This window comes from Nonomuraea dietziae, assembly GCF_014195505.1.
Classification (GTDB): Bacteria; Actinomycetota; Actinomycetes; order Streptosporangiales; family Streptosporangiaceae; genus Nonomuraea; species Nonomuraea roseola.
In genome coordinates, this window is the sequence record NZ_JACIBV010000001.1 from 2,235,018 (window position 1) to 2,292,688 (window position 57,671).

The 57,671-nt window shown below is 71.6% G+C and carries 45 protein-coding genes and 2 pseudogenes (2 of these 47 cut by a window edge); 22 read left to right on the plus strand and 25 right to left on the minus strand.

Going from position 1 to position 57,671, the window contains the following annotated elements; genetic code table 11:
• The 3 genes from FHR33_RS10810 to FHR33_RS10820 all read left to right on the plus strand — a co-directional run.
• On the plus strand, window positions 1-46 hold the 3' end of the coding sequence (locus tag FHR33_RS10810) for an SACE_7040 family transcriptional regulator (protein ID WP_183645822.1). The gene continues 524 nt to the left of window position 1, outside the view; only the last 46 of its 570 coding nucleotides appear in the window; its start codon lies off the left edge, out of view; its stop codon occupies window positions 44-46.
• A gap of 270 nt (window positions 47-316) precedes the next feature.
• A complete protein-coding gene (locus FHR33_RS10815; protein WP_358151559.1) occupies window positions 317-1,282 on the plus strand; it encodes an efflux ABC transporter ATPase subunit, DrrA-related in 966 nt (321 codons plus the stop codon).
• A gap of 11 nt (window positions 1,283-1,293) precedes the next feature.
• The gene (locus FHR33_RS10820) at window positions 1,294-2,136 is read left to right on the plus strand and encodes an ABC transporter permease (RefSeq protein ID WP_312895460.1); all 843 of its coding nucleotides are present in this window, start codon (window positions 1,294-1,296) and stop codon (window positions 2,134-2,136) included.
• 128 nt (window positions 2,137-2,264) lie between these two features.
• On the opposite strand, the pseudogene FHR33_RS10825 reads toward FHR33_RS10820, so the two are convergent.
• Window positions 2,265-2,927 (minus strand): annotated as a pseudogene (locus FHR33_RS10825) (RNA-guided endonuclease InsQ/TnpB family protein); the annotation flags it as partial.
• A gap of 63 nt (window positions 2,928-2,990) precedes the next feature.
• Here FHR33_RS10825 and FHR33_RS10830 point away from each other — a divergent pair.
• The 5 genes from FHR33_RS10830 to FHR33_RS10850 all read left to right on the plus strand — a co-directional run bounded on the left by FHR33_RS10830 (window position 2,991) and on the right by FHR33_RS10850 (window position 6,422).
• A complete protein-coding gene (locus FHR33_RS10830) occupies window positions 2,991-3,134 on the plus strand; it encodes a transposase (protein WP_221241049.1) in 144 nt (47 codons plus the stop codon).
• A 163-nt stretch (window positions 3,135-3,297) separates the two neighbouring features.
• Window positions 3,298-4,002: an ABC transporter ATP-binding protein gene (locus FHR33_RS10835; protein WP_183645824.1), complete on the plus strand. Its 705-nt coding sequence runs from the start codon at window positions 3,298-3,300 to the stop codon at window positions 4,000-4,002.
• Window positions 3,999-4,697 carry an ABC transporter permease gene (locus FHR33_RS10840; protein ID WP_183645825.1) on the plus strand — a complete coding sequence of 233 codons (699 nt, stop codon included), beginning with the start codon at window positions 3,999-4,001 and terminating at the stop codon, window positions 4,695-4,697. The genes FHR33_RS10835 and FHR33_RS10840 overlap by 4 nt, the downstream gene beginning before the upstream one ends.
• 1 nt (window position 4,698) lies before the next feature.
• On the plus strand, window positions 4,699-5,826 hold the full coding sequence (locus FHR33_RS10845; protein WP_183645826.1) for a sensor histidine kinase: 1,128 nt from the start codon (window positions 4,699-4,701) through the stop codon (window positions 5,824-5,826).
• Window positions 5,802-6,422 (plus strand): response regulator, encoded by a 621-nt coding sequence (locus tag FHR33_RS10850; protein WP_312895461.1) that lies wholly within the window; start codon window positions 5,802-5,804, stop codon window positions 6,420-6,422. Before FHR33_RS10845 ends, FHR33_RS10850 begins: the two co-directional genes overlap by 25 nt.
• Before the next feature lie 27 nt (window positions 6,423-6,449).
• Here the strand turns inward: FHR33_RS10850 and FHR33_RS10855 are convergent, their stop codons facing one another.
• Window positions 6,450-7,814 carry a hypothetical protein gene (locus tag FHR33_RS10855; RefSeq protein ID WP_183645827.1) on the minus strand — a complete coding sequence of 455 codons (1,365 nt, stop codon included), beginning with the start codon at window positions 7,812-7,814 and terminating at the stop codon, window positions 6,450-6,452.
• Window positions 7,815-8,004: 190 nt separating this feature from the next.
• Here FHR33_RS10855 and FHR33_RS10860 point away from each other — a divergent pair, with 190 nt between their 5' ends.
• Window positions 8,005-10,227 carry a thiamine pyrophosphate-dependent enzyme gene (locus tag FHR33_RS10860; protein WP_183645828.1) on the plus strand — a complete coding sequence of 741 codons (2,223 nt, stop codon included), beginning with the start codon at window positions 8,005-8,007 and terminating at the stop codon, window positions 10,225-10,227.
• A 39-nt stretch (window positions 10,228-10,266) separates the two neighbouring features.
• Here FHR33_RS10860 and FHR33_RS10865 read toward each other — a convergent pair whose 3' ends face one another.
• The 3 genes from FHR33_RS10865 to FHR33_RS10875 are packed head-to-tail and all read right to left on the minus strand — an operon-like array spanning window position 10,267 to window position 12,739.
• Window positions 10,267-11,361, minus strand: coding sequence for a magnesium and cobalt transport protein CorA (locus FHR33_RS10865; RefSeq protein WP_183645829.1), 1,095 nt, complete (start codon window positions 11,359-11,361; stop codon window positions 10,267-10,269).
• A gap of 10 nt (window positions 11,362-11,371) precedes the next feature.
• A complete protein-coding gene (locus FHR33_RS10870; protein ID WP_183645830.1) occupies window positions 11,372-11,845 on the minus strand; it encodes a nuclear transport factor 2 family protein in 474 nt (157 codons plus the stop codon).
• Between the two features lie 15 nt (window positions 11,846-11,860).
• Window positions 11,861-12,739 carry an amidohydrolase family protein gene (locus FHR33_RS10875; RefSeq protein ID WP_312895462.1) on the minus strand — a complete coding sequence of 293 codons (879 nt, stop codon included), beginning with the start codon at window positions 12,737-12,739 and terminating at the stop codon, window positions 11,861-11,863.
• Window positions 12,740-12,772: 33 nt separating this feature from the next.
• Between FHR33_RS10875 and FHR33_RS10880 the strand changes: the two genes are divergently transcribed.
• Both FHR33_RS10880 and FHR33_RS10885 read left to right on the plus strand, forming a co-directional pair.
• Complete coding sequence (locus FHR33_RS10880) at window positions 12,773-13,489, plus strand: M50 family metallopeptidase (RefSeq protein WP_183645831.1); 717 nt, start codon at window positions 12,773-12,775, stop codon at window positions 13,487-13,489.
• Window positions 13,490-13,555: 66 nt separating this feature from the next.
• Window positions 13,556-15,496, plus strand: coding sequence for a serine/threonine-protein kinase (locus tag FHR33_RS10885; protein WP_183645832.1), 1,941 nt, complete (start codon window positions 13,556-13,558; stop codon window positions 15,494-15,496).
• On the opposite strand, the gene FHR33_RS10890 is transcribed toward FHR33_RS10885, so the two are convergent.
• The 5 genes from FHR33_RS10890 to FHR33_RS10910 all read right to left on the minus strand — a co-directional run bounded on the left by FHR33_RS10890 (window position 15,474) and on the right by FHR33_RS10910 (window position 23,790).
• A complete protein-coding gene (locus FHR33_RS10890; protein ID WP_183645833.1) occupies window positions 15,474-16,841 on the minus strand; it encodes a winged helix DNA-binding domain-containing protein in 1,368 nt (455 codons plus the stop codon). The genes FHR33_RS10885 and FHR33_RS10890 overlap by 23 nt on opposite strands.
• Window positions 16,842-17,231: 390 nt before the next feature.
• Complete coding sequence (locus FHR33_RS10895) at window positions 17,232-19,376, minus strand: transglutaminase TgpA family protein (protein WP_183645834.1); 2,145 nt, start codon at window positions 19,374-19,376, stop codon at window positions 17,232-17,234.
• Between the two features lie 254 nt (window positions 19,377-19,630).
• Window positions 19,631-20,704, minus strand: coding sequence for a DUF58 domain-containing protein (locus tag FHR33_RS10900; RefSeq protein WP_183645835.1), 1,074 nt, complete (start codon window positions 20,702-20,704; stop codon window positions 19,631-19,633).
• A 1-nt stretch (window position 20,705) separates the two neighbouring features.
• Window positions 20,706-21,665, minus strand: coding sequence for an AAA family ATPase (locus FHR33_RS10905; RefSeq protein ID WP_246451743.1), 960 nt, complete (start codon window positions 21,663-21,665; stop codon window positions 20,706-20,708).
• Window position 21,666: 1 nt separating this feature from the next.
• Window positions 21,667-23,790 (minus strand): fibronectin type III domain-containing protein, encoded by a 2,124-nt coding sequence (locus FHR33_RS10910; protein ID WP_183645836.1) that lies wholly within the window; start codon window positions 23,788-23,790, stop codon window positions 21,667-21,669.
• A 130-nt stretch (window positions 23,791-23,920) separates the two neighbouring features.
• On the opposite strand from FHR33_RS10910, the gene FHR33_RS10915 reads away from it, so the two are divergent.
• From FHR33_RS10915 to FHR33_RS10930, 5 genes are read left to right on the plus strand one after another with little or no spacing between them, the layout of a single operon-like run.
• Window positions 23,921-25,003, plus strand: coding sequence for a hypothetical protein (locus FHR33_RS10915; protein WP_246451745.1), 1,083 nt, complete (start codon window positions 23,921-23,923; stop codon window positions 25,001-25,003).
• A complete protein-coding gene (locus FHR33_RS50050; protein ID WP_246451747.1) occupies window positions 24,940-25,122 on the plus strand; it encodes a hypothetical protein in 183 nt (60 codons plus the stop codon). The genes FHR33_RS10915 and FHR33_RS50050 overlap by 64 nt, the downstream gene beginning before the upstream one ends.
• Entirely contained in the window at window positions 25,119-26,321 is a 1,203-nt protein-coding gene (locus FHR33_RS50055; protein WP_246451749.1) for a hypothetical protein, read from the plus strand. Before FHR33_RS50050 ends, FHR33_RS50055 begins: the two co-directional genes overlap by 4 nt.
• Window positions 26,322-29,360, plus strand: coding sequence for a coiled-coil domain-containing protein (locus tag FHR33_RS10925; RefSeq protein ID WP_183645837.1), 3,039 nt, complete (start codon window positions 26,322-26,324; stop codon window positions 29,358-29,360). It abuts the gene before it with no gap.
• Window positions 29,361-29,369: 9 nt separating this feature from the next.
• Window positions 29,370-30,665: a threonine/serine exporter family protein gene (locus tag FHR33_RS10930; RefSeq protein ID WP_183645838.1), complete on the plus strand. Its 1,296-nt coding sequence runs from the start codon at window positions 29,370-29,372 to the stop codon at window positions 30,663-30,665.
• Between the two features lie 193 nt (window positions 30,666-30,858).
• On the opposite strand, the gene FHR33_RS50060 is transcribed toward FHR33_RS10930, so the two are convergent.
• Together FHR33_RS50060 and FHR33_RS50065 are read right to left on the minus strand one after the other, a co-directional pair.
• Window positions 30,859-31,398 (minus strand): citrate/2-methylcitrate synthase, encoded by a 540-nt coding sequence (locus tag FHR33_RS50060; protein ID WP_312896002.1) that lies wholly within the window; start codon window positions 31,396-31,398, stop codon window positions 30,859-30,861.
• Window positions 31,352-32,236: pseudogene (locus FHR33_RS50065) on the minus strand (helix-turn-helix transcriptional regulator); the annotation flags it as partial. The pseudogene FHR33_RS50065 and the gene FHR33_RS50060, both read right to left, overlap by 47 nt.
• A 55-nt stretch (window positions 32,237-32,291) precedes the next feature.
• Between FHR33_RS50065 and FHR33_RS10940 the strand changes: the two are divergent.
• A complete protein-coding gene (locus tag FHR33_RS10940; RefSeq protein ID WP_183645840.1) occupies window positions 32,292-33,515 on the plus strand; it encodes a LeuA family protein in 1,224 nt (407 codons plus the stop codon).
• 2 nt (window positions 33,516-33,517) lie between these two features.
• Here FHR33_RS10940 and FHR33_RS10945 read toward each other — a convergent pair whose 3' ends face one another.
• Window positions 33,518-34,804 carry an MFS transporter gene (locus FHR33_RS10945; RefSeq protein WP_183645841.1) on the minus strand — a complete coding sequence of 429 codons (1,287 nt, stop codon included), beginning with the start codon at window positions 34,802-34,804 and terminating at the stop codon, window positions 33,518-33,520.
• Window positions 34,805-34,917: 113 nt separating this feature from the next.
• Window positions 34,918-35,289: a VOC family protein gene (locus FHR33_RS10950; protein ID WP_183645842.1), complete on the minus strand. Its 372-nt coding sequence runs from the start codon at window positions 35,287-35,289 to the stop codon at window positions 34,918-34,920.
• Window positions 35,290-35,845: 556 nt separating this feature from the next.
• Between FHR33_RS10950 and FHR33_RS10955 the strand changes: the two genes are divergently transcribed.
• Window positions 35,846-36,610, plus strand: coding sequence for an SDR family NAD(P)-dependent oxidoreductase (locus tag FHR33_RS10955; protein ID WP_183645843.1), 765 nt, complete (start codon window positions 35,846-35,848; stop codon window positions 36,608-36,610).
• A gap of 434 nt (window positions 36,611-37,044) precedes the next feature.
• Here the strand turns inward: FHR33_RS10955 and FHR33_RS10960 are convergent, their stop codons facing one another.
• Together FHR33_RS10960 and FHR33_RS10965 are read right to left on the minus strand one after the other, a co-directional pair.
• Entirely contained in the window at window positions 37,045-41,952 is a 4,908-nt protein-coding gene (locus FHR33_RS10960; protein WP_183645844.1) for an AAA family ATPase, read from the minus strand.
• Entirely contained in the window at window positions 41,953-43,065 is a 1,113-nt protein-coding gene (locus FHR33_RS10965; RefSeq protein ID WP_183645845.1) for an exonuclease SbcCD subunit D, read from the minus strand.
• A gap of 134 nt (window positions 43,066-43,199) precedes the next feature.
• Here FHR33_RS10965 and FHR33_RS10970 point away from each other — a divergent pair, with 134 nt between their 5' ends.
• On the plus strand, window positions 43,200-44,666 hold the full coding sequence (locus tag FHR33_RS10970; protein ID WP_312895463.1) for an alpha/beta hydrolase family protein: 1,467 nt from the start codon (window positions 43,200-43,202) through the stop codon (window positions 44,664-44,666).
• Here the strand turns inward: FHR33_RS10970 and FHR33_RS10975 are convergent, their stop codons facing one another.
• Entirely contained in the window at window positions 44,667-45,572 is a 906-nt protein-coding gene (locus FHR33_RS10975) for an alpha/beta hydrolase (protein WP_312895464.1), read from the minus strand. It lies immediately after the preceding gene.
• A 1-nt stretch (window position 45,573) separates the two neighbouring features.
• Window positions 45,574-46,431: an enoyl-CoA hydratase-related protein gene (locus FHR33_RS10980; RefSeq protein WP_183645847.1), complete on the minus strand. Its 858-nt coding sequence runs from the start codon at window positions 46,429-46,431 to the stop codon at window positions 45,574-45,576.
• Between the two features lie 124 nt (window positions 46,432-46,555).
• Here FHR33_RS10980 and FHR33_RS10985 point away from each other — a divergent pair, with 124 nt between their 5' ends.
• Window positions 46,556-48,001: an LCP family protein gene (locus FHR33_RS10985; protein WP_183645848.1), complete on the plus strand. Its 1,446-nt coding sequence runs from the start codon at window positions 46,556-46,558 to the stop codon at window positions 47,999-48,001.
• Here the strand turns inward: FHR33_RS10985 and FHR33_RS10990 are convergent.
• Genes FHR33_RS10990 through FHR33_RS11015 form a run of 6 tightly spaced genes read right to left on the minus strand, consistent with a single transcriptional unit; the run spans window position 47,976 to window position 54,356 of the window.
• Entirely contained in the window at window positions 47,976-48,941 is a 966-nt protein-coding gene (locus FHR33_RS10990; protein WP_183645849.1) for a carbohydrate kinase family protein, read from the minus strand. The genes FHR33_RS10985 and FHR33_RS10990 overlap by 26 nt on opposite strands.
• The gene (locus tag FHR33_RS10995) at window positions 48,938-50,065 is read right to left on the minus strand and encodes an ABC transporter ATP-binding protein (RefSeq protein WP_183645850.1); all 1,128 of its coding nucleotides are present in this window, start codon (window positions 50,063-50,065) and stop codon (window positions 48,938-48,940) included. Before FHR33_RS10995 ends, FHR33_RS10990 begins: the two co-directional genes overlap by 4 nt.
• Before the next feature lie 11 nt (window positions 50,066-50,076).
• Window positions 50,077-51,090, minus strand: coding sequence for an NAD(P)-dependent alcohol dehydrogenase (locus FHR33_RS11000; protein ID WP_183645851.1), 1,014 nt, complete (start codon window positions 51,088-51,090; stop codon window positions 50,077-50,079).
• Between the two features lie 6 nt (window positions 51,091-51,096).
• Window positions 51,097-51,972, minus strand: coding sequence for a carbohydrate ABC transporter permease (locus FHR33_RS11005; RefSeq protein ID WP_183645852.1), 876 nt, complete (start codon window positions 51,970-51,972; stop codon window positions 51,097-51,099).
• Window positions 51,969-52,904 (minus strand): carbohydrate ABC transporter permease, encoded by a 936-nt coding sequence (locus FHR33_RS11010; protein WP_183645853.1) that lies wholly within the window; start codon window positions 52,902-52,904, stop codon window positions 51,969-51,971. Before FHR33_RS11010 ends, FHR33_RS11005 begins: the two co-directional genes overlap by 4 nt.
• Entirely contained in the window at window positions 52,905-54,356 is a 1,452-nt protein-coding gene (locus FHR33_RS11015; RefSeq protein WP_183645854.1) for an extracellular solute-binding protein, read from the minus strand.
• A gap of 172 nt (window positions 54,357-54,528) precedes the next feature.
• On the opposite strand from FHR33_RS11015, the gene FHR33_RS11020 reads away from it, so the two are divergent.
• Complete coding sequence (locus FHR33_RS11020) at window positions 54,529-55,962, plus strand: xylulokinase (protein WP_183659996.1); 1,434 nt, start codon at window positions 54,529-54,531, stop codon at window positions 55,960-55,962.
• Here FHR33_RS11020 and FHR33_RS11025 read toward each other — a convergent pair.
• A complete protein-coding gene (locus FHR33_RS11025; RefSeq protein ID WP_183645855.1) occupies window positions 55,937-57,409 on the minus strand; it encodes a mannitol dehydrogenase family protein in 1,473 nt (490 codons plus the stop codon). The genes FHR33_RS11020 and FHR33_RS11025 overlap by 26 nt on opposite strands.
• A 183-nt stretch (window positions 57,410-57,592) precedes the next feature.
• Between FHR33_RS11025 and FHR33_RS11030 the strand changes: the two genes are divergently transcribed.
• Window positions 57,593-57,671, plus strand: partial view of an endonuclease/exonuclease/phosphatase family protein gene (locus FHR33_RS11030; RefSeq protein WP_183645856.1) — the start only. Its footprint extends 965 nt past the window's final position; only the first 79 of its 1,044 coding nucleotides appear in the window; it begins with the start codon at window positions 57,593-57,595; its stop codon lies beyond the right edge, outside the window.

The window sequence follows — 57,671 nt, forward strand, 5'->3', positions numbered from 1 at the left end:
GGTGCTGCGCGCGATGGCGCGCGCGGGCCTCTCCACTCTTAGTTAACGGCTCTTAACATGCTTGTCGTCCTGAAGATCTAGATATATCTTTGCGCTATCTTGACAGTAGGGGCAGACAGGCATGCGAGACTTCGCGCCCGGCTCGGTCCACCCCGCGCTGCAGCGGCTCGAGGACGAAGGGCTGCCGGTCGGCGAGGAGCGCGGCGGCGGCCGCGCCTACCGGCTCACCGAACGAGGGCGCGCCCACCTGAGCGAGCGCGCGCAGCCCTGTTCAGGAGACCCGCAGATCCATCTTCACGATTCCGGCGGAGGGCGAATGAGCGCGGTCACGGTGAAGGGTCTGAAGAAGACCTACGGCAAGGTCGAAGCCGTCAAGGGCGTCGACTTCGAGGTGCGGCCGGGCGAGGTCTTCGGCTTCCTCGGACCGAACGGCGCCGGCAAGACCACGACGATCAGCATGCTGTGCACGCTGGTCAACCCCACGGGTGGTAGCGCCAGCGTCGCGGGTCACGACGTGGTCAGGGAGCGCGACGAGGTGCGGCGCAACATCGGCCTGGTCTTCCAGGACCCGACGCTCGACGGCTACCTGACCGCCGAGCAGAACCTCCGCTTCCACGCCGAGCTGTACGGCGTGCCCAAGCAGCTGGTGGCCGACCGCATCAGGCAGGTCATGGAGATGGTCGCGCTGTGGGACCGCAAGGACGCCAAGGTGATGACGTTCTCCGGCGGCATGAAGCGGCGCCTGGAGATCGCGCGGGGTCTGCTGCACTCCCCTCGCGTGCTCTTCCTGGACGAGCCGACCGTCGGCCTCGACCCGCAGACCAGGTCCGCCATCTGGGGCTACATCAACAAGCTGCGTCACAAGGAGGACATCACCATCTTCATGACGACGCACTACATGGACGAGGCCGAGTACTGCGACAGGATCGCCATCATCGACCACGGTGAGATCGTCGTCATCGACTCCCCCGAGGCGCTGAAGGCCAGCGTCGGCAAGGACAGGGTGCAGATCCACACCGGCGACGACGCCCTGGCGATCGTGGCGCTGCGCGACAGGTTCGGCATCGAGGCCGCCGTCCACGAGGGCGCCGTGACGTTCGCGGTCGCCTCGGGCGAGGAGTTCGTGCCGCGCCTGTTCGCCGAGCTCGGGCTGTCCATCAAGTCGGTGAGCGTGTCGAGGCCTTCTCTCGACGACGTGTTCATGTCCTACACGGGCTCGACGATCAGGGACGCCGAGTCGGGCTCGGGCAACGAGTGGATGAAGGCGATGGCGAGGCGATGATGGCGGCAGACGTGGCGAACGTCCGGATCCCCGCACGCGGAACCGGCCACGACCTGCGGGCGATCAAGGTGGTGCTGCACAGGGAGATGCTGCGCTTCCTCAGCGACCGCACGCGCATGCTGTCGATGCTGATCCAGCCGGTGCTCTGGCTGTTCGTGATGGGCACGGGCCTCGGCACGCTGGTGAGCGGCTCGATCCCCGGCGTCGACTTCCGCACCTTCATGTACCCGGGCATGATCTCGATGACGGTCATCATGACCGCGATGTTCTCCGCGGGCTCGATCGTGTGGGACAGGGAGTTCGGCTTCCTGCGGGAGATGCTCGTGGCGCCGGTCTCGCGGGGCGCGATCGTGGTCGGCAAGTGCCTCGGCGGGGCGGTGGTGGCCTGCGGGCAGGGCCTCATCATCCTGGCGATGGCCGGCCTCGTGGGCGTGCCGTACTCACCGGGGTTGATGCTGACGCTGCTCGGGGAGATGTTCCTCGCGGCGTTCACGATCACCGCCTTCGGCGTCACGCTGGCCGCCCGCATGCGCAACATGCAGACCTTCTTCGGCCTGATGCAGATGGCGATCATGCCGATGATGTTCCTGTCGGGCGCGATGTTCCCGCTGGCCAACCTGCCCTCGTGGCTCCACGTGCTGACCACGGTCAATCCGCTCACCTACGCCGTCGACCCCATGCGGCAGGCGGTCTTCGCCCATCTCGACATCCCGCCGCAGGTGAACGCGGTGCTCAACCCCGGCGTGGAGTGGTTCGGCTGGCAGGTGCCCGTGGGCGTCGAGCTCGGCCTGGTGGCGCTGGTCGGCGCTGCCCTGCTGGGCATCGCGGTCGCGCAGTTCAAGAGGGCCGATTGACTTCCACTCCGCCCTGAAGGACGGAGATTCCGGTCTGCCGCGCGTGCGACTCCCGGCGGGTTACTGCTTCTTCGCGCGGCGCCGGAACAAGTCCCCTTCTCCTTGCGACTCAGCGCCTTCTGCGCCCGACGTAGTTTCTTGGCCGCGCGCCGCAGGATGCGCGGGTTGTCCACCTTCTCGCCGTCCGACACCACCGCGAAGTGCGTCAGCCCAAGGTCGATCCCGACCTCGCAATCCGTCTCGGGCAACGGCTCGTCCGAAGTCTCGACCGCGAACGACGCGAAGTATCGGCCGGCGCTGTCCTTGATCACTGTCACCGATGACGGCTCGGACGGCAGCGACCGCGACCAGCGGACCGGCACGTCTCCGATCTTCGGCAACCGCAGGTGGCCCGACTCGGTGACCGCGAATCGGGCGTTCTTGGTGAACCGGATCGCCTGCCGCGTGTCATGGCGTGACCGAAACCGGGGCGGGGCGACCTTTCGGCCTTTCCGCTTCCCGGACAGGGAGGAGAAGAAGTTGCGGTAGGCCGCGTTCAGGTCCGCGAGCGTCTGCTGGAGCAGCACCGCTGAGACCTCGCCCAGCCATGCCCGCTCCGGCGTCGCCTTTGCTTGTGTGATGACCCGCTTGGACAGGTCCCCATCACAGATGTACGGCAAGCCCTGCTCGCGGGCGTCCTGCCGCGCTCGCAGTGCGTCGTTGAACACCACGCGGGCGCACCCGAACGCATTGGCCAGCGCGGCACGCTGGTCGGCGTCGGGATACATCCGGTAGTTGTAACGAAGCCGCACCCGCTGATCATCTCATTGGTCTATGGCCGAACATGAAGACATAGGGCGTCTCCTCCCGCAGGAATGCGCACCGAGTTCCCTGAACTGGCCCGCCACCACTACCGGGCGAACAAGCTGTGGTCGGGCTCCTCCTTCGCCGGGTCGGTGGGCGGCGCACCGATCAGCGTCCTGTGCCAGTACATCGAGCAGCACAACCGTCCCGGTTAGGACACGCTCAGGCCCCAGGGGGCCTTCCCGCGCGGGCCTTCACCTCAGGCCTGAAGGCCGGAGCACTGGCCCGCATTCTGGTAGCTCCATCGTCCGAAAGGACGATGCGGGGGCGCCGTCCAGGTCGATGCCGCGGCTCCCGCCCCGCGGCGAGGCTTGCGGCATGACAGCCATACGAGTCAGCGCACTGCGCAAGACGTACGGAGCGAACGTCGCCGTAGACGACGTGTCGTTCACCGTGAGCGCCGGGGAGACCTTCGGCGTCGTCGGACACAACGGGGCGGGCAAGACGAGCACGGTCGAGTGCCTGTCGGGCCTGCGCCGCCCCGACGGGGGATCGATCGAGGTGCTCGGGCTCGACCCCGCGCGCCGCCGCCGCGCGCTCGCCGAGCGCATCGGCGTCCAGCTCCAGGAGGCGGGCCTGCCCGACCGGCTCAAGGTCGCCGAGGCGCTCAGGCTCTTCGCCGCCTTCTACCGCCGCCCCGACGACTGGCGGCAGGTGATGGAGCGCTGGGGGCTCGCCCCGCTGGCCCGCAAGGCCTACGGCGACCTGTCGGGCGGTCAGCGCCAGCGCCTGCAGATCGCGCTGGCCCTGGTGGGCAGCCCTGAACTGGTGATACTCGACGAGCTCACCACCGGGCTCGACCCCGTCGCCAGGCGGGAGACCTGGGCGCTGGTGGGCGAGCTCAAGGCCGCGGGCGTCACGGTGGTGCTGGTCAGCCACTTCATGGACGAGGCCGAGGCGTTGTGCGACAGGATCGCCGTCTTCGCCAGGGGAAGGATCATCTCGCTCGGAACGGCCGCCGAGCTCATGACCGCCACGGGGACGAACTCCCTGGACGAGGCCTACCTGGAGCTGGTCCGATGAGAGCCTTCGCCCGGATGTCGGCGACCGAGCTGACCCTGCTGTCCCGCGACCCCGGCACGCTGTTCTTCATGGTGGCCTTCCCCCTGATGCTGCTGGTGCTGCACACCGGCAGCGAGAGGATCGCGGTCCTCGTGCCGAGCTACCTGGCCATGATCCTGGCCATCGGCGGCATCTCCGCGCTTCCCGGGTTCGTCGTGACCTACCGCGAGCGCAAGGTGCTGCGCCGCCTGGCCACCACGCCGATCGCGCCGCTGGCCGTCCTGGCCGCGCAGGTGGTGGCGCAGCTGGTCATGGGGCTGGCGGGCGCGGCCATCATCGTGGTCGCGGCGCTGGCCGCCTTCGGGGTGGACGCTCCCGCCCATCCGGCCCCGCTGGCCCTGGCCTTCGTGCTGACCGTGCTGATGACCTGCTCGCTCGGGTTCCTGATCGCCGCCGTCGCCCGCACGGTCAGGGTGGCCGACCTGCTCGGCCTGATGATCATGTTTCCGATGATCTTCCTCAGCGGGGCGGCGATCCCCAGGGAGGGACTGCCCCCGTCGCTGCGCGCGATCGGCGAGTACCTGCCGCTCGGCCCGGCGGTCACCGCGCTGCGCGAGGGCTGGGCGGGAACGCCGACGGCGCTTCCCCTGCTCGCGCTCACGGGGATAATCGTGGCGTCCACCGTCATTTCGGCCGCGCTGTTCCGCTGGGAGTGAGATGGGCGAGGAGGCCAGGTGGTTTCGAGCCTTCCACCTGCTGTTCTACGCGTGTCTGGCGATCCCGGCGCTGACCGGCCGCGAGGGCGGGGCCCCCGCGTGGGCGGTGGCCGCGGTGATGGCGCTCTACTACTGGCTCTTCGTCGTGCGCGGCAGGGACAGGTTCGAACGGCTGCACCCGATGGGCTGGCACCTGACGGTGCTCATCGCGCTCATGGCCGTGCTGATCGTCCTCGATCCCGCCTTCGACACGCTGATCTTCGGGATGCTCTCGCTGCCGTACGTCATGCTGCCGGGCAGATGGGCGTACGGCGGCGCGGCGGTGCTCGTGACAACGGCCTTCAGCGCCGCGGGCGGCCTGGCCGAGATCAGCCGGGCTCCCTCCAGGGCCGTCTCGCTCCTGGCCGGCATCGCGCTGGCCGTCCTGATGGGGCTGTTCGTCAACTTCCTGGTCAAGGCCGGTGAACGCAACAAGGAGCTGGGCGTGCTCGAGGAGCGGACCAGGCTGGCAGGGGAGATCCACGACACCCTCGCGCAGGGCTTCAGCGGGGTGATCACCCAGCTGGAGGCGGCCGAGCAGGCGGGCGACGACCTGGCGGCCGTACGGGAGCGGATCGCCAGCGCGAAGCGGCTGGCCAGGGAGAGCCTGGCGGAGGCGCGCAGGTCGGTGCACCAGCTGCGGCCGGAGCCGCTGCAGAGGGAGCGGCTCGACCTCGCCCTGGCGGGTGTGGCCAGGCGCTGGTCGGCGCGGACCGGGGTGCGCGCGCGGATGGCGGTCAGCGGGCCGCCCCGCCCGCTCGACCCCGACGTGGAGGTCGTGCTGCTGCGCGCGGCGCAGGAGGGCCTGGCCAACGTGGCCAGGCACGCGCGGGCCACCTCGGTGGCGCTCACGCTGACGTACATGGACGGGGAGGTGACGCTCGACGTGCTCGACGACGGCGCGGGATTCGACGGCGCGGGACTCGACGGCCTGGGCATCGACGGCGCGGGACCGGGCGGCGCGGGCAGGGAGGGCGGCTACGGGCTGACCGCGATGCGGGAGCGGGCGGCCCGCGTCGGCGGCGCGGTCACGGTGGAGTCGGCGCGAGGAGAGGGGACGGCGCTGTGCGTGAGCATCCCCTGCGCCTGATGATCGTCGACGACCATCCCGTGGTGCGCGACGGGCTGCGCGGCATGTTCGAGGGGCTGTCCGACATCGAGGTGGTGGCCGAGGCCGGTGACGGGCACGAGGCCTTGGCGATGGCCGACAGCGCGCGGCCCGACGTGGTGCTCATGGATCTGCGGATGCCCGGACTCGACGGCGTGGGCGCCATCAGGAGGCTGCGCGCCGACCGTCCGGAGATCAGGGTGATCGTGCTGACCACCTACGACTCCGACGAGGACGTCTCCAGGGCGCTGGCCCACGGCGTGGTCGGCTACCTGCTGAAGGACGCGCCGCGCGAGGATCTGCACAGGGCGGTCCGCACGGCGGCGCAGGACCGTCCGATGATCGCCCCCTCGATCACCTCCAAGCTGCTCGGCCTGCGCGAGCAGGTCGAGCCGAGCCCGCGCGAGCTGGAGGTGTTGCGTCTGGTCGCGGCGGGCGCGGGCAACAAGGAGATCGCCAGGCGGCTGCTGATCAGCGAGACCACGGTCAAGACCCACCTGCGGCACGTCTTCGGCAAGCTCGGCGTCGACAACAGGGCGGCCGCCGTGGTCACGGCGATGAAAAGGGGCCTGATCTGACGACCAGGCCCCTCGTTCACCGATCATTTACCTCTTGACGCGGACGTAGTCCCTGCCGCTCTGCGAGCCGTAGGCGTCGTCGTCACCCTTGAAGACGAACTTCCAGTAGCCCGACTTGTAGGCCTTGACCTTGGTGTAGAGCTTGCCGCTGCCGGTGGAGTTCGTCGTCTTGACGAACTGCCACTTGCTGGAGCCCTTGGGCTTGAAGTACAGCCCGACCTTGGCCTCGTAGCCACCGCCGTCGACCAGGAGCACGCCCCTGAATCGCAGGTAGTTGCCGTACTTGACCGGCTCGGGGTAGGCGTTGAACTTGACCAGCTTGCTCTTGTCCCTGCTCGGCGGGGGCGTCGGCTTGACGACCCTCACCCAGTCACTCGAGCTGCTGGAGCCCTCGACGCCCCTGCTCCCCGAGAACACCGCGCGCCACCAGCCGGAGGTCTGCGCGGTGGCCGAGGCCCAGAAGCGGCCGTCGCGGCCGGTCCTGTCACCGGTCACGGCCTCCCACCTGCTGGAGCCGTGCGCCTTGAACAGGATGGTGACCCGCTGGCCGGCCAGGCCGTCCCAGCCGTGCGAGCCGTCGACCTGCAGGGCGCCCCTGAAGGTGAGCCTGTCGCCCTTGTCGACGGGCTCGGGGTCGGCGCTGAAGCCGACGATCCTGCTGTCGGCCGACCGGTGCCTGACATCGACCCTGTCGGTGTCGCTGACGGAGCCCTTGGCGCCGGCGTGGCCGTTGAACTCGGCCCGCCACCAGCCGGTGGCCTCGACGCTCACCCTGGCGGAGAACCAGCCGCTACGGCTGGTGCCGACCGTGGTGATGTGCCGGTAGGCGTCGGTGCCCTTCTCGCGGAAGGTGATGGTGACGCGCTGGTCGCCGTATCCCTTCCAGCCGTCGCGCTCGGCGAGCAGGCGGCCTGAGACCGAGATGCGGTCGCCCTTGGCGACCACGTCAGGGTGCGCGCCGAAGTCCACGATCTTCGTGTCGACGGCGCTCTTCTTGACCTCGACGGTGAAGGAGCCGTTGGTCGACTTCTCCGAGCCGTCACCCGAGTGGGCGATGGCCAGGAGGTTCCACTTGCCGGCGTTCTTGGCGTCGAAGGACTTCTTGCCCGTCCACCTGGTCTCCTGCCCGTGAGGCGCGGGAGTCAGGTCGACCGGGGTGCCCACGCCCACGTCGCCGGGGGCCCTGAGCTTCAGCTCGGCCTTGCCGGCGTCTTTGGTCGTGAACGTGAACGTCGCGGTGACCTGCTGGTCGCCGGTGACGACGATCGGCGAGGGAGAGACATCCACCTGAGAGATGCTCGGCGCGGTCGCCGCGGTGGCGGTGGGCGCGAGGGCGAGTGCCCCTGCTCCTACCGCGAGCGCCACGGCTGCCGCTCGGAAGCGTTGCAACATTCGGGTACTCCGTTCCTTTCCCCGTTGGTTGAAACGCGGCATGAGGGTGCCACGTCGTACTTAAAGTAGACGTTTAGGACAGGCAAAGAGTTTGAAATCCTGACAAACTGTCATTCAGATCTGTCAGACAAGAACTCTGTCCTCCCGGACCGGCAGACGCACGCGGTATCTGGGGGACATAATCGGGCTTGTGGCGCGCGACACTGTTGAGACTCACTTCACCGATGCGGTTGCGACGCTCAAGGCGGGCGCTCCCCGAGATCCGGCCCTGCCCATCAGGGAGGGCAGCACGCTGACCGGCGAGCGATGCCGTGAGCTGTACGACCGCCAGCAGGGCAGCCGGCTGCTCGACATCGCCGCCAGATGGCTGCGCGAGCAGAACGAGGGCTTCTACACCATCGGCTCGGCCGGCCACGAGGGCAACGCCGCGGTGGCCGCCGCCGTCCGGACCACCGATCCCGCCCTCCTTCACTACCGCTCGGGGGCCTTCTACCTGACTCGCTCCGTCATGGCGGGCCGCCTGCCCGAGCAAGGGCTGCGCGACGTGCTGCTGGGGCTGACCGCCTCGTCCGACGAGCCGATCGCGGGCGGCAGGCACAAGGTGTTCGGCCATCCAGACCTGGCGATCATCCCGCAGACCTCCACGATCGCCAGCCACCTGCCGCGCTCGGTGGGCGTCGCGCTGGCCATCGAGCGGGCCAGGGCGCTCGGCGTCGCCTCCGCCTGGCCGGGCGACGCGATCGCGGTGTGCAGCTTCGGCGACGCCTCGATCAACCACGCCAGCGCCCTGTCGGCCTTCAACACCGCTTCCTACGCCACCTACCAGGGCCAGCCGCTGCCGATCCTGTTCGTGTGCGAGGACAACGGCCTCGGCATCTCGGTCCGCACGCCCAAGGGCTGGGTGGAGGCGGCCGCGCGCCGTCCGGGCATCGAGTACATCCAGGCCGACGGCTGCGACCTGGCCGAGGTCCACGACGCGGCCGTCCGCGCCGCCGAGCACGTGCGCACCACGCGCTCGCCTGCCTTCCTGCACCTGAGCACCGTGCGGCTGATGGGCCACGCGGGCTCCGACGTCGAGTCCTCCTACCGCACCCAGCGCGAGATCCGCGCCGACTACGAGCGCGACCCGCTGCTGCGCACGGCCGCCCTGCTGGTCGAGGCGGGGCTGGCCACGCCCGAGGAGCTGCTCAGGCGCTACGAGGCCGAGCGCGAGCACCTGCTGCGGATGGCGCTGGAGGCCACCCGCGCGCCCAAGCTCACCTCCGCCCGCGAGATCATCGAGCCGCTCGCCCCGCGCAGGGCCGACATGATCGCCAAGATCAGCCCGGTCGCCGCCGAGCCCTCGGCGAGGGAGAAGGCCTTCGCAGGGCAGCTGCCCGAGAAGGAGGACAAGCCGCTCACGCTCTCCCAGGCGATCAACCGCACGCTGGCCGACGCGCTGGCCGTCTACCCGGAGATGATGGTCTTCGGCGAGGACGTCGCCAAGAAGGGCGGCGTCTACGGCGTGACGCGAGGGCTGCAGAAGCGCTTCGGCGCAGGGCGCGTCTTCGACACCCTCCTCGACGAGCAAGCCGTGCTCGGCCTGGCGCTCGGCACGGGCGTGTCCAGGATGCTGCCGGTGCCGGAGATCCAGTACCTCGCCTACCTGCACAACGCGCTCGACCAGATCCGCGGCGAGGCGGCGACGATGTCGTTCTTCTCCCGCGGCGCCTACCGCAACCCGATGGTGGTGCGCGTGGCGGGCTACGCCTACCAGAAGGGGTTCGGCGGCCACTTCCACAACGACAACTCCATCGCCGCGCTGCGCGACATCCCAGGCATCGTCATCGCCTCGCCGTCCAGGCCCGACGACGCCTCGGCGATGCTGCGCACGTGCCTGGCCGCCGCGCGCACCGAGGGCTCGGTGTGCGTGTTCATCGAGCCGATCGCGCTCTACAACACCCGCGACCTGTTCGACGAGGGCGACAGCGGGTGGCTCGCGCCGTACGCGCCGCCGACCAGGTGGGCCGAGACGCACGTGCCGATCGGCAGGGCGCGCGGTTACGGCGACGGCCGAGACCTGACGATCGTGACGTACGGCAACGGCCTGCGGATGAGCCTGCGGGCGGCGGTCAAGCTCACCCAGGACGGGGTGAGCTGCAGGGTCCTCGACCTGCGGTGGCTGGCGCCGCTGCCGATGGAGGACCTCATGCGGGCGGCCGAGCTGACCGGCAAGGTCCTGATCGCCGACGAGAGCAGGCGCACGGGCGGCGTCTCGGAGGGCATCGTGGCCGAGATGCTCGACGCGGGCTTCACCGGGCAGCTGGCCAGGGTCGCCTCGGCCGACAGCTTCATCCCGCTGGGCGAGGCAGCCAACCACGTGCTGCTGTCGGAGGTCGAGATCGAGCAGGCGGCGCGCAAGCTGCTCAGCTGATCGCTCGCGAGGCGGGTACGGCGGCGCGCCGTACCCGCCTCACAGCCAGTCGCGCCGTTTGAAGACCACGTAGAGGATGAGGCACACCGCCGCCATCAGCACGATCGCGAACGGGTAGCCGAAGGCCCAGTGGGTCTCGGGCATGTGGTCGAAGTTCATCCCGTAGATGGTGCCGACCAGCGTGGGCGCGAACAGGATGGCCGCCCACGCGGAGATCTTCTTGACCTCCTCGCTCTGCGCGTAGCTGGCCCTGGTCTGCTCCTGCGCCACGAGCGTCGAGTTGATCATGAGGATGTTCTGCAGCAGCTGGCGGAAGCCCGCCACCCGCTCGGAGACGGTGATCGCGTGGTCGGCGACGTCGCGCAGGTAGCTCTGCAGCTCCTCGTTGACGCCGTACTTGTGGGCGCCCGCGATGAAGCCGTCGATCATCGGCAGCAGCGGGCTGGTCGCCCTCTGAAACTCGATGACCTCGCCGAACAGTTCGTAGACGCGGCGGGAGACCGTGGGATCGCCGCCGAAGACCTGCACCTCGATCTCCTCGATGTCCTTCTGCAGCCCCGCCACGACGGGGGCGTAGCCGTCGACCACGGCGTCGAGGATGGCGTAGAGGACGGCCTGCGGCCCCTGACGCAGCAGGTCGGGGTCCGACTCCATGCGCCTGCGCACCGCGGCCAGGTCGGGCGACTCGGCGTGCCGTACGGTCACCACGAAGTTGTTGCCGACGAAGGCGTGCACCTCGCCGAAGGCGACCTCCTCGACGTCGTCGAGGTAGGTGGCGGCGCGCAGCACCACGAAGAGCATCTCGCCGTATCGGTCGGCCTTGGGGCGCTGGTGACCGACGATGGCGTCTTCGAGCGCCAGCTCGTGCAGGCCGAACTCGCCCGCCAGCTTGGCCAGCTCCCAGTCCTTCGGTCGGTAGAGGCCGATCCAGGCCATGCTGCCGGGAGTGTTCTTGAGGCTGTCGAAGGCGTCGGCGAGGGAGGCGGGCGTGCCGATGCGGTGCCCGTCGAGGTAGAGGGCGTTGTCGATGACGGTGGGGCGGTAGGGAGGGGCCTCCTCGCCCTTGGGGTCCATCGAGTGCTCGGGCGCCGGTTCACGCCCGCCGCTGCGCAGGAAGCCCTTCATCCGTGCCATGGGGGCCCTCCTACGACAGCTGGAACTCGGTGAGCGCCTGCTGGGCCCGGTCTCTGATGGTCTTGCGGAACATCGGGGTCCACCCGAGCAGCAACCCCGCCGGTCTGCCCAGCGCCATTCTGGACCACTGGCGGAAGTCGAAGTCGTCATGGTGGCGCACGATCAGCCCGTCGTCGAAGCGGAAGAACGCCTCCACCTCGTTGACCACCTCGCGGCCCGTGCTGGTGAAGGTGTAGCGGGCCGTCCAGCTGGCGCTGCCGGTGAAGTCGTCGGCGGTGATAGCCCGGTAGGTCACGTCGGTGCCGTCGCCTCTGGACAGCATCAGCCGCCACATGGCCATCACCTTGTCGCGGCCCTCCAGCTCCTGGAAGACCGGGTCACCGAAGCTGACGTCAGGGTGGTAGCAACGCTCCATGGCGTCGGTGTCGCTCTTGCTGAACGCCTCGAAGAAGGTGGTGAGCAAGGCCACATGCCGGTCGTTCATGACATCCCCCTCTGATCAGATCATGCGTATCGCATTCTCCCAGCACACGGCGCGCAACCAGTCACCACCCAGGCCGAGTCCTTCCAGGCCGTCGAGCTGGTGGGCGTAGGCGTGCGGGATGGTGGGGAAGTCGCTGCCGAGCACCACCTTCCCAGCGAGACCGAGCTCACGCAGCCTCGGGCTGAGCCGTTGGGGGAAGGGCATGCCGCGCTCGGCGAAGGAGGTGAAGGCCATCGTGGTGTCCAGGGCGACGCGCTCGTGGCGTTCGGCCAGGTCGAAGAAGTCCTCGTACTCGGGCATCCCCAGGTGCGCGATCACCATGCACAGGCGGGGGTGGCGGCGCATGACCTCGCTGACCGGCTGGACGCCGACGCAGCCGCCCGGCACGGGCACCGAGCTGGCGTGCACCACGACGGGGGTGCCCGCCTCGGCGAGCAGGCCCCAGACCGGGTCGAGCTCGGGGAGCCTGGGGTCGAAGGCGCCGACCTGGAGGTGGATCTTGAAGATCCTGACGCCGTCGTCGAGCGCCTGCCGCACGTAGGTGAGCACGCCGGGCTCGGGGAAGAAGGTCGCCGACGGCAGGCACTCGGGCACCTTGCGGGCGAAGTCGAGGGTCCAGGCGTTGAGGTCGGCGGCCATGCCGGGCCTGTGGGCGTAGGCCAGGGCGGGGAAGGCGCGCAGGCCCATCCCGGTCAGCAGCGCGACGCGCTCCTCCACCGGCTGCCGGTAGCGGATCTGCCAGCCCTGCCCCATGAGCGGGCCGCCGTTGTCGAAGTGGTGCCACACCCTGCGCTCCATCCGCTCGGGCAGGAAGTGGACGTGCAGGTCGACAAGTCCCGGCAGCCCCAGCGCCTGCCACCAGCCGGGCACGGCAGAATCTTGTTCTATGGCCACAGTCGCGACCTTACCTGGATAGGGTCATGCGTGATGGACAAGCTATGGGCCCACCTGGTCGAGGCTCAGCCACCCCCCGAGCTGTGGCTCGTGGCGCTCTCGGCCCTGGCCGCCTTCGTGATCGTCGCCTACCGCACGTCGTGGCAGCTGACCAGAGGCCTGGTCACCATCGCCCACGAGGGTGGTCACGCGCTGGTGGCGCTGCTCAGCCGCCGCCGGCTGCAGGGCATCCGCCTGCACTCCGACACCTCGGGCGTGACGCTCACCAGAGGCAGGCCCACGGGCCCCGGCATGGTCTTCACCGCGCTCGCCGGCTACGTGGCCCCCTCACTGCTGGGCCTGGCCGGCGCGTGGCTGACCGCCCAGGGGCGGGTCACCCTGCTGGTGTGGAGCGTGCTGCTGTTCCTGGTCTGCATGCTGCTGCTGATCCGCAACCTGTACGGCGCGCTGATCCTGCTGGCGACGGGCGGGGCGGTGTTCGCCCTGTCGATGTACGCCCCCGACGACGTCCAGATGGTCGTGGCGCAGGTCGCGGTGTGGTTCCTGCTGTTCGGCGGGGTCAGGCCCATTCTCGAGCTGAGGCGCAAGCGGCGCAGGGGCCAGGCGCCCGACTCCGACGCCGACCAGCTCGCCAGGCTGACCTTCCTGCCCGGCGGCTTCTACGTCCTGTTCTTCCTGGTGGTCGCGGCGGCCTCGGTGGTCGGCGGCGCGTGGCTCATGCTGCCTGCGGCGGTCCTGCCCTCGCTCTGATGTCACTACGCCCCATCAAGCACCGCAAACCCCACTAAACTCGCCCGGGGAACAGGGGGAGGCGGCGTGCGTTCAGGGGAGGACGCCCCGGGCTACCGGGTGCTCGACACGGCGGGCCAGGGCGGGTTCGGCGTGGTCTACAAGGCCTACCAGGAGCGCCTCGACCGGGTCGTGGCGCTCAAGGTCCTGACCGTCGACAGGGTCGACCAGCGGACCATGCGCAGGTTCCAGCGCGAGTTGCAGCTCACGGGGCGGCTGACCGGGCATCCGAACGTGGTCACCGTCTTCGACACGGGCACGACGCGGGCGGGCAAGCCGTACATCGCCATGGAGTTCTTCGAGAACGGCTCGCTGCGCGACAGGGTGCGCGCGCAGGGGCCGCTGCCGCTGGCCGACGTGCTGCGCACCGGCGTGAAGCTGGCCGCCGCCCTGGCGGCGGTGCACGAGGCGGGGGTGCTGCACGGCGACATCAAGCCGCAGAACATCCTCGTCTCCCGGTACGGCGAGCCTGCGATCGCCGACTTCGGCGTCGCGAGGGTGGTCGACTCGTCCGAGATGTCGGTGACGTCGCAGGCCTTCACCCCCTTGCACGCGGCGCCCGAGGTGGTCAGCGGACAGCCGCACAGCGTCGCGTCGGACGTCTACTCGCTCGGGTCCACGCTCTACCATCTGCTGGCCGGGCAGCCGGCCTTCCACTCGCCGACCGACCCTTCGATCGCGCCGCTGATGTTCAGGGTGCTCAGCAGTGAGCCGCCGCCCATCAACAGGCCGGACGTGCCGTCGATCGCGACGGAGGCGATCCTGCGGGCGATGGCCAAGACGCCGGGCGAGCGGTACGAGTCGGCGTGGGCGTTCGCGAGGCGGCTGAGGGAGGTGCAGGAGGCGCTCGGGCTGCCGGTCACGGACCTGGTGTCCGCCGAGCCCGCGCCCGCCACCGTGGCGGAGGCGCCCCCTCCTGCCCGCACCTCCCCTTACGCGCCCCCTTCGGACGCCTCCCCCTACGCGCCTCCTTCGCATGGCGGCCCGCCCTACGCGCCGCCCTCCCAGGACGGCTCCCCTTACGCGCCTCCCCACCAGAACAGCTCCCCTTACGCACCGCCCACGCATGCGGGTTCGCCCTACGGGCCTGTCGCGGCTTCGCCCTTCGCTCCCTCTGACGGATCGCCGTTCGCCCCCGGTTCGGGTCCCGTCACCGCGTCACCAGGTCCCGCCTTCGGCGCAGGACAGCCGACGACCCCCTCCCCCGTCTCCCCATCCTCCGCGAACTCTCTCGCCTCCCCGGCTTTCCCTGCCTCCCCGAGCTCCGTCGGCTTCCCCCCGGACCTCGGCGCCATGGGCACCGCAGGCTCGATAGGCACCGCAGGCTCGATGGGCACCGCAGGCTCCGGCACCGCAGGCTCGATGGGCACCGTGAGCGATGCAGGTTCCGCAGCCTTTGGAGGCTCCCTGGGCGTGGGCGGCTCCCCGGGTGGCGTGGGTGCGACGCAGGCTGAGGGGAGGCATGCCTCGACGACGCCCGTCGAGACGCGTGGGTCGCGGGTGCGGGGCAACGTGGTGATCGGCGCGTCAGTCGTGGCCGTGGCCGTGGCCGTCGCGGGAACGGTCCTCGCCTTCGTCCTTCCCGGACAGAACCAGCAGCCTCAGCCCACAGCCCAGGCCTCCAAGCGGCCGCAGTCGGCCTCGACCAAGCCCGCCGAGATCAGCAAGGCGGCTCTGGCCGCGCTGGCGCCCCGAAGGCTACGGGTGGTCTCCGACAAGGGGGCCGCGGTCACGGTCCAGTGGACGCTGCCCGCGAAGACCCGCCGCTACCCGCTGGTCCTGCAGCGCGAGCCCGCCGACGGCCAGCAGCTCATGACGATGGAGGCGGGCGCCACCTCTGCCAGGGTGCTGGGCCTCGACCCGGACACCGGCTACTGCTTCCTGGTGGGCGCGGCGCTGGAGATCAGCCAGAAGAGCACGGTCGCCTGGTCGAAGCCGCACTGCATCAGAGGCGCGGTGAGCCGCTGAGGAAGGCCCGGACATCAGCCACCTCCTCCGCCCACCCCCGAGCGTCGCCGCCCGGAGAGTCGCCGCCCCGGGAGCCGCCGCCCCTAGAGCCGCCGCCCCTGGAGCCCGTCTCCCCGAGAGCCCGCGAACCGCCGTCAGACTGCTCCCGCCCCTGTGGGTCGATCTCCCCGAGCTTCCCACGTCGACTCGAGACGTCCTCCCCGCGCTCTTCCTGCCCATCTTCCTCTCCACGGAAGTCGCCCCCGCCGAGCTCCGCCTTCCCACGGCGATCGTCCGGGCCTTCCGACCGCCCACGACGGTCGATCTTCCCGAGCCCTTCCGCCACACGCAGGTCGTTCTCCGCGCGTTTCACCGGCCCATGCGGGCCGATCTCCCCGTGACGCTCACGCCCATGCGACTCGCCGTTCCCCAGGCTCTCCCGCTCAGGCGCCTCGCTCTCCTCGAAGGGGCTGAGGGTCACCGTCTCGCCCTTGCGTGACCAGGTGCCTCTGATCACGCCGTCGACCAGCATGACCGGGCGGAGGATGCCGCCTCCGGGAAACACCTCGCGCCTGTGCCGCTCGTCGAGGATCGGCGTACGGTCCGCCCACCCCATCAGGTACTCGTCGAAGGCGGGCGCCAGCCGTACCCCGCCCGGCTCGGAGGCATCGTCCACGGCAGAGGGGGCGGCCAGCCGGAAGGCGGTGCGGGCGGTGCCCACGGGCAGCCCCGACCAGGCGGACAGGTCCTCGGGGGTGGCGGGAGCGTGGGCGCGCAGGTAGCGGACGGCCAGCTCCGCCAGCGCCCTGTCACGGTCGGGCTCGAAGGAGATCGGCGCGCCCAGCCAGTCGGCCGCGTGGACGTAGGTCGGCTTCCCGCCCTTGAGCGGCCCCAGGACGGCGAGGCCGTGGAAGGCGGCGAGTGCCACGAGGTGGACGACGCCCTGGCCCTTTGCTCGACCCGCGAGCCGTTCCTCGAGTTGGGCCTTGGTGAGCGGGCCCTGTCCCGCGAGGGCGCGGTCGATCAGGTGCGGCAGGTCGTCGCCCGTGACACCTTCCTGGGCGAGCCTGCGCAGGGTGCCGGTGTCGTTGCGAGTGAGGGCGAGCAGCCACGGCAGATCGTCGCGGTGCACGAAGTGGAGGGTTCCGCGCGGGCCCCACGCCCTGACGATCTCGCGGGAGCGCCAGGCGTCCTCGATCTGCGCGACGGTGAGGGTGGCGGATCTGGCGCGGAAGGCGAGCAGCGCGGAGGGCACGTCCTGCGCCTGGACGGCCAGCAGGTGGCGCACCATCTCCCCTGGGCCGAGCCCCGGCGGCCGGTGGAGGAGCTGGGCGGTCATGCGGGCGCTGCGCGTCTGGTTCGGCACAGCCGGGAGCCTACTGCCCGTCCCTCCCCGGCCATCGCCCCGGTCACCAACCGCTCCGATCCGGACCTCTCGAAGAACCCGAACAGCGGACGCGCTCTCAAAGGACCCGAACATCGGAAGAGAAAAGGGACTGGAACAACCGGACGGGACGCGGATCGAGGGGCCCGGGTTCACGGGGTGCGGGGCCCACCGGGTGCGGGACCCACCGGGTGCGGGATCCACCGGGTGCGGGGTTCTTGTGTTGAGGCGGTGGCCAGGCGAGTGCGGGGGCCCGGGATCGAGGGGGCCAGGGATCGAGGGGGTGCGGTGTCGAGGGGGCCCGGGATCGAGGGGGCCAGGGATCGAGGGGGTGCGGTGTCGAGGGGGTGCGGTGTCGAGGGGGTGCGGGGTTCAGGGGCGGATGAGGGTCTTCGGGTTGAGGCGGTGGGTCAGGCGGGTGCGGAGGGGGGTGGTTCGGCGGGTGTGGGCGCGGATGGCGTCGCTGTAGCGCCAGGCCTCGGAGGCGGCGTGCGGCGGGAGGGTGTCCGGGGCGTAGCGGACGTGGTTGGCGAGGGCGGCGAGCGGCTGCAGCTCTTCGACGGCTGGGTGCCTTGCCACAATCTCGGAGGCGGTGAGTGAGTGCTTACCGACCACGCCGAGGTCCTGGCAGGCCTGGTGCCAGGCGCCCATGACCCGTCGCGCGTCAGGAGTGGCCCCGCGCCGCGAGCGGCGGCGCCACCACGGCAGCACCAGCGCGAGCAGGAGGTAGGCGGCCACGACAACGGGGGCGATCACCCACCAGTGCGACGTGCTCTCGGCCACCGGCACGGGCTTGCCCTTGGGTGCGGGCTCCTTGGCCTTGGAGGCGCCGCTCTGGCCGAACTCCCCCTCCAGCTTCTCGCTCTCCTCGATCGCCGAGGAGACGACGTCGTGGTCGTCCTTCGCGCCGCTCTTGCCCGGTGTGGGGTAGAACGGCCGCCATCCCAGCTTGTCGAACTTGATCTCCGCCCACGCCATGACGTCGCCCGAGCGCACGTGGTAGACGCCGTCCTTCGCCTGCCCTGGCCGGAAGCCCACGACGACCCTGGCGGGCAGTCCGAGCGTGCGGGCCATGAGCGCGAAGGACGAGGCGAACTGCTCGGAGGTGCCCCGGTAGGTGGTGTCGAGGAAGAACTCCAGCGCCTTGAGCGAGTGCCCGGGGGGCGCGGTGATGTCGTACTTGGCGGTGGTGCGCAGGAAGTTCTGCAGCCGGTAGGCCTGCCTGATCGGCACGTCGGCTCCGCGCGTGGCGTCCTGGGCCAGCTTCCTGAACAGCTTCTCCTGCGGGCCTGCGGGGAACGCCGTCAGGCCGGGGTCGGCCACCGGCACGGCGTGCAGCAGCTCGTCCTTCGTGGGGGCGGCCACCTCGGAGGTCACCTGATAGGTGAAGCCCTTCCCCGTCGCCGCCGAGGTCAGCAGCGCCCCGCTCTCGGGATCGGCGGCCAGCCCCCGCGCGCCCTTCACCTCCACGGGACGGTCGGCGGCGGGCAGCCAGGTGCCGGGCAGCCCCTGGAAGGTGACCGTCTGCCGCACGGTCGTGGTGGCGCCGGTCCAGGCGTCCGACGGCACCCTGCCGCCGGTCGGCTGGAAGCGGCCGCTGGAGGTCCAGCGCACGCCGTCGTAACGGTCGAGGACGGCCAGCCGCCAGTTGAGCGGTTTGTCGGCTTTCACGGTGAACAGCGGCCTGTCGGGGATCTGCAGCCAGGCCGAGACCCTGTCGAGCGGGCTGACGCTGTCGACTCTGACCGGCGGCGGCAGCTCGGCGTCCCTTCTCGGGTCGTACGGCTCCCGCGCCATCGGCAGCACCGGCCCGAGCAGCGCGGCGGCCAGCGTCACGACGCCGATCGCGGGCAGCACGGGCAGCAGCCACAGGGCGGGCCTGTCCTCGCGCAGCACCAGCAGAAGGCCGACCATGACGAGGAGCGCCGCGGACGTGGCCAGGTTGGAGCCCTCGCCGTCGACGCCGAGCACGAGCGCGACGCCGTACACGAGGAGGGCGGGCAGCGCGGGCGCGATCCTCAGCCGGGTACGGGTGAGGGTCTCGGCGCCGGTGACGGCGGCGAGCCAGACCAGCGTGTGCGTCAGGATCAGCAGCCGGGGCTCGGCGGGCGCGGGCAGCAGGGTGGTGAGCAGAGCCTGCCAGGAGTTGGTGAGATCACTCGCGAAGGCGAGGGTGAAGGCGCCGTAGAGCGGGACGGCCGCCGCGAGCCAGAGGACGACGTCCAGGACTAGCGCGAGCCACAGCGGCCTGTTCCTGGTCAGCGCGGCGACGACGGCGGGGACGAGGGCGGCGGGGACCACGACGGTCAGCAGTTCGGCGGCGGGGAAGACGCGGTGGAAGCCCCATCCGGCGGTCGCGGCGAGCGCCGCCACGACGGCAGGCCCGGCGATCCGCCGCCACAGCGCGACCTCGGCGACGCGCGCGCCGTCCCGCCGGCCGCGCCGCCTCGAGGCGGTTCCCCGAGCGCGCCTGGAGGAGGACCCAGGGGACGTGGGGGGCGGCGCCGCGGCGGGCACGACGGAAGGCCCTGAGGGCGGCGCTGCGGCAGGCGCACCCCCAGACCCCCAGGCCGCCCCCGAGGCAGACGCGAGTGAGGGACCCGAGGGCGATGCGAGTGAAGGACCCGAGAAAGACGCGGGCGAGTGACCCGGGGGAGACACGGGCGAAGGACCCGAGAAAGACGCAGGCGGAGGACCCGAGAAAGACACGGGCGGAGGACCCGAGGGAGACGCGGGCGGGGGGCCCTGAGGCGGCGGGGGCGGTGGGGCGGTCATCGGGTGGTCCAGACGTACGACAGGGCGTCGAGGTCGCCCAGGCGGAGCGTGACGACCCCCGGCACGCTGACCTCGGCCGAGCCGGTGAACACGCAGATCACCCTGTCGAACCTCTTCCTGACGGCCGCGGCCCTCGCGGCCTCGGCAGGGTCGGCGGTGACCAGGACGAGGGAGCCGCCGCCCCGCGCCAGCCGTACCGCCTCGCGCGCGTCGCCCGCCCGCACCAGGGCGAGGCGGTCGAGAACCAGCTCGGCGTCGGACTTGGTCTCGGCCAGCACGCCCTCGCCGGTGATGAGCCGCACGGGGAAGCCCGCGCGAGCGGCGGCCAGCGCGACGGAGGCGGCGGCGTCCACGGACAGCTCGGTCAGGTCGCGGGTGTCGAGGACGACGGTGGTGGTGGGCAGGCTGGCGTCGATGAGCTGGCGGACCATGAGGGTGCCCGTGCGGGCGCTGGAGCGCCAGTGGACGTGGCGCAGGTCGTCGCCGACGACGTACTCGCGCAGGGTGTGGAAGGTGACCGTACCGCTGGGCGCGTTGTCGCTGGTCGGGCCCTCCAGATGGTGGGCGCGTCCGGAAGGGGGGACGGGCAGCGCGACCGTGCGGGGCCGCACCAGGAGGGTGACGGCCTCGCCGTACTCGCGGACCCTGCGGGTGAGGCCGAGCGGGTCGGCGCGGATCAGCAGCAGCGGGCCGACGGGGATCTCGCCGCGCTCGTCCGTGGGCAGCGGGTAGGAGACGGTCCTGAGCGCGCGCCTGGGCAGGCGCGGCAGGTCCACGGTCTGCTCGCCCGCGCCGAACCTGTCGCGCGCCCGCAGCCCCGACAGCGCCCAGCCGCCCAGGTTGCGCACCTGAAGGACGGCCACCGCGGCGTCGCCGCGCGGCACCTTCAGCGGCGTCACCTCCCGCCGCACCTCCAGCTTGGGCCTGGGCGCGGTCCACGCCAGCGCGCAGGCCAGCGCCAGCAGCCCGCCGCTGGCCAGGACGGCGGGCTCGGGATAGCCGAGGACGTACGCCACGGCGTAGAGGACGAGCGACCCTGCGAGGGTGCCCCAGCCCAGCGGGGTCAGCATGTCAGGCCGCCTGGGGTACCGGCATTCCGGCCATGACCTCGCCCAGCACGTCGGCGGCGGTGCGCTGGCGCAGCTCGGCCTCGGGGGTGAGGATGAGCCGGTGCGCGATCACCGGGACCGCCAGGGCCTTGACGTCCTCGGGCACCACGTAGTGGCGGCCGGTGGAGGCTGCCCTGACCCTGCTGGCGCGCAGCAGCGCGAGGCTGGCGCGCGGGCTGGCGCCCAGGCGCAGGTTGGGGTTGGTCCTGGTGGAGGCGACCAGCGCGACGATGTAGTCGTAGACGGGGTCGGCGACGTGGATCTGACCGGCGAAGTCGATCATCGCGGCGACGTCGGAGGCGCGGGCCACCTGCGGCAGCCTGTCGACCTGGGGCCCGGCCTTGAGGATCTCGACCTCCGAGTAGTGGTCGGGGTAGCCGACGGAGATCTTCATGAGGAAGCGGTCGAGCTGCGCCTCCGGCAGCGGATAGGTGCCGTCCATGTCGACGGGGTTCTGGGTGGCGACCACCATGAACGGCCTGGGCACGGGGTGCGGCTCGGCGTCGACGGTGACGCGGCGCTCCTCCATGACCTCCAGGAGCGCCGACTGCGTCTTGGGCGAGGCGCGGTTGATCTCGTCGGCCAGGACGATGTTGGCGAAGACCGGTCCCTGGTGGAACTCGAACTTCTGGTGCGCCTGGTTGAAGATCGACACGCCGGTGATGTCGCTGGGCAGCAGGTCGGGGGTGAACTGGATGCGCCGCCATTCGGCGTCGACGCTGGCGGCGACGGAGCGGGCGAGCGTGGTCTTGCCGGTGCCCGGCACGTCCTCCATGAGCAGGTGCCCCTCGGAGAACAGGCAGACCAGGGCCAGCTCGACGGCTTCGCGCTTGCCTCGGATGGCGCGCTCGATGTTGCCCGCCATCAGCTGGAAGCGCTGCGCGAACTGCCCTGCCATGGCCGCGGTGTCCGGGTAGCTCAACTCAGTTCTCGCATTCGTAGAGACCGTCGGCGGCCAGCCCGCTTCCAGGGATGGCCATCAGCGTGTCGCTGATGTAGGCGGTGCCGCCGTTCCACTCGATCCGGTTCCAGACGTCGGTGGTCTCCCCCGTCTCGTCCTCGGTCACGGACTTGCCCCTGGTCTGGCAGATCACCGTGATCGAGATGTACTGGCCCTGTGGGATCTCGCCGACCTTGCACCCACCCTGGGGACCGCACTGGATCAGTGAATCCGTCTTGTTGTTGTTGGCGTTCTGGTAGGCCTTCTTGGGATAGGCGAGGTCGACGCTGGTGGTGGCGGTCGTCTGGCTCTCCCCTGCCGCGTTCTTCGCCTTCAGCGTGAACTCGTGCTTGGCCGCGTTCTTCAGACCCTCGGCGCTGAACGAGGTGCCCTGGATGGCGTCGTTGGTGGCCGCGCCGGACAGCGCGTAGGTGACGCCCTGTCCCGCGGCGTTCTCCGGCGCGCCCCACGACAGGTCGGCGCCCTTGTTCTTGGCCTTGGCCTGGAAGTTGGTCGGCGCCCCCGGCGCGACGCACGGCATGCCCGACGCGCTCGACTGCGACTCCACCTCGCCGCCCTCCCAGTGCGCGACGACGGTGAAGGAGACGTCGGCGCACTGGTCGGAGGTGTACTCGAACTGGAAGGGCCCCTCGGGACCCACCGACTCGGGGGTGACCTTGCCGGCGCCCGACGCCTTGAGCGTGTACTTCTCGACCTTGCCGCCCGTCGAAGGGCTGAACATCACGTCGACCTTGCCTGGACCCGACTTCGCCGACACCGAACCTGGCGCGCCGGGAGCCGTGGGAGACGGGGTCGGCGTCGGGGTTCGCGACGGGGTCGGCGTGGGGGTGGGGGTCTCCGAGGGCGTGGGCTTGTTCTGCGGGGACCTGGTGGGCTCCGCCTCCACCGTCCTCGTGGGCTCCTCCGCGTTCTCCGTGGGGTCGGGGTCGAGGTCGGGCGCGGTGCTGCTGGGCACCGTCTTCGGGGTGGGACGCGGCTTGGGCGTGCGGGTGGGGCCCGGCACGTCGGTGTCGTCCTTGTCGACGGCGTGCCTGCGGCCCTCGGGGTCGATCACGACGGCCTTGTCACCGTTCTCGTCGTTGGCCCACAGCAGGCCGTCCTTGACGAACACCTCGATCGGGCCCGGCCGCTCGGCCACCTGCATGCGCACGGGGTCGCCGCCCGCCGCGGTGTCCCAGACGATCATCGCGCCGGTGCGCTGGTCGGGGACGTAGACCTTGGTGCCGAGCACCTGCGGCACGCCCGCGTCCGTCACGGCGAGCTTGGTGGTGAGGACGGCGTTGGACATGGTGTCGATCACCACGAGCAGGCCGTGCCGTCCCGGCGTCAGGATCGGGACCAGCGAGCCCTCCGTCGAGGCCGGCGTCAGTACGCCGCCCTCCGCGGCCTGGGCGACCTCCTTGGGGAGCGTGATCTCGCCCGCTCCGCCGTCCGCGCCGATGACGACGGTGGAGGCGGCGCGGGTGTTGGTGATCACCGGCAGGCCGCCCGCGATGGTGACGGAGAGCTCCTCGCCCGCCTCGCCGGCCTTGACCGCCCGCTCCTTCACCCCCGCCCTGATGGGCACGGCCTCGCCCGTCGCGGTCACCGGCACCCACAGCCTGCCGCCGCCGTCGATGCGCGCCGAGCCGAGCGGGCCCGGCAGGTCGAGCGGCGCGCCGACGGAGTTGAGCGTGACGGGGTCGATCCGCTGGACCGAACCCTCGGGGTCGACGGCGTAGGCGGTGGAACCGCTGACGACCAGCTGGAGGCCGGCGGCGCCGAAGTTCCTGGTCTGGGAGACGGTCAGCTGGCTCGGCTCGATCCTGCTGACGAAGCCGGTGCTGTCGTCGACGAGCAGCACGTTGGAGCCGTCCTGGACGACCTTCATCGGCCGGCCCCGCTTGTCGTTCAGGTAGCCGTCGACCTCGCCCGACAACCCGTTGACGTGGACGACCTTGCCTCTGGCCTTGGTCCACAGCCATGCGCCCACGTCGGCCAGCTTCGGATTGGCGCTCGAGACGCCCACGCCGAACACGGCTGCCGCGACCGCCAGGACCGCGACCACCCCGCCCGCGACCAGCGCGGTGATCTTATCCCCACGCACAGCAACTCCACCCGTATGCGCTTATGTCCCCCTTTTAACGGGGCTCACCTTAGCGTGCTCGCGTAGCCGGTGGCAGGACTCCCGCGATGTAGGTCCAAGACTGTCGGGGCCAGGCCCTACCTTAGAGCGCGTGTCCGAACAGCCTCTGACCCTCGACGCCGCCCTCTCGGAGGAGGCGGTGCTGTCGACCTACCGCAGGATGTTCGCGGCCCTGGCCCGCGACAGCGGCGCGGTCGTCGACGATCCCGCCATGGTCGACATCGCCGAGACCCTCTTCGCCGCGTTCGCGGAGGCGGGTGAGGAGTGGCTGACGCACGAGCAGATGCGTTTCGCCTGCCGCGCCTACCCCTCCGACCAGTTCGACAACAGGCTGCGCGTGCTCAAGGGGCTCGGGGCCGTGCGCGAGGTGTTCCCCAAGCCGAACCAGCTGCGCTACCGCGCCTCCTTCACCAGCGTGGTCGGGCTGATGTTCATCAGGCGGATGATGGACGACGGCGGGCAGTCGGAGATGCACAGGCTGCTCGCGCTCGAAGACCTCAACGTCGCCGATCCGCGCACCACGATGGAGCAGGCCAGGCAGAGCGCGGTCAACCTGGCCAGGGCGTTCAGGCTGTGGGCGCTCGAGCTGATCACGCTCACCACCGGCACCATCGAGGAGCTGCGCGAGCAGGCGCCCAAGCTGTGGGGTACCGAGGAGATCGCCCGTCGCGCGCAGAACCTTCACGGCACGATCCTGACCCGCTGGCCCGAGCTCGACAGGGTCTGCACCGACCTGCGCGCGGCCATCTACGCCTACAGCGACGCCTCGCGCCGCGCCGCGGGGCGGCTGGCCGACTCCGCGGGCACGACGCGCAACCTGACGCTCCTGCCCTCCGAGACCTGGCGCACCTTCGCGCAGACGGCCTCGAAGGAGCGGCTGGCCGCCGTCCTCGACGGGTTCGTCTTCGACGCTCCCGCGCCGTGGCACGACCCGGCCGCGATCGTGCGCGCCGTCGACGAGAGCCCGAGGGCCCCGCGCCCGCCCAGCCCACCCCGCCGCGCTCCGACCTGCCCGATCCAGGCCCCGCCGACTCCCTCGACCGCTCGCCGGGCGCGGCCGTCGAGCGGCTGGCCGAGCTGGCCGAGTCCGCGCTGGGCGGGGCCGACAGGGTGGCGCTGTCCGACCTGCTCGCCTCCGACTGGCCCGCCGCCCGCCGCCTGCTGGCCGACCTGACGAGCGTCGACCTGCGTCCCGAGCTGCCCTACCGGCTGACCTGGTCCGACGAACTCTCCGTCGACCCCTCGCACGAGCCCGCCTGGCTGTCGCACGGTTTCCTGGAGCGCACCTCATGACCGCCGCCCACGCCCACGCCGCGGCCAGGGCCGCGGGCCCGCTGCCACTCGCCGAGGGGGCCGCGACCCCTGCGGGCATGGTACGGCTGGCGGGGCTGGCCGTCCCCGTGTGGCCTGACGGGGTGACGCCGTCCCTGCTCGAGGAGTACCAGGTCAGCCCGCCGCCGGTGGAACGGTCCGGCGAGACCAGACGCGTGCTGGCCGCCTGCCTGAAGTGCTGCTGGAGCGACCTGTCGGCCGACCCATGGCCGGGGGCGACCGCGCCGGTGGAGCGCGTGCTCGACACCTACAGGGCGCTGATCGGGCGCACCGACGACGTGATGCGCAACTGGGCGGTGGGGGCGCTGCGCCGCCTGCACGACTCGGCGTGGGTGGTGATGGCCGACGGGTTCGTCAGGCTGGGGCCCAGGTGCGCCACCTGGCCCGTGGAGTCCTACGGGCAGCTGAAGGAGCTGATGCGCCGCCTGCCCGAGCCCGAGCGAGGAGAGCTGACCGTCCTGCGCGACGCCGACCTCGTCGAGGCGGCGGGCCCCGACGACCAGAGCCTGGCGCAGCCACACGCCGGGCGGATCGACGGCGCGCGGGCCGAGTTCGACGACCTGCTCGACGCCTTCGACGAACGGCGCAGAGCCGAGGTGGTGGCGGCCTTCATGGCGCTGGAGTTCGCCGCCGAGCCCGTCCAGGAGTCGCGCTTCGCCGCGCTCAGGGATCCCGCGCCGCGCCGCGTGCTGGCCGAGATGCTGGCCAGGCGCGGGCGCACGCTGATCCAGCAGCGCGAGCGGTGGACCTCGGGCTATGACGACGCCGTGGCCGCGAAGACGGGCACGGCGCTCGGCGAGAGCGAGCGGGCGGTGCTGACGCTGGTGCTGATCCACTCGGTGGCGATCCCGCGCGCGGAGGGGCTGCTGCCCGAGGACAGCTGGCTCTCGCCGCACGCCACCCCTGTCGACGAGCTGCGCCGCCACACCCAGCTGCCGATCGGCGAGCTGGAGGCGGCGCTCAGGGTGCTGCGTCACGCGGGGCTGCTCGCGCAGGTGAAGGCGGGCGAGGAGGCGGGCGGCTACGTGCCGGGACCGCAGTTCCACCGCCTGACGCAGGCGGCGCGGCGGCGCCTGCAGGAAGAGCTGATCCTCGCCGCGGGGCCGCACACGCCTCTCGCGGCGGCCGTACGAGCACAGCGGAAGACGGGGGACGAGTAAGTGGCTCTGACGGAGAACGTCGTCGGCGATCGGGTGCTGATCGCCGTGCAGGCGGTCAACATCTCACGGTTGTCCACCCATCCGGTGCCGACCGTGCCCGGCACGCTGATCGTCGTGGCCGGGGCGGGGCCGAAAGACTCCAACGGCGCGGGCAAGTCGTCGTTCATCGCCTCGATCACCGCGTTGCTCGGCGACGAGCAGTGGCGCTTCGCCTCGGGCGCCAAGGCGGTCTCCGAGCTGCTGTTCAACGCCGAGCTGGCCAGCGGCGCCGGCGGCCGCCAGTGGGCCAGCGCCGACCACGGCTACATCGTGGGCGTCTTCGGGCCCTCGGGCCGCGACGGCTACGACACCCCCGAAGGGAGCGAGCCTCACGGCGCCGAACCGCCGGCCGACGGCGAGGCGCTCTTCCCCGAGCCCGACGCCTCCGACGGGCCGGTCACCGTGTGGCTGCGCGTCAACCAGGAGGCGCCGCACCTGGAGATCCGCTGGCGCGAGGGCGTCCATCTGGCCGCCGCGAGCTCCGAGGCCGAGCGGGTCGCCAGGGCCGACGAGGTGTGGGCCTCGCTGCCGAAGTCGGCGGGCCGCCGCGACGTGGTCGCCCGCGACCTCACCAAGGTCCTGTACGGCGACCGCGTCCGCTGCGTGTCGTTCCTGTCCACCTCGGTGCGCAGCAAGGTGGCCACCAACCTGCTGTCGCAGCCGCTCAACGAGATCTCCCCCGAGCGGGTCTTCGAGGCGATCGCCGCGCTGACGGGCCTCGACGCCGAGCTGGAGCAGGAGCGTGAGGCCAGGCGCGACGAGCACGCCAGGCGCGTCAGGGCCGCCCACGCGGGCGAGCGGCTGAAGGAGTTTGAGGCTGAGTCGAGCGCCCTGCTGGCCACCTTCGACCGCCGCGACCAGGCCAGGGTCAGGCTGGCCGAGGCGCTGAGGTGCTGGAGGGGCCGACAGGCGCGCAGGCTGGCCGACGCGGCCGAGCGCGACGAGGCGTTCGCCGCCCAGCTCGAGGCGCTGGAGTCGGCGCAGGAGAGCGCGGCCGAGGCGATCGCGATGGTCAAGGCCGAGATCGCCACGCTCAAGGACGACACCCTCGACCGCATGGTGGTCGAGGCTCGCAAGGAGCTGGCCGTCCTGCAGTCGAGGGCGGCCAAGCTCGACGCCGACCGCGCGGTCGCCGAGAACTCCGCCGACGAGCTGCGCGGCCTGATCCCGTCGCTGGAGGAGACGCGGCGCCTTGCCGACGGGCGCGACGTGCCCACCGCCGAGCGTGAGCTGGCCGCGGCGCGGGTGGAGCTGAACGAGGCGCTCAAGGCGCTGGGCGTGGCCGACCGCGAGGTGGCCTCGGCGCAGGCGGCGCTCGACGACGCCGAGGGCGGCCCCGCCGCCGCCCAGCTCACCGCCCTCGCCGCCGCGGGGGTGAGCGCGACGGGCCTGCTCGACTCCCTCGACGTGGCCGAGCAGGCGCGCGACCACACGCGCGCCTCGGCCCTCGACGAACTGCGCGGATGGCCGACCGAGCACGCCGTCATCGTCGACGCCGCCCACCTCGCCGCGGCGGCCGAGGCCCTGAAGAGCCTGCCGGGTTCGGTCCTGGTCAGCTCGGCGGGCGTCAGCGTGGTCGGCGCGTTCGACGGCGTCGCCACCGGCAGGGAGGCCCGCATCAAGGCCGCCGAGCAGCGTCTCAACAGGGCACGAGACGTCCAGGAGGAGGCCGCCCAGGTCGTGGGCGCCTGCGAGGAGCGGGTGGCGACCGCCCAGCGGAGGCTGGAGGGCGCCAAGGCGGGCGTCCAGCTCGACGGGATCGAGCGCCGCCTGGCCGAGCGGCGGGCCAGGCTCGCCGAGCTGACCGGCGCGCTGGAGGAGCTGACCCCCGCGGTCGCCGCGGCCGAGCAGCAGGCGGGCTCGCTCGACTTCAGGGCCCGCACCCGCGACCTCGAGATCGAACGGATGGAGGGCCGCAGGGGCAGGCACGAGTCCGAGCGCGCCCAGGCGCGCGACCAGGCGGCCAGGGTCAAGGCCGAGCGCGAAGGGCTGCGGCTGGAGGAGCTGGGCCGAGACTGGGGCGGCAGCGTCGAGGGCGCGAGGGAGTGGATCGCGGCGCTGCCAGAGGAGGAGCGGCCGCGCTCGGCCGAGGAGTGGTGGCGGGTCGCCGAACGCCATCTCGACAGCGCCTTCCGCGACACCTTCCCCGGTGACGACGAGGAGGAGGTGCCCGAGGAGCTGCGCTTCCTGATGAGCGAGCGCACCGGGCGCTCCAGCAGGGAGCAGGCGACGTTCGCGGCGGTGTGCGGGTCGCTGGCCTCCTACCTGCGCGGGCAGGAGGAGTACGAGAAGCACCAGCGCCGCCAGATCGAGTCGCAGATCGTGACGCGGCAGCGCGACCTGTCGGCCGCGGAGAAGGGCGCCGAGGAGGCCGCCCAGTCGACCGCGGTGCACAGGGCGGCGCTGACGGCGGCGATCAAGTCGCGTCTGACGCGGGTGGCGGAGGAGTTCGAGAAGCTCGACACCTCCTACGGGGGCTACGGCGCGACGCTGGAGTTCCCCGTGCCCCCCGCGCCCGCCGACCCCGAGCAGCGCTGGCAGTGGCGGGTCACGCCGAAGTGGCGGCGCGGCGAGGGACAGGGCTTCGTGCCGTACAACCGCAGGGCCAACACCGCGCTCATGGACGAGAAGGCGGTCAAGCTGGTCTGCGCGGCGGCGATCGCGTCGTCGGGCGGCGGCCACCTGTGCCTGGTCCTCGACGAGCTCGGGCGCAACCTGGGCAAGGAGCATCGCAGGGAGGCGGTGGCGCTGTTCCGCAGGATCGGCGAGACGTACGGCATCACGGTGATCGGTGCGCTGCAGGACGACATGGAGCCCTACGCGATCGACGCCTGCGGACAGTACATCAAGCTGCGGCGCAGCTCCGACGCCATGGCCTACAACGAGCCTCCGGTGATCGTGGGTCACGACCAGCACGCCGGAAGGGTCCGCGCCCTGGCCGCGTACGTGGGCAGGGGCGAGTCGCCCCTACCTGATCAAAGCTCTGATCAGGGGGTATGACGCCGTGCGATGACATTCACCGCTTCGGATGCCGAGGGGCATCGAGCCATGGCGCTGGCGTTGCGGGTCGGAGAGCTCCTGCTCGGCAGCGGCGAGGCGACCGAGAACGTCGGCGGCGCCATGCGCAGGATCCTCGAGGCGTACGGCATGCGCCACGTCGAGGCGGACGTCAACCTGTCGGCCATCACGCTGTCGCACGTGCCCGACGACGGCAGGCCCGCCACGACGGCCGAGCGGCGGGTGCGCAGGCGGCATCCCGACTACGACCGGCTGATCGCGGTCCACTACCTGGTCGGCGAGGTCGCCGCGCGTGAGCTGCCGCTCGGCGAGACCGAGGAGCGGCTGCGCAGGATCACCAGGCGGGTGCGGGTCTATCCGGACTGGGCGGTGGTGACCGCGCTCGCGCTGATCTCGGCGTCGGCGGCGGTGCTGATCGGCGGCGGGCTCACCGTGGCGGCGGCGGCGTTCGTCGCGACCGTGCTGGGCGACAGGGCAGGAGCGTGGCTGGGGCGCAGGGGGGTGGCGGAGTTCTTCCAGCTCGCCGTGGCCGCCATGTTCGGCTCGCTGGTCGCGGTCCTGCTCATCGCGATGCGCGTGCCCGTCGAGGCGTCCGCGGTGGTGGTCGGCGCGGTGGTCGCGCTGCTGCCGGGCCGTCCGCTGGTGGCGTGCGTCCAGGACGGCATCGCGGGCGAGTACGTCACGGCGACCGCGAGGCTGACCGAGGTGGTGTTCATCGTGGCCGCGGTGATCGCGGGGATCGGCGCCACGCTGGCCGTCGCGGTCCGGCTGGGCGTGCCCATCACGGTGGAGAGCGTGCCGTCCGCGCCGCTGACCCTCGCGCCGCCGCAGCTGGCGGGGGCGCTGGGGCTGAGCCTGACGTTCGCCGTGGCGCTGCTCGTGCCGCCGCGCTATCTGCTGCCCGGCGCGCTGGGCGGCGGGCTGATCTGGCTGACGTTCGTGTGGCTGGCCAGGCACGGCGTGCCGCTGATCGGCGCGACGGCGATCGCCGCCGCGGTGGTCGGCCTGCTCGGCACCGCGTACGCGCGCAGGGTGCGGGTCCCCTCGGCCGTCTTCGTGATCCCGGCGATCGGCCCGCTGCTGCCGGGCAGCGCGCTGTACCGCGGCATGCTGGAGCTGAGCCTGGACAACGTCTCCGCGGGCGCGCTGCACCTGATCGAGGCGCTGTCGATCGCCGTCGGCATCGGCGCCGGAGTGATCATGGGAGCGGAGATCCTGCGCGCCTTCCGCGGGCGAGGCCTGGCCCGCAGGATCAGGCCCGCCGCCCGCCGCACCCGCGGCTACTAGCGACGCCGAGGCACATCTTCACGCTGCCCTCAGCAGCGGCGCTCCTCCATGCCCCGCGCCGCCGCCTCGAGCGAGGCCTGCCCGACCAGAAACTCCGCTGTCACCCCGACCCCCAAGTCGATCTTGCGGCACGACCCTGGCGGGCGCTCACGCGCCGCCGGGCGACCGGCGGGTGAACATCCGGTGGCGGCCGTCAGCGTGGGGGCGGGCCGATGTAGGAGGCGCGCGGACGCAGCAGCGTCCCCTTGGCGTACTCCTCCATCGCGTGGGCCAGCCAGCCAGCCGTCCTGGCCACGGCGAAGATCGCCTCTCCCGCGCCTGGGACCATTCCGGACAGGGAGGTGAGGGTGGCCAGCGCGAAGTCGATGTTCGGGTCGGGCAGCCTGCGGCGGCGCAGCTCCTTCCTCACGGCCTGCGCCACGTCCAGCGCGGGATGACCGGGGGCGGCGTGGGTGAGGATCTCGAACAGGACGGTGGCCCTGGAGTCGCCGTTCTTGTAGACGCTGTGGCCGAAGCCGGGGATGCGTTCGCCGCGCCGTACCCGCTCGGTGATCACGCGGGAGGCGTGGGAGGGCTCGGCGACCTCGGCCAGCAGCCGTTCGGCGCCGTAGGAGGCGCCCCCGTGAAGGGGGGCCGCCGAGGACGCCGAGGGCGGTGAGGACGACGGCGTAGGGATCGGCCTTGGCGGAGGCGGCGACCCGCGCTGCCAGGGTGGAGGCGGCCAGCTCGTGATCGGCGAGCAGGACCAGCGCCGCCTGGAGGGCGGACAGGAGAGCGGGTTCGGGTGCGCGAGGCGTCAACCGCCCCCACAACCGCGCCGCGATCGACCCACCCGAGGGCCGCCCACCGCCTGACCCCCCGGGCGCCCCTCCACCGCCCGATGTCCCTCCACCGCCCGATGTCCCTCCACCGCTCGGTGACCCTCCACCAGGGAGAGGTTCGTCGGATGCCGCGGCGCTCCCCACGGCCGAGATCTCCTGAGCGCCTCGGCCGGGCCGCGTGGCCGGGGCGTCCACGGTGGGCTGAGCGGGGAGGGCGTCGACCAGGCCCGCGATCAGGCGGCGGCCCGTCGCCGCGACGGAGGCGGGGTCGAGCTGGTAGCGCAGCGAGTCGGTGGCGCCGAGCACCGTGGTGATCACCTGGAACCGGTCGAGCGGCAGCAACCCCTCCGGCAGACCCCTCTGCGCCTCTGCCGCCGCGCGGATCCCCTGCGGGTCGCCCTGCCACGGCGGCAGCGCGTCCTCCTCCTCGACGTCCCACAGCCACGCGGCCACCGCCTCGAAGGGGATCCTCCTGGCGAGGTCGAGCGCGTCGATCCCCCTGTAGTACGGCCTGTCGACTCCCAGCGCGGTGATCGCCGACTCGATGACCAGCTCGGGGGGCGGGTTGCGCGGCCGCCCCCGCCTGGCCAGCTGCTCGACCTCCGCCGCGTCGAAGAAGCTGCGCCTCCCGTCCTCGCCGTGCCTGCGGCGCAGCACTCCCCTGCTCACGTACGCGTAGAGCGTGGCGGGCTTCACGCCGAGCCGTTCGGCCGCCGTGGCCGCGTCGATCCACTCCACCGCACCCTCCATATGTTGACGAAAATCAATATTGATACACGTCGAGTGATGATGTCAACGTGGACACATGCCACAGATTCACTTCCTCGACGTGACCAACAGGGACGGCGTGCAGACCGCCCGCACCGGCCTGTCCAAATTCGGCAAGACCATGGTCAACTTCTACCTGGGCAGGCTCGGCGTGGCCCAGTCGGAGATCGGCTTCCCCTTCCTCTTCCACGAGGTTCCCTACGTCAGGGCCCAGGTCGCGTTGGCGGAGGCGGGGGCGATGAGAGAGCTGCGGCTGAGCGGATGGTGCAGGGGCGTGCCGGGCGATGTGGAGAAGGCGGTGCCGCTCGGGCTGAGGCACTACAACCTGTCCATCTCCACCTCCGACTACATGATCCAGAACAAGTTCAGGGGCAGGCTGGACCGCGCCGCGATCATCAGGGAGATGACCGCCGCGGTGGCGGTGGCGAAGGACGCGGGCGCGGAGACGATCGGGGTCAACGCCGAGGACGGCTCGCGCACCGACGACGGCTTCCTGCTGGAGTTCGCGCTGGCGGCCAAGGAGGCGGGGGCCGACAGGGTGCGCTACTGCGACACGATCGGCGGCGACACCCCCGACAGGATCCGCGAACGCTTCGCCAAGCTGGCCGCCGCCACGGCCATGCCGATCGAGACCCACTGCCACAACGACCTGGGCATGGCGGTGGCCAACTCGGTTTCGGGCGCGCTCGGCGATCTGGAGGCGGGGCAGGACGCCTGGATCAACACCTGCGTCAACGGCATCGGCGAGCGTTCGGGAAACGCGGACCTGCTCTCGACGATCCTGGCCTTCCGCCACGGCTTCGGGTTGAGCGCCGAGATCGGCGACGCGCTCGACCTGTCGTGGGCGCGCAGGTTCGCGTTGTGGGCGAGCTACGCCTTCGGGCAGGCGCTGCCGTACAACCAGGTGGGGGTGGGGGTGAACGCGTTCGCGCACGAGTCGGGCATCCACGCCGACGGCGCGCTGAAGGACCACGGCAACTACGAGCTCTACGACGAGAGCACGCTCGGCCCCTTCCCCTCCGACTGGCACGCGCGCAGGGGGCGCGTCGTGCTGACCGGGGAGTACGGCGGGAAGGCCGGGTTCAGGCACGTCATGGACGGGCTCGAGGCCGAGCCGGCCGACGAGGAGCTGGCCTTCCAGCTCGTCCAGCTGTGCAACGCGATGACCGGCAGGCCGCTCACCGACGACGAGCTGCGGCTGATCGCCGCCTACCCGCGCGAGCTGGCGCTGATGTTCCCCGGCCAGCTCGGCGAGGGCTGACGCTACATGCTCTCCTCGCCGGTCTCGGGCAGGGCGAGCAGGCAGAGCAGGCTGAGGACCGCCATGGCGGAGACGTACACGCCGACGGAGAACACGCCGAGGCCGCTGGCCTGCATCTGGGTGGCGATCAGCGGCGGGACCGCGCCGCCGAGGACGCCGCCCAGACTGTAGGCGACGGAGGCGCCGCTGTAGCGGTACTCGGTGCGGAACAGCTCGGGCAGGAACGCGCCCATCGGGCCGAAGATCAGACCCATCAACGCCAGCGCTCCGGACAGCGCGAGCCCAACCAGCGGGACGGAGGCGGTCTGCATCAGCGGGAACATCACCAGCCCCCAGGCGATCGCGACACCGGTGCCCGCGATCAGCGTACGGCGCCGGCCGAGCCTGTCGGAGACCAGCGAGGAGACGACCGTGCCCGCGGCCATGAACAGCACGCCGATCATGGTCAGCGCCAGCATCGTGGTGCGCGGGATCCCCAGCGTCGCGGTGCCGTACGACAGGCAGTAGGTGGTGGCGGTGTAGAAGAGGGTGTAGGTGACGACCATCGCGCCGGCGCCCAGCAGCACGCGCCGCCACTGGTGGCGCATCAGGCCCACGAACGGCACCTTGGCGATCTTCCGCTCGTCCATCGCCGCCTGGAAGACCGGCGTCTCGGAGATCTTCAGCCGGACGTAGAGGCCGATCACCACGAGCAGCAGGCTGGCGACGAACGGCAGCCGCCAGCCCCAGCTCACGAACTGCTCGTCGGTGAGGACGGCACCGAGAATGAGGAACAGGCCGTTGGCGGCGATGAACCCGACCGAGGGGCCGAGCTGCGGGAACATCGCGTAGAAACCGCGCTTGCCCGGCGGGGCGTGCTCGGTGGCCAGCAGCGCCGCGCCGCCCCACTCGCCGCCCAGGCCGATGCCCTGGGTGAACCGCAGCAGCACCAGCAGCACGGGCGCGGCCACGCCCATGGCGGTGTAGCCGGGCAGCAGCCCGATCGCGACCGTGGACAGGCCCATCAGCAGCAGCGAGACGACCAGCATGGACTTACGGCCGATGCGGTCACCCCAGTGCCCGAAGATCGCCGAGCCGAGCGGGCGGGAGACGAACGCCACGGCGAACGTCGAGAAGGCCGCGAGCCTGCCCGCCAGATTGTCCATCTCGGGGAAGAAGGCGGTGTTGAGCACCAGGGCGGCGGCGGTTCCGTAGATGTAGAAGTCGTAGAACTCGATCGCGGTGCCGATGAGGCTGGCGGCGGCGATGCGCGTTCTCGAGGGCTGCGCGACGGCGGGGGCCTGGACCATGCTGTGTCTCACTATGCGGGATGGCGTCTTACGTGGTGGTCCGCCGACCGTATCAGCTCCACCACGGCCTCTGACACCGTGCGGACATTTCTGTCGAATCGCCGGTCGGGCCGTCAGCCGTGGCTGAGGTCGATCACGCAGAACCGGTTGCCCTCGGGATCGGCGAGCACCGTGAAGTCGGGATCGGCGGGATAGAGGTCCCAGTCGACCTTCTGCGCGCCCAGGGCGATCAGCCGCTCGACCTCGGCGGCGTGTTCGAGCGCGTTCTCGGTGAACAGGTCGAGGTGCATCCTCGGATGTTCCTGCACGGGAGAGACGCTGACGTCGAGCGCGAGCGGGGTGCCGAGACCGTTGACGGGATCGAGGATGGTCCAGTCGTCCGTCACCGCCCCTGAGCGGGGGATGTAGTGCAGCGCCTGGCTCCAGAACCGGACGGCCCGCCGCATGTCGTCGACGCCGATGACCACCTGACCAATACTCACCATGACCCAATCGTGTCAGGACATGGTCCCGCTTGGAACCTCCACCCCTCCCACCTCTCCAGTCACACCGCCCCACCTGCGGTCAGCGTGTCGCCCCAGGGGGTGGCCGCCTCGGTGCCGCGGTTCCTGGCGGCGTCCGCCGTCGGCGCCGCCGGCTCGGCCCACAAGGTCGCCACCCACGGCTCCATCGCCCTGACCTCCGCGACCGGGCCGGTCGGGCACGTGATCACCAAGGCGCCCAAGGGCGTGAAGTACGGCAACCCGGGTCCTCTCCAGACCCCGGCTGGACCGCCTCGCTTCTGGCCCGGTCGGCCGGCTCTGCGGTCCACATCACCACGTTCGCCCAGGTGGCAGCGGTGCGCCGACCGACTCCCCGAGCGCCGCCGCTTCCGCGGGCAGCCGGGTCACCTCCTCGTACGAGCCCGCCAACGCCGCCACCTCGGCCAGCCCCTCATCAAGTTCTGGATCGCGCCTGGCTGAGAGCCCTCAGCCGACCCCCAGCCGATCGTCAGCGGTGCCCGGCACAGTGAGGGCAACGAACGGACGTGAGGAGAAAATCATGGATCTGCAGCTTGCTGGGAAGACCGCCGTTGTCACGGCCGCCAGCGGAGGTATCGGGGGCGCGGTCGTCCGCACTCTGATCGCCGAAGGGGTGACGGTGCTCGGCGCCGACCGCACGGTCACGGATCAACTGAAGCAGACCGGCGCCATCACCGTCGAGGCCGACCTGCTCACCCCAGAAGGTGTCGAGGAACTGCGACGGGTCACCGACAGCGAGCTCGGCGGCGTCGACCTGCTCGTCAACGGCGTCGGCGGGCTGGCAGGTCTGGACCTCGGAGGACTGCCCGACCTTTCCGACTCGACCTGGCAGCGAGCCTTCGAGCTCAACTTCTTCAGCACCGTGCGCATCACCCGGGCGCTGCTGCCCAGCCTGCGCGAGGCGGTGGTCAATGTCTCCACCAGTGTGGCCCACTGGCCGGCCTCCGGGCCGCACTGGTACGGCGCATCCAAAGCCGCGCTCACGGCCTTCAGCAAGGGCCTGGCCGACGAGCTGGGCCCGCGCGGCATCCGGGTGAACACCGTCTCGCCCGCGCTCATCCGCACTCCCCTCTGGGATGAGTACGGCCCGCGCGTCAGCCAAGCCCGCGGCGCGGACTACCAGCAGCTCATGACCGACCTGCCCGAACAGATCAACGTCACTCTGGGCCGCTGGGGCACCCCGCAGGAAGTCGCCAACGTGATCGTCTTCCTCGCCTCCCCGGCCGCCGGCTACGTCACCGGCAGCGACTACGTCATCGACGGCGGACTGCTGAAGGTCCTCTAGGCAAGATCCTTTGTTCAAGCCGGGGGACGGGGCCCATCACCCGCCCCCTGGGCAGGAGGAGGGGCCAGCACATGCAGTTCGCTCCCGACGAGCCACAGACACCGCACCTGCTCCGCCACCACACGTGATCCGGGCCCGGCCGCGTTTGCCGGTTCGACACATCAGCTCGGCCCCGTGGACACCCCCTCGAGCCCTCCCCCGAGAGCCCACCCTCAAGAGGACCGCCCAACGCACCAACGCTCTCCCACGCGATGACCGCCCGCGCCCAGCCTCAGCCCGGCCCCCACCGACGGGTCCTCCTCCGAAAGCCCACCCCCGAGGGCCCTTGTCACACCCACCATCGTCGCCCTTTCACGTGATGCCCTAGGGAGACATCAGCTTGGTGACCACCGACAGCGTCGAGCGCTCCACATGATGATCACCCCAGGCCGACGTCAGCCCGCGATCACCGACAGCGTGGAGCCCTTCCTCGTCTTGGCCACTCTGAGCTGGGCCGGGATCCTCGTCCGCAACTCGGCGACGTGGCTGACGATGCCGACCGCGCGCCCGCCGTCACGCAGCCCGTCGAGGATGTCCAGCACACCGTCGAGCGTGTCCTCGTCGAGGGTCCCGAAGCCCTCGTCCACGAAGAGCGTGCCGATCTCGGCGCCCCCCGCCTCGGCCGTCACCACGTCGGCCAGTCCGAGCGCCAGCGCCAGCGACGTGATGAACGACTCTCCTCCCGACAGCGTCGCCGGATCGCGGTCGACTCCCGTCCACCCGTCGAGCACCCGCAGTCCGAGCCCGCCACCCGCCCTGCCCCGCGCCCCCGCCGTCTTCCGCAGGTCGTGCTGAAGCTGGTAGCGCCCGCCTGACATGTGGTCGAGCCGTTCGTTGGCCGCGTCGACGACCTGCCTGAGCCGCTCCCCCAGCACGTACGACGACAGGCTCATGCTCCACTGGTTGTCACCTGAGGTGCCGCTGGTCAGCGCCGCCAGCCGTTCGGCCAGGCGGTGCCTGTCGGCGGCGGGCTGCCAGCGGCCGAGGCACGCCGTCAGCTCCTCGTGCAGCTCGGCGAGCCTGCTCACCCGCCGCTCCGCCCGGTCGCGGGCCGAGGCCAGCGCGGTGTGCTCCCGTTCGGCCTGCTCTCGCTCGGCCTCCAGCGCCGCCAGGTCCTGCGGCGGCTGCGCGGCGGCCGCCACCAGCTCGGGATCGGCCAGCGTGCGCGTCACCGCCGCGTGCCGCGCGTCGAGCTCGCGCAGCCGCTCGGCCTTCTCCTCTTTCTCTTCCTGCGTGCGTACGGCGGGCAGGACGTCACCGGCGTCGAGGAATCCCGCCTGCCTGGCCGCCTCCTCCGCCGCCTGGACGGCGTCGCGATGCTCAGCGGCGGCGCTCATGGCCGCCTGGGTGGCCTCGTGCGCCTCCCTGAGCAACTGCGCCTCCTCCTTGAGCCGTTCGAGCCTGGCGACGAGCGTCGCGTCCTGGCCTCTGGCGACGAGGATCCGCTCAGCCAGCCTCTCCGCCTCGGCTCCGAGCTCCTCGACTCTGGTACGGCAGGCGGCCAGGGCGACGCCGAGCTCCCTGAACGCGGCGCCCAGCCGTACCTGCTCGTCGGCGAGCTCCCCTGCGCTGCCCGCCAGGCCGGGATAGGTGTCGGCGGCTCTCCTCAGCCTGGCCAGCTCGCGCTCGGCGACGACACGAACACCCTCAACCCACTCCCTGTCCACCCGCACAGCCTCGACGGGCGCTTCGGCCCATGTGCCGCCCGCCTCGGCGTCACCGTCGGACTCCGAGGACGTCTTCCCAACCGCCGCGTCACCGCCGGCTCGCTGGTCCGACGCGTCGCCCGCCTCGGCACGACCCATCGGCTCGCCCGACGCGCCATCCCCCTCGACGCCATCCCGAGCCGCGACCGGCGTCGCAGGGACGTCCGCGCCGCCCTCCGCCGAGACGACCCACCCACTACCCACCCCGGGCGCACCCTCGACCGGCACCCCACCCACACCCGCGCCGCCCTCCGCCGAGACAGCCCACTCACCAGCACCCTCGACCGGCACCTCATCTACACCCGCGCACCGCTCCACCGAGACGGTCCACCCTCTGCCCGTCTCACCCTCGGCCCGATCCGCGCGGAACCGGCTCGCCCCGGCGTCCGAGGCCGAGTCCGTCCGCGTGCCTGGTGCCGTTGTGGGGTCCGGAGGTCTGGAGGTGTGCGGGCCGGGAGCCGAGGCGAGAAGGCTCGCGAGAGCGGTGAGAGCGTCGTCGAGGCGGGCGGCGATCTCGCCCACCCGCTCGGCGCACTCCGCGAGCTCGGCCAGGCTGATGATCTCGCCGCCCAACCGCTCCCTCCGCGCGCCCAGGCTCGCGTCCTCGCCTCGCGCCTCGTCCAGCCTGGCGAGGACGCGGGCTCGCTCGCCCGCGAGCCCTTCGCGCGCCGTACGGGCCTCCGTCAGCCGTCGTTCCGTGTCGTGGAGCTGGTCGAGGGCCTGTTCGAACTCGGACTCCAGTCGCTGCGCCGCCCGCTCGAGACCCTCCTCCTGTGAGGCGAGCGCGGTCAGGGCCTCGAGTTCGTCAGAGAGCGCGGCCAGCTCGGCCTCCGCCTCTGCCACGGTCGGCGCGCCCGCGAGCTCGTCGAGTCGCGAGCTGAGCGAGGACAGGACGCTGTCGGCCGACTGGCGCTCGGCCAGCGCCGCGTCGTAGGCCGCCTGCGCCTCGCTCTCGTCGTCGGCGGCGTACGCGATCGAGGCGGGGGCTGCGGGCGCGGGGTGGTCGGGCGAGCCGCACACCGCGCACGGGGCACCGTCGGACAGCTGGGCGGCCAGCTCCGCGGCCATGCCCTCGATGCGGGCCTGGCGGATCTCCTGCAGGCGGTCGCGAAGCGCCTGCGCCGTCTCGACGGCCGCGCCGTACGCGTCGCGGGCCGCCTCCGCCTCCTCTTCCAGCTCCTGCCTGCGGCCTGCCGTCGCCAGCCCGGAGGCCGCCGCGTCACACGCCGCGGTCGCGGACGGCAACCGCCCCGCCGCGGCCCGTGCCTCGGCCAGCTGCCCCGCGACCTCGTGGAGCGCCGCGGGCAGGTCGTCCGCCGCGGCGCGGGCGGCCAGCTCTCGTTCGGCGAGCGCGGACAGCTCGGCCTCGAGCACGGCCAGCCGCTCGTCGAGCTCGGCCAGTCGCGATTCGTCGGCGCGAAGACCTTCCAGGGTGGCGAGCTGGTCGCCGAGAGTGCGCTCGACCCTCCGCGCCTCCTCCTTGACGGCCCGCCAGAGCCGGCCCGCCCGGATATCCCCGACTGGATCGGCCCCCTGCGCCCCGACCAGATGCCCGTCCCCCTGGCGCCGCTCGAGGAGCCCTCCCGCCGCGGATCCCCCTTCGAGCACCCCAGACGCAGGTGAACCCGACGCAGAAGGGAGCGACCCAGGAGAGGGCGACTCCGGAGAGAGCGAGCCCGATTCCGACCCTGGCGCGGAAGGGGGCGACACCGAAGACCCAGCCTCAGGACGCGCCGACTCAGGAGACGACGACGCGGAAGAGGACGACGAGGGAAGAAGCGACTCCGGAGAGAACGAGCCCGAATCCGACCCCGGCGCGGAAGAGGACGACACCGAAGACCCAGACGCAGGACGCGCCGACTCCGTGAAGGGCGACGTGGCGGAGGACCGAGGGAGGGATGCGGGAGGCGCCGGTGGGGACGGGTGCGGGGCGAGAGGCGGGGTCAGAGCGGCCAGTGCCGGCGAGAGGGGGGCGGCCGCGCGGAGGCGGGTCACCATCTCGGTGTGAGCCGCGTCGAGCTCGGCCGTGAGCCGGTCGCGGCGTTCGATCGCTTCGAGGCGGGCCGTGGCGGACGCGAGGGCGGCCTCGGCGGCGGGGATGCGCGCGGCATCGAGCCTCGCCTGTGCCGCGGCCTCGTCGGCCGACCTCACCAGGCCGGGCAGCACCTCCAGCCTGGAGGCGATCGCTCGTTCCCTGGAGGACAGGGTGGCGATCTCGTGCTCGGCGGCCCGGCGGTCGCGGTGGAGCTGGGCGAGTCTGGTCTCGTCGACGAGGAGCTCAGCGATCTTGGAGATCTCGCTGAGCCTCTCACGCTCCATCTCCGCGAGCATCCCGAGGTCGACCCCCTCAAGACCCCGAGGACCCACGGAGCCGGATGAGCCGAAGGGTCCGGACTGCCGGCCGGGCACAGGCCGCGAGAAGTTTTCGAACCCGGCAGGCCCGCTGAGGAGGGGGCGGGCGCGGGCCAGGGCGTCGGCGGCCAGAGCGCGGGCCTTGCCCGCCGTCTCGGCGCGCTGCCTGGCGGCGGCGATGAGCGGGAGCACCCTGTCGGCTCTGGTGGCCTCGTCGAGGATCGTGAGGAGGTCGGAGCGCTCCTCCGCGCGTTCGTCGAGCGCCCGTCGCAGCCTGGTCGCCTCCGCGTGACGGCGTTGCCTGTCGGCCAGGGCGGTCGCCTGCTCGACCCTGTCGCGATGCTCCCTGAGCGTGGCCTCCGCCGCGGACCAGGCGGTGGTGGTCTGGCCCGCGAGTGCCCTGGCCGCCTCGAGCAACAGGCCCGACCAGCGGAGCGGGTCGCTCTCCTGGGTGGGCGCCGCCTCGCCGTCGGCCTCGGGCCTGGGCGCGGGGACCACCCCGGCCACGGGCGCGGACACGGGCACGGGCACGGCGGATGGCGAAGCCGCCGAGGAGAGCGCGTGCAGCAGGGTCTCTCCCGCGGCCTCCTCCAGCCGTTTGACCGTGAACTCGACCTCCTGCCGGCCCTCCTGCGACTCCCTCCACGTCCGCTTGCGGTGCTCGGCCAGCCACGCCTCGGCCGCCGTGAACACCTTCACCGTGAAGAGCCGCTCCAGCAGCCGCCGCCGCTCGTCGCCATCGGCGCGCAGGAAGCGCGCGAAGTCGCCCTGGGGCAACATCGCGACCTGGCAGAACTGGTCGGCGTTCATGCCGAGCAGCTGGCCGATCAGGTCGCCCGCCTCGTCGTGCCGGGTGGTCAGCCCCTGCCACTCCTGGCCGCGCACCTGTTCGGAGACGATGACCTTGGCCTTCTCCTCGGTGAACCCGGTGCCGCGCAGCTTCGGACGGGTCCACGAGGGTGAGCGCTGGATCCGCAGCGTGCGGCCCCTCAGCGTCACCTCCAGCTCGACCGACGGCCCCACGGACGGCGCGGCGTGGTCGCAGCGCAGGCTGCGCGCGCTGTTGCGCTGGCCGGGCACCACGCCGTAGAGGGCGAAGCAGAGCGCGTCGAGCAGGGTCGTCTTGCCCGCGCCCGTGGGCCCGTGGACGAGGAAGAGCCCTGCCTCGGCGAGAGCGTCGAAGTCGACGGTCTCGGTGCCGGGGAACGAACCGAACGCCGTCAGCGTCAGCCGGTGCGGCCGCATCTAGACCAGGACCTCCTTGATCCTCGACGCCTCGACGGCCTCGCGCAGCAGCCGCTCCTCCATCGGGTCGGCGGGCTCGCCGCGCACCTCGCGGACGAAGTCGAGCGCCACCTCCGCCTCGGGCCGCCCGCTCAACGGGGCGGCGGGAGCGCCGGGCACGGCGCCCTGCGGGTCGAAGGCGAGCGCCAGCGTGTGCGGGAAACGGGCCCTCAGCCGGTCCATCGCGGCCTTGGGGCGGACGGGGTCGGTGAGCGTGACCTGCAGCCAGTGGTCCTCGCGGTCGGCCAGCGACGGGTCGGTCAGCAGCGACTCCAGCCGGCCGCGCAGCCGCCCGACAGGGCGGGGCACGGGGGCGGGGACGAAGTCGGCCTCGGGAGAGCCGACCGTGACCAGCCACGAGCCCTTCACGTGGTCGGCCTCGGAGAAGGAGTAGGCGAGCGGCGAGCCCGAATAGCGCACCGAAGGCGACATGCGCTGGCGGCCGTGCAGGTGGCCGAGGGCGACGTAGTCGATGCCGTCGAAGAGGGAGAGGGGCACGTGGGCCACGCCGCCGACGCTGATGTCGCGTTCGCTGTCGCTGGCCGCGCCGCCTGCGACGAAGGCGTGGGCGAGCACGACCGAGCGGCGCTGCCGTACGAGAGAGGACCTGACGCGCGCCATCGCATGGGACAGGGCCGCGGTGTGGCTGCGCTCGGCCAGATCCCAGGGGCCGCGCACCAGCTCGGGCTCCAGGTAGGGGATGCCGTAGAAGGCGACGTCGCCGATGAGCACGGGCTCCCACGCGCGCGAGGGGTCGGTGCGCAGATGGACGCCCGCCGAGTCGATCAGGTCGGCGCCGAAGCCGAGGCGGCGCGCGGAGTCGTGGTTGCCGCTGATCATGACGACGCGCGCCCCCGCGCCCGCCAGCCGTCGCAGCGCCTCGTTGCACAGCGCGACCGCGTCGACGGAGGGCAGCGCCCTGTCGTAGACGTCGCCGGAGACCGCCACCACCTCCACCTTCTCGGCCCTGACCGTCTCGACCAGGTGGTCGACGAAGGCCGCCTGGCCCTCGATGAGGCTCTCGCGGTGGAAGGACCGGCCGAGGTGCCAGTCGGAGGTGTGCAAGAGGCGCATGAGGCAGGAAGCTAACAGCTTCCACCGACATTTATCATGGGCGCCGGTGAGGCCGCCGGGAGTAGGCTAGAAGATCAGCGGGCAAACCAACTCACATGGGGAGGCCGATGCCCACCGGCCGAGGCACATTGAGCGTGGCCGTCGGCTTGGTGCTGATGGCTCTCGCGACGGTGGGCTACGCCCTGCCTCCGGCCTTCGACCCCCCTCCGCTCACGGCCGATCCGGTCTTCCAGTCGCTGCCCCCGCAGCCCGCTGTCGAGCGGCGTCCCGTGGCGGCGACCGGCTCCTTCCGCACCGAGCGCTTCTCCATCCGCGCCGAGCACCAGTGGCTGCACGGCACGATCAGGGTGCCGCTGAGGCCAGGCAGGCACCCGGCGATGGTGTTCGTGTCGGGCTCGGGCAACGGCTCGCGCGAGGAGTTCACGCCGCAGGCGGAGTTCCTGGCCAGGGCGGGCGTGGTCACGCTCGCCTACGACAAGAGGGAGATCGGCTACGACTTCCGCAGCAGGGACTTCGGCCTGCTCGCCGACGACGTGCTGCGGATGGTCGGCCACCTGCGCGCCAGGCCGGACGTCGACCCTGCCCGCACCGGCGTGTGGGGGGTCAGCGAGGGCGGCTGGGTGGTGCCGATCGCCGCGGCCAAGAGTTCGGCCGTCGGCTTCATCGTGCTGGTCTCCTCCCCGAACGTCTCGCCGCTGCGCCAGGTCGCGTGGGCGCTGAACGAGCAGCTGCTGCGCCTGCGCGCGCCGATCGGCGCGCGCGACCTGCTGACCAGGGCCATGGGCGGCGTGGGCTTCAACTTCCTGCGCTACGACGCGCTGCCCGCGCTGCAGGGCGTCAGGCAGCCCGTCCTCGCGCTGTACGGCACCGCCGACCCCTCGATCCCCTTCGTCGAGAGCACCGAGGCCCTGATCAAGGGCCTGACCGCGGCGGGCAACGACGACTACACCATCCGCTATCTCGACAGGGCCGACCACGCGATGCGCATCAGCGGCGGCCCCTTCACCCCCGGCTACCTCGACACGCTCGGCAACTGGATCCTCGGCCTGCCCGACACCGCCAAGCCCGCGCTGCACCTGGCGGGGGCCACGCCCGTCCAGCGCTTCGCGGCCAGCGACGTGCCGGCCGCCCCCTGGTACGCGGGGGGCGCCATGCTGGGCCTGACGATCTGCCTGGCCGCGGTCGGCTACGTCGCGGGGCCCGTGGCCGTGATGTTCGTGAGGCTGCGCGGTCGCCACACGACGCTGGAGGAGACCAACGCCAGGCTGTGGCCGCCGATCAGGCGCAGGCTGCACAGGATGGTGTGGACGGGCCTCGGCCTGCTGGCCGCGGTGCTCGCCTTCATCATGCTGCTGGTGATGTTCTCGATCAACCAGGCGGGCGCGTGGCCCGCCGTGCTGGCCGGGTGGCTGGTGGTCAGGGCGCTGGCCGTCCTCATGCTGCTGCAGGAGGTGACGGCCGTGGCGGCGGTGGTGTCGGGGCTGCGTGAGGGCATGCGGCCGAGCAGGTGGCAGCACGTGGCGATGGCGGGCGTGCTGGGCGGCACCGGGCTGCTGCTGGTGGCCGCCGCCTACTACGGCCTGTTCGCCATCCCCTGGTGATCACCCCTGGACGTAGGCGCGCGTCCAGCGGTCGATCTCGTCGAAGACCTGCTTGCGCACGGGTTCGGCCGACAGCACGAGGTCGTGGATGCCGTCGCGCACCCGCACGCAGGTGACGTGCGGCCCGATCGAGGTGGACCACCTGGCGATCTGGCGCGGGTCGAGCACGATGTCGGCCGAGCGCGCCTCGGGGCTGAAGTCGCGCACCCTGAGCCCCGCCGCGGCCGCGAGCACCAGCACGGGCACGTCGACGACGAGCCCCCTGTGCAGACGGCGCTGCGCCCTGCGGATGGCGGCCAGCCAGGTGGCGTGCACGTCGAAGCCGCCCAGTGGCTTGAGCTCCAGGTCGAAGTCCCACTCGCCGCCGTGGTCGCGGTGGATGCTCTGGCCGTACGCGGTGCTGACGCCCAGCGGGAGCGGCCTGGTCGTGTAGGACAGCGGCGTCTTGAGCAGGTCGGCGGCCAGCCTCAGCGGGTAGGGCACGTTGAGGTCGAGGAAGGGGCTGTTGAGCACGAGCCCCTGGACCAGGCCCTTGCCGCGCGCCCTGTCGGCCCAGAGGGCGGCGACCAGGCCGCCGGTGGAGTGGGCGTTCAGCGTGAGCTCGTCGTGGTCCTTCCTGATGAGGCGGACGGCCTCGTCGATCTCGGGGAAGTAGTCGGTGACGCTCCTGATCAGGCCTCTGGTCTGGTGGGGCAGCAGCGACCTGCCGTACTTGCGCAGGTCGAGGGCGTAGAAGTCGACGCCCCGCTCCAGGTAGAAGTCGGCCAGGTGATCCTGGAAGAAGTAGTCGGTGAAGCCGTGCAGGTAGAGGACCGCGCGGCGGGAGCCGGCCGTCCTGGCGAGCAGGGTGGCGACCACCTCGCCCTCGAAGTCGGACGGCAGGCGCAGGACCGTTGTCTCGTACACGTCAATCACCATAGGGATTGGCCGGCCAGAACGGCACATCGGCTTCGCTGACCTTCATCGTGAAGCGGGCGGGCCGCTTCTCCAGGAAGGAGGTCACGCCCTCGACCGCGTCGGCGGCCCCGCCCAGCTCGGCCATGAGCCTGGAGTCCGCGGCGTGCGCCTCCCAGGGGGAGGCGGCCGACAGCCCGGACCACATCAGCCGCCTGATCGCCGCGACGGAGACACCCGAGGTGTTGTCGGCGATCTCTCGGGCCAGCGCGTAGGCGGCGGGCAGCAGCTCGTCCGCGGGACAGACCCTGGAGACCAGCCGCCCCTCCAGCGCTTCGGCGGCGGGGAAGAGGCGTCCTGTCGCCGCCCACTCCATGGCCTGCGAGATGCCCACGATCCTCGGCAGGAACCAGCTGGAGGCGGCCTCGGTGACGATGCCGCGGCGGGCGAAGACGAAGCCGAACCTGGCTCCGTCGGCGGCGATCCTGATGTCCATGGGCAGCGTCATCGTGACGCCGACGCCGACGGCGGCGCCGTTGATCGCGCCGATGACCGGCTTGAGGGAGGCGGCGATGCGCAGCGCGACCGTGCCCCCGCCGTCGCGGGGGGCGCCGTCGACGCTCTCGCTTCGCCCGTCGTCGGCGCGGCCGAAGGTCTCCCCTCCCCCGCCGAGGTCCGCCCCGGCGCAGAAGGCCCTGCCCGCCCCCGTGACCACCACGGCCCTGACGGAGTCGTCGGCGTCGGCCCGATCGAAGGCGTCGATGAGCTCGCTGCGCATGGTGAACGTGAACGCGTTCAGCCGTTCGGGGCGATTCAATGTGAGGGTGGCGATGCCGTCGGTCACGCCGTACTCGATCTGAGTGAAGGACATGAACCGAATGTTATTCGGTCGACAGGATTTGCTGGATGTTCATCCGGTTATAGGCGGATATTTCGTAATGGCTCCGTAAGCTCCCGTCGGCCTACGACGGACCGGATGGGGAAGCAGGTTACGCGTGACGGACAGGACGAGACCCGCCGGATCGGGCGCGGTGCTGGGCTGGACGCTGCTGTCCGCCGTGGCTCCCGGCGCGGCGCATCTGCGCGCCGGATGGCGCAGGACGGGTCTCGCGCTGCTGGGCGGATACGCCCTCCTGCTGCTGGGCGTTTTGTGGCTGGTGCTGGCGGCCGACGGGGATTTGGCAGGCTGGCTGATCCACTCCAGCGCCTGGCTGACCGCGGCCATGGCCGCCGCCGCGGTGCTCGGCCTCGGATGGTTCGCCCTGGTCGTCCACTCCTTCCTGGTTCTCCTGCCCGGCCGCCTGCCTCAGCGGGGACAGCTCCTCACCGGAGTCGCCGCCGGGCTCCTGTCTGTCGCCGTCGTCGTGCCGTTCGCCGCGACCGCGCAGCTCCTGTGGGTCTCGGACAGGACCATCGACAGCGTCTTCAACCAGCCCACCGAGCCGCAGGCCGGCGAGCGCGAGCCGGCCGACCCGTGGGCCGCGCGCACGAGGGTGAACCTCCTGCTGCTCGGCGGCGATGCCGACGACAACAGGACCGGCGTGCGGACCGACAGCATGAACGTCGCGAGCATCGATGTGAAGACCGGCAACACCGTGCTCTTCAGCCTGCCGCGCAACCTGGAGAACGTGCGCTTCCCACCTGGCAGCCCGATGGCCAAGCGCTTCCCCGACGGCTTCAGGCTCCCCACCGACGCCGCAGGCGGCCGCAGTGACCTGCTCAACAGCGTGTGGGAGTACGCCGACGCCCACCCCGAGATCTTCGGCGGCAGGAAGGGACAGGGCGCGCAGGCGCTGATGGACACCATCGGCTACACGCTCGGTCTCGAGATCGACTGGTACGCGCTGGTCAACATGTGGGGCTTCGCCAGGCTCATCGACGCGATCGGCGGCGTCACGATCCACGTCGAGCAGGACGTGGTGTTCGGCAAGTACAACGAGGGCCTGGTCAAGGCGGGCACCCGCAAGCTGAAGGGGGCCGACGCGATGTGGTACGCCCGCTCGCGCACCTTCAGCGACGACTTCACCCGCATGCGCAGGCAGCGCTGCGTCATGGGCGCGCTGCTCAGGGAGGCCGACCCCACCACGGTGCTGACCAGGTTCAACGGGATCGCGCTGGCCACCAAGGAGCTGGTGCGGACCGACATCCCCCGCCCGATGCTGGAGCACCTGGTCCCGCTGGCGCTGAAGGTGAAGAACGCGAAGGTCACCAGCGTGCAGTTCGTGCCTCCGCTGATCAACACCGGCTACCCGGACTGGGCGAAGATCCGCACCGTCACCGCCAAGGCGCTCAAGGACTCGGTCACGCCGAAGCCCGTCGTCGCCTCCGCCGCGCCGTCACCGTCGGCCTCGCCGCCGGCCTCCGCCAAGGCGACGCCCAAGCCGAAACCCAGTGACGTGGCGGCTCCGAAGGACCTCACCGACGGCTGTGGCACGTTGTAGCGCTCTGCTCGGTGATCAGCGGGTCCAGCTCCGACCGCCAGGGCGGGTCGGCGCCCACGCGGGTGCAGGTGATGGCCGCGACGCGCTGAGCGTAGGTGAGCGCGACGGTCAGCGTGTCGGCGGAGATCGTGGCCAGTCGCCGCCTGGACAGGCTCTCGGTCGTGTCGAGGGCGGCCAGCAGGCCGGACATGAAGGCGTCCCCCGCGCCGACCGTGTCGGTGACCCGCACCCGTTCGGCGGGCAGGTCGACGGTTCCGGCCGGTCCTGCGGCGTGGACGCCGTCCGCCCCGCGCGTCACCACGACGATGCTCGGCCCGCGGCTCCTCCAGCGGGCCGCGAGGGCCTCGACAGGCTCGTCGGGAGCGAGCCATGCGACGTCGTCGGAGCTGACCTTGATCAGGTCCGCCAGCGCGATCCAGCGCTCCAGCCGCTCGCGCAGGCGCGCGGGGTCGCGGGCCAGCCGTGGTCGCAGATTCGGGTCGAAGGTGACGGCGCGCATGGGCCGCTCCCGCTGGAGCAGCAGCTCCAGCGTGTCGCCCATGCCGGGTACGGCGAGCGCGAACGACCCGCTGACGTGCAGGCAGCGGGCGCGTTCGGGCAGCGCGGCCGGCAGCCGGTCGGGGCGCCAGGCGCCGTCGGCGCTGCCTTCGACGTAGAAGGCGTACTCGGCCCCGCCCCTGGCGTCGAGGGTGACGACGGCCAGCGTGGTGGGCTCCTCGGCGGGTACGGCGAGGCCGAGGTCGACGTGCGACCGGGTCAGGTGCGCGCGCAGCAGGCCGCCGAACCCGTCGTCGGCCAGCCGGGCCAGCAGGGCCGCCTCGGCGCCGAGGCGGCCGAGACCGACGGCGACGTTGGCCGGGCTGCCTCCTGGGCGGGGCAGGTAGGCGCCGTCCTGCCTGGGCACCAGGTCGATCAGTGCCTCGCCGCAGGACACGATCATCCGCTGGACTCCGCGGCGGGCAGCCGCAGGCCGGTGACCGCCGAGAAGAGCCGTTCCTTGCCCGGCAGGATCCGCAGCCGCACCGTGGCGCCCTTGGGGGGCGGCGCGTTGGGGTCGACCCGCGCGATGACGGTCTGGCCGGCGAGCGCGGGGTCCTTGGTGTCGGCGTGCTGGCCGTACAGGAAGGCGTCCGAGCCGAGCTCCTCGACGACGGTGACGGTGACGGGGAAGGCGGGTTGGTCGTCGTCGTCGCCGACCACGCCGACGGCCTCGGGCCTGAAGCCCAGGACGACGCGGTCGCCGCCCTCGTCCTCGATCGCCTTGAGCGTCTCGCGGCTCAGCCGTACCCGCATCTGGCCGAGGACGGCCTCCTCGCCCTCGACCCGGTACTCGGCGAGGTTCATCGCAGGCGAGCCGATGAAGCCGGCGACGAAGACGTTGGCGGGATGCTGGTAGAGCCGCAGCGGAGTGTCGACCTGCTGGAGCACACCGTCCTTCAGCACGGCCACCCTGTCGCCCATCGTCATGGCCTCGACCTGGTCGTGGGTCACGTAGACCGTCGTCACCCCGAGCCTGCGCTGCAGCGCGGCGACCTGGGTGCGGGTCTGCACGCGCAGCTTGGCGTCCAGGTTGGACAGCGGCTCGTCCATGAGGAACACCTTCGGCTCGCGCACGATCGCCCTGCCCATGGCCACGCGCTGCCGCTGGCCGCCGGACAGCTCCTTGGGCTTGCGGTCGAGGTAGTCCTCCAGGTCCAGCAGGCGGGCGGCCTCGCGAACCCTGCGGTCGCGCTCCTCCTTGGGCGCCTTCATCACCCGTAGCGCGAAGCCCATGTTGTCGGCCACCGACATGTGCGGGTACAGCGCGTAGTTCTGGAACACCATCGCGATGTCCCTGTCGCGCGGAGCCAGGTGGGTGACGTCGCGGTCGCCGATGCTGATGCTGCCGCCGTCGACCCGTTCGAGCCCGGCCAGCATGCGAAGGGAGGTGGACTTCCCGCAGCCCGACGGCCCCACGAGGACCAGGAACTCGCCGTCCTTGATGTCGAGGTCGAGCGCGTCCACCGCGGGTCTGTCGGATCCGGGATAGACGCGGGTCGCCTCGTCGTAAATGACTGTAGCCATCGATCTCTCCATCACTCCTGTGGCCGGACAACCGCCTTGACCACCTCGGGATCGCGGCCGCCGGCCTTGAGCGCCTGCTCCACCTCGGCCAGGCCGTAGTGTCCTGTGACCAGCGCGTCCAGCTGGACGCGTCCCGAGGCGGCGAGCGCGATGGCCCGCGGCCAGGTGTTGGCGTAGCGGAAGGTGCCCGTCACCTCGAGCTCGCGGGTCTGCACGTGGGCCAGCGGCAGCGGGATCTCCTCGCCGCCCATGCCGACGAGGACCACGCGCCCCGCCCTGGCGACCGCCCTGACGGCCTCCCCGATGGCGGCTGGATGGCCCGAGCACTCCAGCAGCACGTCGGGGTCGAACCCGGCTTCGGACAGACGGCCGTCCCGCACGTCGAGGGTCGCGCTCGCCCCCAGCTCGCGGGCCAGCCGAAGCCGGACGGGGTTGACGTCCGTGATCATCACCTCGACGGCGCCGAAGGCGAGCGCGGCCTGCATGCACAGCAGCCCGACCGGGCCCGCGCCGGTGACCAGCACGCGGGTGCCCGGCCCGACCCGCGCCTTCGCGCAGGCCCACACGCCCACCGACAGCGGCTCGATCAGGGCGGCCGCGTCGTCCGACAGGCTGTCGGGAACGGCGTAGGCGAATTCCTCCCTGACGACGACGTACTCGCTGAAGGCGCCGTCGATCGGAGGAGTGCCGAAGAAGCGCATCCGCGGGCAAAGGTTGTAGCGGCCCGCCAGGCACTGCGGGCAGGTGAAGTCGGGCACGCCCGGTTCCAGCGAGACCCGCTGCCCCTGGCGGTGGCGGGTGGCCCCCGCTCCGCCGGCGACCACCGTCCCCGACGGCTCGTGGCCGAGCACGAGCGGGGACTCCACCACGAAGTCGCCGATCCTGCCGTGCTCGTAGTAGTGCACGTCCGAGCCGCACGTGCCGACCGAGTCGACCCGTACGAGCACCTCGCGGTGGCCTGGCTCGGGTCGCGGCCGCTCCTCCAACTGGATCTCGCCGACGCCATGAAGTACGGCTGCGCGCATGGCTTCCTACTCTCCGGTGACAGCGCCGAGGGTGAGCCCGGTGACCAGCCACCGGCGTACGGCCAGGCCGGCGAGCATCATCGGCACGACCACGATCGTGCCGATGGCCGTGAGCTGGCCCCAGTCGACGCCCGTCTGGGTGACCAGCTGGGAGGCGGCGATCGGGAGGGTCTGGGAGTTCGGCCCGGAGAAGACCACGGCGAACGCGTAGTCGTTCCAGGCGAAGACGAGGCACAGGATGAAGGTGGTGACCAGTCCCGACTTGGTCAGCGGCAGGACGACCGTCCAGAAGGCCTGCCAGCGGGTGCAGCCGGCGACCAGCGCCGACTCCTCCAGCGAGGCCGGCACCTCGGCGAAGAACGCGCTCATCAGCCAGATGGCGAACGGCAGGTTGAAGGTGAGGTAGGCCAGTACCAGCCCTGGAATGGAGTCGATCAGGCCGAGCCCGCGGAAGATGAGGAACAGCGGGACGACGACCGCCGCGATCGGCGCCATGCGGGTCGAGATGATCCAGAAGGCCAGGTGCCGCTTGCCGCGCATCTGGGTCCGCGCAAGGCCGTAGCCTGCCAGCGCGCCCAGGCAGACCGCGAGCAGCGCGGAGATCCCGGCGGCGAGCACACTGTGCCAGATGTAGGGGCCGAGGTTGTTCGGTCCGGAGAACAGGTTGCGGTAGTTGTCCAGGGTCGGCGCGAACAGGATCTGGGGCGTGGCGGCGGTCACGTCCGTGCGGTTCTTGAACGACGACAGCAGCATCCACAGCAGCGGGACCAGCGTCCAGAGCAGCGCCAGGGCGAGCAGGAGCACCACGAGCCAGCGCGAGCGGCGGCTGGTGGCCTCGAGCGGGGACTGTGGCGCCTTTCGCGCGGCGGTGACGGTGCTCATCGGGTCAGCCCCCTCACGTCCAGCAGCCGGACGAAGGTGCGGGCGATGATGATCGAGAAGGCCAGCATCGCCAGGCCGATCGCCGCGGCGTAGCCGAGGTCGAAGAAGCGGAACGCCGTCTCGTACAGCCGGACAGGGACGATCTTGGTCGCGTCGGCGGGCCCGCCTCCGGTGGTGACCCAGATGATGTCGAAGTAGCGGATGGCGTCCATCGACCGGATGAGCAGCGCGACGAGCAGCACGTTCGAGATCGCGGGGAAGATGATGTAGCGCAGCGCCATCCACCCGCCGGCCCCGTCGACGGCGGCCGCCTCCCGCACCGACTGCGGCACGCTCGACAGGCCCGCGAGCGTGATCAGCGCGATCAGCGGCGTCCACTCCCACACGTCCATCAGCACGACCGCCGCGAAGGCGGTGGCCGGGCTGCCGAGGATGTCGCCGCCGTAGCCGAGCGAGCGCAGCACCCAGGCGTACAGGCCGAAGGTCGAGTCGGTGAGGTAACGGCCCAGCAGCCCCACGATCGAGGGCGCGGCGAACATGGGCAGCAGCAGCAGGCCGAGCAGGATGTTGCGCCCGCGCAGCACCCGGTACAGGCACAGCGCGATCCCGATGCCCAGGACCATCTCGAGCCCCACGGTGAGCACGAAGTAGACGATCGTGCGAAGCCACGACATCCACATGTCGGCGTCGGTGAAGAAGCGCACCCAGTTGGTGAGGCCCACCACGTCGAGCGCCACGCCGCCCAGCAGCCTGACGCGGGAGAAGCTCATCGCGATCAGCGCGAGGAAGGGCACGATGGACAGCGCGGCCAGCAGGATCAGGCCAGGCGTCATCATCCTGCCCTCGAAGCCGACCCGCGGCTGCCTCGGGGCGCGCGTCGCGGGCCTGGCGGCCTGGCCGAGCACCGGTGAGGAGGCCGCTCGGTGCGCCATCTAGGCCACCCACCCTCGCGCCACGATCTGGTCCACCCGCGACTTGATCGACCGCATCGCCTCCTCCGGCGACGCGCCGCCTGTGAGCATGCGGGACAGCTGGGTGAAGATCGCGGTGTTGCACTCGTTCCACATCGGGATCTTGGGTCGCAGGCCGATGCGGTCGGCCTGCCAGGCCTGCCGTACGGCGGCGGCCGTGAGCATGTTGGGCATCTGCGAGGGCCGCTGCTCGGCCGCGCGCACCTCGGGCAGTTCGTAGACGGAGGTGCGCGTCGGGGTGCCCCCGCCCGCCTTGCTCTTGAGATTGGCGAGCTGGGTCTGCGGCGAGGTGGCCCACACCAGGAACAGCCAGGCCGCGCCGCGCTCGTTGGGCAGCGTGTTCGCGCTGATCGCCACGCCGGTGCCGCCGTACATGTTCGCCGTGCCCGCGGGGCCCTTCGGCAGCGCCGCGTAGCCGACCTTTCCCGGCAGCACCTGCTCGTTGCTGGCCGCGAACTCGTGCCAGTTGGGGCACATCGCGAGCCGTCCCGCGCGGAAGGCGGCGCCGACGCCGTCCCAGTCCCACGTCTTCGAGGCGGGGTCGGCGATGCCGAGCAGGCGCTGGTAGAACGCCGCGCCCGCGATCGCGGCGTCGGCGTCGAGACGGCACGGGCCGGGGTCGCGCGCCCCCAGCCGCCCGACCTCCTTGCCGTTGTCGAAATAGGTCCCGCCGTAGGACCACAGCACGTTGCTGAAGTCGTTCATCAAGGAGTCGTGCTGACGGGCCTGGTGGCCGGTGCCGTACCTGACGTCCGAGGTGGCGTTCTTGTTGAACCACTCGGCCATGCGGAAGTACTCCTCCCACGTCCGGTCACCGCCGGGGGCAGGATCGAAGCCGAGGTCTGCGGCCATGCGGCCGCGGTACTTGTCGAACAGGTCGCGCCGGTACTGCCAGATCATCGTCGGCGCGTCGTACGGCAGGGCGTAGACCGGTCCCGCGTCGACGAACCGGCCCGCGGCGTCCAACTGGGCGGGGATGAAGTCCTCGACGCCGCCCGGCAGGTCGGGCAGGTTCGGGTCGGCCTGCAGCGTCCGCAGGTCCACCAGCCCGCGCTGGTACGGCGCGAGCACCTGGTAGGGGTCGGCGTAGATCACCTGGTACTGGGCCCGGCCCGAGGCCAGATCGAGTGCGACCCGCTGGACCAGCGCGGTCAGCTCGAGCGTCACGATCCTGACGTCGATGCCTGTCAGGTCGGTGAAGGGGCGGATGTCGGCGGCGATGGCCGCGGTGGGCGCGGTGTTCTCCGAGATGAAGTTCAAGGTGGTGCCCTGGTACTGGCGCCACTGGTCGCCGCCGGCCGTTCGCGGCGCGTCGCCGCGGGCCCCGCAGGCGGTCACACCACCGCCCAGAGTCAGCGCGGCCCCTGCGGCCAGGGCGCCTCTGAGGACGTCGCGTCTACTGGGCTGGTCCACTGTCCACTGCACCCCCCGGCTGCCGCAGCGGGTAATAGCAATGAAAACAGGCTTTCTCTTTTAAATATCAATGTAAACGCACATGTGATATTTTCTCGAATTCAATATGATAATTTTGTCCTTGCTGGTCAGCGGCGCTCTCATGACCGCCGCCGTACACTCGGGGCGCGTGATGACACTGGTCGCAGGCGTCGATTCATCGACCCAGAACTGCAAGGTCGTGATACGGGAAGTCGCCACCGGCGGGCTCGTCCGATCGGGCAGGGCGGGCCATCCCCAGGGCACCGAGGTGGACCCCGCGCTCTGGTGGGAGGCCATGCGGGCGGCGATCGCCGACGCGGGCGGCATCGACGACGTCGCGGCGCTCGCGATCGCGGGGCAGCAGCACGGCCTCATCGCCCTCGACCGCGACGGCCACGTCATCAGGCCCGCCCTGCTCTGGAACGACACGCGGTCGGCCGCCGCCGCCCACGACCTGGCCGCCGAAGTCGGCGCCGGCGCCTACGCCAGGAGGACCGGCACCGTTCCCGTGGCCTCCTTCACCGCCGGCAAGCTGCGCTGGCTGCGCGATCACGAGCCGGACAACGCCGCGAGGGTCGCCGCCGTCGCGCTGCCGCACGACTGGCTGACCTGGCGGCTGCGCGGGTACGGCCCGGCCGGTTCGGCCCCCCTCGGGCCCGATCTCGACGCGCTCGTGACCGACAGGTCCGAGGCGAGCGGGACGGCCTACTGGAATCCGTTCACCGGCGACTACGATCTCGAGCTGCTCGAGCTGGCCCTGGGACACTCGGCGATCGTTCCCAGGGTGCTCGGGCCCGCCGAGCGCGCGGGCACCGTCGCCGGAGCCTCGACCGTCCTCGGCCCCGGCGCGGGCGACAACGCGGCGGGAGCGCTCGGCCTCGGCGCCTCCGGCGGCGACGTCGTCGTCTCCATCGGCACCAGCGGCACCGTCTTCGCCGTGACCGACCGTCCGACCTGCGACGAGAGCGGCACCGTCGCCGGATTCGCCGACGCGAGCGGATCGTTCCTGCCGCTCATCGCGACCTTGAACGCGGCCCGTGTGCTCGACGCCGTCGCGGGCTTGCTCGACGTCGATCACGACGGGCTCGGCGGGCTCGCGCTCGAAGCCCCTCCTGGCGCGCACGGACTGGTGCTCCTGCCGTATTTCGAAGGGGAGCGCACGCCCGACCTGCCCGACGCCACGGCGACGCTCTTCGGGATGACGCTCGCCGCCACCACCCGGCCGGCGCTGGCGCGCGCCGCGATCGAGGGCATGCTGTGCGGCCTGGCCGACGGCCTCGAAGCCGTCCGCGGCCAGGGGGTCGCGTGCGAGCGCGTGCTGCTGATCGGCGGGGCCGCCCAGAACGCCGCCGTGCAGCGGACCGCGGCGCAGACGTTCGAGCCGCCCGTCGTCGTTCCCGAACCCGGCGAGTACGTCGCCGACGGAGCCGCGGTCCAGGCGGCATGGGCGCTCACCGGTGATCGGCCGCGCTGGCCGGTGTCCATCGCCGCCGAACCCGCGCCCGACCACCAGCCGGTCATCAGGCGGCAGTACGCCCGCTACGCGACCGCCGGCCGGCTCAGCCCGCCAGCCACCGCACCGTAGCGCGGGCGCCCTCGGCGTGCAGCGATTCGAGCACGCGCAGGTACGGCGCGACGAACCGCTCGTCGTCGGCGAGGTCGCCGAACAACTCCCTGTCCTCGATGAAGGCCGTGGGCCGTTGGCGCTGCGCCTTCGCGGCCGCCATGAGCCGGTCCCCCAGCCGGTCGACGACCACGATCGGCTCGCCTGACTCGTCGCTCCCTTCGGCGTACCTGGCCCAGCTGGCCACCACGGCGGCCGCGCGCGTCACCGGGCCGCCACGCGCCAGTTGCTCGCGCACCACGGGAAGCAGCCACTTCGGGATCCGGTCCGACGACTCGGCGCACAGCCGTGCCAGCGTGTCGCGCACCTCCGCGTTGGAGAACCTCTCGACGAGGGTCCGCTTGTAGCCGTCCAGGTCCACCCCCGGCACAGGGCGGAGCGTCGGGGTGGCCTCGAGGTCCATGTAGTCGAGCAGGAACTTCGCCAGCGCGGGGTCGGTGGCCGCCTCGTGGACGTACCGGTGGCCGCCGAGGTACCCGAAGTAGCACAGCGCCTGGTGTCCGGCGTTGAGCAGGCGCAGCTTCATCAGCTCGTACGGCTCCACGTCCCCGACGACCTGGACCCCCGCCTCCTCGAACGGAGGGCGCCCGCGGGAGAAGTCGTTCTCCAGCACCCACTGCGTGAAGGGCTCGCAGGTGACGGGCCAGGCGTCCAGGATGCCGAACAGCTCGGCCACCGCTTCTCGGTCCTCGTCGGTGGTGACGGGGGTGATGCGGTCGACCATGGAGTTGGGGAAGGCGACGGCGGCCTCGATCCAGTCGGCGAGCCCGTCGTCGACCAGCCGGGCGAACGCCGTGAAGGAGTGGCGCGCGACCTCACCGTTCCCCTGGATGTTGTCGCAGGACATCACGGTGAACGGGACGAGTCCGCGGGCCCTGCGGCGGCGCAGGGCCTCGGTCACCAGCCCGAACACCGTGGCGGGGATCGCGCCGGGCTCCAGGTCGGCGCGGATCGCCGGGGCCTGCGCGTCGAAGGCCCCCGTGACCGGGTGGATGTTGTAGCCGCCCTCGGTGACGGTCAGAGAGACGATGCGCACCGAGGGATCGGCCATCTTCTCGATGACCGCTTCGGGGTCGTCGGGGGCGAAGAGGTAGTCGATGATCGACCCGATGACGCGGGCCTCACGGGTTCCGTCGGGGTGCTTCAGCACGAGGGTGTAGAGGCCGTCCTGAGCGGTCAGCGCGTCACGCATCCGCGCGTCGCCGGGCAGGAGGCCGACACCGCAGATCGCCCAGTCGTGCGCCTTGCCCTCGTTCATCAGCCGGTCGAGGTACATCGCCTGGTGGGCGCGGTGGAACCCGCCCACGCCGATGTGCACGATGCCGGCCGTGAGCCGGGAGCGGTCGTAGGACGGCACCGCCACGGTCTCGGACAGCGCGGCGACCGTCTCCTGCGTCAGTGCTGTCACCCCTGGACATCTCCCCCATGGTCAGCATCGCCCACCCCCGGAGGATTCAAACGCGCGTCCGGCGGCAGGACCGACAAGTGAGCACAGATGTTCATATGTCCGATTGACTGAGCAGAAATGAGCACTATATGGTCGCGGCGGCCCTCACTGGCGAGGCCGCACCACCCCCTGAAGGAGAAAGCCATGTCCCCCTTCTCACGTCGCGACCTGTTCCGCACCAGTGCGGCCGCCGCCACGGTGGCCGCCGGCGCCGGCCTGCTGC

Coding starts and splice junctions, on each gene's coding strand:
- FHR33_RS11005 (WP_183645852.1), bottom strand. CDS start 51,972: ATGAGCACCGTCACCGCCGCGCGAAAGGCGCCACAGTCCCCGCTCGAG.
- FHR33_RS10865 (WP_183645829.1), bottom strand. CDS start 11,361: ATGGCACGGATGAAGGGCTTCCTGCGCAGCGGCGGGCGTGAACCGGCG.
- FHR33_RS50055 (WP_246451749.1), top strand. CDS start 25,119: ATGACCGCCGCCCACGCCCACGCCGCGGCCAGGGCCGCGGGCCCGCTG.
- FHR33_RS10965 (WP_183645845.1), bottom strand. CDS start 43,065: ATGCGCCTCTTGCACACCTCCGACTGGCACCTCGGCCGGTCCTTCCAC.
- FHR33_RS10950 (WP_183645842.1), bottom strand. CDS start 35,289: ATGGTGAGTATTGGTCAGGTGGTCATCGGCGTCGACGACATGCGGCGG.
- FHR33_RS10870 (WP_183645830.1), bottom strand. CDS start 11,845: ATGAACGACCGGCATGTGGCCTTGCTCACCACCTTCTTCGAGGCGTTC.
- FHR33_RS10990 (WP_183645849.1), bottom strand. CDS start 48,941: ATGATCGTGTCCTGCGGCGAGGCACTGATCGACCTGGTGCCCAGGCAG.
- FHR33_RS10940 (WP_183645840.1), top strand. CDS start 32,292: ATGCCACAGATTCACTTCCTCGACGTGACCAACAGGGACGGCGTGCAG.
- FHR33_RS11000 (WP_183645851.1), bottom strand. CDS start 51,090: ATGCGCGCAGCCGTACTTCATGGCGTCGGCGAGATCCAGTTGGAGGAG.
- FHR33_RS10945 (WP_183645841.1), bottom strand. CDS start 34,804: ATGGTCCAGGCCCCCGCCGTCGCGCAGCCCTCGAGAACGCGCATCGCC.
- FHR33_RS10980 (WP_183645847.1), bottom strand. CDS start 46,431: ATGTCCTTCACTCAGATCGAGTACGGCGTGACCGACGGCATCGCCACC.
- FHR33_RS10995 (WP_183645850.1), bottom strand. CDS start 50,065: ATGGCTACAGTCATTTACGACGAGGCGACCCGCGTCTATCCCGGATCC.
- FHR33_RS10900 (WP_183645835.1), bottom strand. CDS start 20,704: ATGCTGACCCCGCTGGGCTGGGGCACCCTCGCAGGGTCGCTCGTCCTC.
- FHR33_RS10835 (WP_183645824.1), top strand. CDS start 3,298: ATGACAGCCATACGAGTCAGCGCACTGCGCAAGACGTACGGAGCGAAC.
- FHR33_RS10830 (WP_221241049.1), top strand. CDS start 2,991: ATGCGCACCGAGTTCCCTGAACTGGCCCGCCACCACTACCGGGCGAAC.
- FHR33_RS10930 (WP_183645838.1), top strand. CDS start 29,370: ATGACATTCACCGCTTCGGATGCCGAGGGGCATCGAGCCATGGCGCTG.
- FHR33_RS10845 (WP_183645826.1), top strand. CDS start 4,699: ATGGGCGAGGAGGCCAGGTGGTTTCGAGCCTTCCACCTGCTGTTCTAC.
- FHR33_RS11010 (WP_183645853.1), bottom strand. CDS start 52,904: ATGGCGCACCGAGCGGCCTCCTCACCGGTGCTCGGCCAGGCCGCCAGG.
- FHR33_RS10855 (WP_183645827.1), bottom strand. CDS start 7,814: ATGTTGCAACGCTTCCGAGCGGCAGCCGTGGCGCTCGCGGTAGGAGCA.
- FHR33_RS11020 (WP_183659996.1), top strand. CDS start 54,529: ATGACACTGGTCGCAGGCGTCGATTCATCGACCCAGAACTGCAAGGTC.
- FHR33_RS10815 (WP_358151559.1), top strand. CDS start 317: ATGAGCGCGGTCACGGTGAAGGGTCTGAAGAAGACCTACGGCAAGGTC.
- FHR33_RS10960 (WP_183645844.1), bottom strand. CDS start 41,952: ATGCGGCCGCACCGGCTGACGCTGACGGCGTTCGGTTCGTTCCCCGGC.
- FHR33_RS10840 (WP_183645825.1), top strand. CDS start 3,999: ATGAGAGCCTTCGCCCGGATGTCGGCGACCGAGCTGACCCTGCTGTCC.
- FHR33_RS10880 (WP_183645831.1), top strand. CDS start 12,773: ATGGACAAGCTATGGGCCCACCTGGTCGAGGCTCAGCCACCCCCCGAG.
- FHR33_RS10955 (WP_183645843.1), top strand. CDS start 35,846: ATGGATCTGCAGCTTGCTGGGAAGACCGCCGTTGTCACGGCCGCCAGC.